55 protein-coding genes and 2 pseudogenes (2 of these 57 cut by a window edge) are annotated in these 57671 nt (G+C 41.9%); 32 read left to right on the top strand and 25 right to left on the bottom strand.

All coding sequences use genetic code 11. The features are described 5' to 3' along the window. The 8 genes in view from CTT31_RS18190 to CTT31_RS18225 are tightly spaced (at most 46 nt apart) and all read left to right on the top strand, a layout consistent with a single transcriptional unit that may run on beyond the window. Positions 1–113: the final stretch of a TauD/TfdA family dioxygenase gene (locus tag CTT31_RS18190; protein WP_260492698.1), read on the top strand. The gene continues 916 nt to the left of window position 1, outside the view; 113 of the gene's 1029 nt are visible here — the last part of the coding sequence; the start codon falls outside the window, past its left edge; it ends in the stop codon at positions 111–113. A gap of 12 nt (positions 114–125) precedes the next feature. Next, complete coding sequence (locus CTT31_RS18195) at positions 126–1409, top strand: efflux RND transporter periplasmic adaptor subunit (RefSeq protein WP_260492699.1); 1284 nt, start codon at positions 126–128, stop codon at positions 1407–1409. A gap of 17 nt (positions 1410–1426) precedes the next feature. Continuing rightward, positions 1427–2146 carry an ABC transporter ATP-binding protein gene (locus tag CTT31_RS18200; RefSeq protein WP_039491314.1) on the top strand — a complete coding sequence of 240 codons (720 nt, stop codon included), beginning with the start codon at positions 1427–1429 and terminating at the stop codon, positions 2144–2146. Continuing rightward, positions 2139–3491 (top strand): ABC transporter permease, encoded by a 1353-nt coding sequence (locus CTT31_RS18205; RefSeq protein WP_211856471.1) that lies wholly within the window; start codon positions 2139–2141, stop codon positions 3489–3491. The genes CTT31_RS18200 and CTT31_RS18205 overlap by 8 nt, the downstream gene beginning before the upstream one ends. A gap of 9 nt (positions 3492–3500) precedes the next feature. Beyond that, positions 3501–4703 (top strand): ABC transporter permease, encoded by a 1203-nt coding sequence (locus CTT31_RS18210; RefSeq protein ID WP_211856470.1) that lies wholly within the window; start codon positions 3501–3503, stop codon positions 4701–4703. A 46-nt stretch (positions 4704–4749) separates the two neighbouring features. Beyond that, on the top strand, positions 4750–5559 hold the full coding sequence (locus CTT31_RS18215) for an MsnO8 family LLM class oxidoreductase (protein WP_260492700.1): 810 nt from the start codon (positions 4750–4752) through the stop codon (positions 5557–5559). 41 nt (positions 5560–5600) lie between these two features. Next, on the top strand, positions 5601–5747 hold the full coding sequence (locus CTT31_RS18220) for a hypothetical protein (protein WP_260492701.1): 147 nt from the start codon (positions 5601–5603) through the stop codon (positions 5745–5747). 27 nt (positions 5748–5774) lie between these two features. Further along, positions 5775–7370 carry an MBL fold metallo-hydrolase gene (locus CTT31_RS18225; RefSeq protein WP_039491305.1) on the top strand — a complete coding sequence of 532 codons (1596 nt, stop codon included), beginning with the start codon at positions 5775–5777 and terminating at the stop codon, positions 7368–7370. Positions 7371–7441: 71 nt separating this feature from the next. On the opposite strand, the pseudogene CTT31_RS18230 reads toward CTT31_RS18225, so the two are convergent. The 3 genes and pseudogenes from CTT31_RS18230 to CTT31_RS18240 form a co-directional block, all read right to left on the bottom strand. Next, a pseudogene (locus CTT31_RS18230) lies at positions 7442–7657 on the bottom strand (transposase domain-containing protein); the annotation flags it as partial. Positions 7658–8205: 548 nt separating this feature from the next. Beyond that, positions 8206–10497 (bottom strand): InlB B-repeat-containing protein, encoded by a 2292-nt coding sequence (locus tag CTT31_RS18235; protein WP_260492702.1) that lies wholly within the window; start codon positions 10495–10497, stop codon positions 8206–8208. 166 nt (positions 10498–10663) lie between these two features. After that, a complete protein-coding gene (locus CTT31_RS18240; protein ID WP_260492703.1) occupies positions 10664–11551 on the bottom strand; it encodes a LysR family transcriptional regulator in 888 nt (295 codons plus the stop codon). Positions 11552–11651: 100 nt separating this feature from the next. Here CTT31_RS18240 and CTT31_RS18245 point away from each other — a divergent pair, with 100 nt between their 5' ends. The 4 genes from CTT31_RS18245 to CTT31_RS18260 all read left to right on the top strand — a co-directional run bounded on the left by CTT31_RS18245 (position 11652) and on the right by CTT31_RS18260 (position 14571). Beyond that, the gene (locus CTT31_RS18245; RefSeq protein WP_260492704.1) at positions 11652–12818 is read left to right on the top strand and encodes an MFS transporter; all 1167 of its coding nucleotides are present in this window, start codon (positions 11652–11654) and stop codon (positions 12816–12818) included. 83 nt (positions 12819–12901) lie between these two features. Beyond that, on the top strand, positions 12902–13429 hold the full coding sequence (locus tag CTT31_RS18250; RefSeq protein WP_084204138.1) for a GNAT family N-acetyltransferase: 528 nt from the start codon (positions 12902–12904) through the stop codon (positions 13427–13429). A 142-nt stretch (positions 13430–13571) separates the two neighbouring features. Continuing rightward, positions 13572–14042, top strand: a complete 471-nt coding sequence (locus tag CTT31_RS18255; RefSeq protein ID WP_039491296.1) for an energy transducer TonB — start codon at positions 13572–13574, stop codon at positions 14040–14042. A 64-nt stretch (positions 14043–14106) separates the two neighbouring features. Next, positions 14107–14571, top strand: a complete 465-nt coding sequence (locus tag CTT31_RS18260) for a GNAT family N-acetyltransferase (RefSeq protein WP_260492705.1) — start codon at positions 14107–14109, stop codon at positions 14569–14571. A 303-nt stretch (positions 14572–14874) separates the two neighbouring features. Here CTT31_RS18260 and CTT31_RS18265 read toward each other — a convergent pair whose 3' ends face one another. Continuing rightward, a complete protein-coding gene (locus CTT31_RS18265) occupies positions 14875–15807 on the bottom strand; it encodes a hypothetical protein (protein WP_260492706.1) in 933 nt (310 codons plus the stop codon). A gap of 155 nt (positions 15808–15962) precedes the next feature. Next, on the bottom strand, positions 15963–16502 hold the full coding sequence (locus tag CTT31_RS18270) for a hypothetical protein (protein ID WP_260492707.1): 540 nt from the start codon (positions 16500–16502) through the stop codon (positions 15963–15965). Positions 16503–16816: 314 nt separating this feature from the next. On the opposite strand from CTT31_RS18270, the gene CTT31_RS18275 reads away from it, so the two are divergent. Next, the gene (locus CTT31_RS18275; RefSeq protein ID WP_260492708.1) at positions 16817–17317 is read left to right on the top strand and encodes a GrpB family protein; all 501 of its coding nucleotides are present in this window, start codon (positions 16817–16819) and stop codon (positions 17315–17317) included. 115 nt (positions 17318–17432) lie between these two features. Beyond that, positions 17433–18104, top strand: a complete 672-nt coding sequence (locus CTT31_RS18280; RefSeq protein WP_260492709.1) for an SDR family oxidoreductase — start codon at positions 17433–17435, stop codon at positions 18102–18104. A gap of 66 nt (positions 18105–18170) precedes the next feature. Here CTT31_RS18280 and CTT31_RS18285 read toward each other — a convergent pair whose 3' ends face one another. Further along, entirely contained in the window at positions 18171–20777 is a 2607-nt protein-coding gene (locus CTT31_RS18285; RefSeq protein ID WP_260492710.1) for an ExeM/NucH family extracellular endonuclease, read from the bottom strand. Positions 20778–21074: 297 nt separating this feature from the next. Here CTT31_RS18285 and CTT31_RS18290 point away from each other — a divergent pair, with 297 nt between their 5' ends. Beyond that, positions 21075–21809, top strand: a complete 735-nt coding sequence (locus CTT31_RS18290) for a substrate-binding periplasmic protein (RefSeq protein ID WP_260492711.1) — start codon at positions 21075–21077, stop codon at positions 21807–21809. A 32-nt stretch (positions 21810–21841) separates the two neighbouring features. On the opposite strand, the gene CTT31_RS18295 is transcribed toward CTT31_RS18290, so the two are convergent. Further along, on the bottom strand, positions 21842–22804 hold the full coding sequence (locus CTT31_RS18295; protein ID WP_260492712.1) for an MBL fold metallo-hydrolase: 963 nt from the start codon (positions 22802–22804) through the stop codon (positions 21842–21844). Between the two features lie 267 nt (positions 22805–23071). Between CTT31_RS18295 and CTT31_RS18300 the strand changes: the two genes are divergently transcribed. The 6 genes and pseudogenes from CTT31_RS18300 to CTT31_RS18325 all read left to right on the top strand — a co-directional run bounded on the left by CTT31_RS18300 (position 23072) and on the right by CTT31_RS18325 (position 29578). Beyond that, positions 23072–25075 (top strand): alpha-amylase, encoded by a 2004-nt coding sequence (locus tag CTT31_RS18300; protein ID WP_260492713.1) that lies wholly within the window; start codon positions 23072–23074, stop codon positions 25073–25075. Between the two features lie 179 nt (positions 25076–25254). Next, a pseudogene (locus CTT31_RS18305) lies at positions 25255–25808 on the top strand (type 1 glutamine amidotransferase domain-containing protein). 62 nt (positions 25809–25870) lie between these two features. After that, positions 25871–26335 (top strand): pyridoxamine 5'-phosphate oxidase family protein, encoded by a 465-nt coding sequence (locus tag CTT31_RS18310; protein WP_039491276.1) that lies wholly within the window; start codon positions 25871–25873, stop codon positions 26333–26335. Positions 26336–26551: 216 nt separating this feature from the next. Continuing rightward, a complete protein-coding gene (locus CTT31_RS18315; RefSeq protein ID WP_039491274.1) occupies positions 26552–27409 on the top strand; it encodes a mechanosensitive ion channel family protein in 858 nt (285 codons plus the stop codon). Positions 27410–27418: 9 nt separating this feature from the next. Then, on the top strand, positions 27419–28240 hold the full coding sequence (locus tag CTT31_RS18320) for a magnesium transporter (RefSeq protein ID WP_211856447.1): 822 nt from the start codon (positions 27419–27421) through the stop codon (positions 28238–28240). 3 nt (positions 28241–28243) lie between these two features. Next, the gene (locus CTT31_RS18325; RefSeq protein ID WP_039491271.1) at positions 28244–29578 is read left to right on the top strand and encodes a magnesium transporter; all 1335 of its coding nucleotides are present in this window, start codon (positions 28244–28246) and stop codon (positions 29576–29578) included. Between the two features lie 57 nt (positions 29579–29635). On the opposite strand, the gene cspE is transcribed toward CTT31_RS18325, so the two are convergent. The 9 genes from cspE to CTT31_RS18370 form a co-directional block, all read right to left on the bottom strand. Then, positions 29636–29848: a transcription antiterminator/RNA stability regulator CspE gene (gene cspE / locus CTT31_RS18330; RefSeq protein ID WP_010369631.1), complete on the bottom strand. Its 213-nt coding sequence runs from the start codon at positions 29846–29848 to the stop codon at positions 29636–29638. 359 nt (positions 29849–30207) lie between these two features. Beyond that, entirely contained in the window at positions 30208–31068 is an 861-nt protein-coding gene (locus tag CTT31_RS18335; RefSeq protein ID WP_211856446.1) for an MBL fold metallo-hydrolase, read from the bottom strand. Between the two features lie 76 nt (positions 31069–31144). Continuing rightward, a complete protein-coding gene (locus CTT31_RS18340; RefSeq protein ID WP_211856445.1) occupies positions 31145–31942 on the bottom strand; it encodes a substrate-binding periplasmic protein in 798 nt (265 codons plus the stop codon). Between the two features lie 133 nt (positions 31943–32075). Next, positions 32076–33761, bottom strand: a complete 1686-nt coding sequence (locus tag CTT31_RS18345; RefSeq protein ID WP_211856444.1) for a DUF4153 domain-containing protein — start codon at positions 33759–33761, stop codon at positions 32076–32078. Positions 33762–33912: 151 nt separating this feature from the next. Then, positions 33913–36081 carry a S9 family peptidase gene (locus CTT31_RS18350; protein ID WP_211856443.1) on the bottom strand — a complete coding sequence of 723 codons (2169 nt, stop codon included), beginning with the start codon at positions 36079–36081 and terminating at the stop codon, positions 33913–33915. A 115-nt stretch (positions 36082–36196) separates the two neighbouring features. Beyond that, positions 36197–38149 (bottom strand): methyl-accepting chemotaxis protein, encoded by a 1953-nt coding sequence (locus CTT31_RS18355; protein ID WP_045988037.1) that lies wholly within the window; start codon positions 38147–38149, stop codon positions 36197–36199. Positions 38150–38331: 182 nt separating this feature from the next. Continuing rightward, positions 38332–39660, bottom strand: a complete 1329-nt coding sequence (locus tag CTT31_RS18360; protein ID WP_211856442.1) for a sigma-54-dependent transcriptional regulator — start codon at positions 39658–39660, stop codon at positions 38332–38334. Beyond that, positions 39657–40193 carry a hypothetical protein gene (locus CTT31_RS18365; RefSeq protein ID WP_260492714.1) on the bottom strand — a complete coding sequence of 179 codons (537 nt, stop codon included), beginning with the start codon at positions 40191–40193 and terminating at the stop codon, positions 39657–39659. The genes CTT31_RS18360 and CTT31_RS18365 overlap by 4 nt, the downstream gene beginning before the upstream one ends. After that, positions 40190–41560, bottom strand: a complete 1371-nt coding sequence (locus CTT31_RS18370) for a sensor histidine kinase (RefSeq protein WP_211856439.1) — start codon at positions 41558–41560, stop codon at positions 40190–40192. Before CTT31_RS18370 ends, CTT31_RS18365 begins: the two co-directional genes overlap by 4 nt. Before the next feature lie 374 nt (positions 41561–41934). Between CTT31_RS18370 and CTT31_RS18375 the strand changes: the two genes are divergently transcribed. The 6 genes from CTT31_RS18375 (at position 41935) to CTT31_RS18400 (ending at position 43547) form a co-directional block, all read left to right on the top strand. Further along, on the top strand, positions 41935–42156 hold the full coding sequence (locus CTT31_RS18375; RefSeq protein WP_010369619.1) for an EF-hand domain-containing protein: 222 nt from the start codon (positions 41935–41937) through the stop codon (positions 42154–42156). Positions 42157–42199: 43 nt separating this feature from the next. Continuing rightward, complete coding sequence (locus CTT31_RS18380; RefSeq protein ID WP_260492715.1) at positions 42200–42421, top strand: EF-hand domain-containing protein; 222 nt, start codon at positions 42200–42202, stop codon at positions 42419–42421. Between the two features lie 65 nt (positions 42422–42486). Further along, positions 42487–42708: an EF-hand domain-containing protein gene (locus CTT31_RS18385; protein ID WP_260492965.1), complete on the top strand. Its 222-nt coding sequence runs from the start codon at positions 42487–42489 to the stop codon at positions 42706–42708. 57 nt (positions 42709–42765) lie between these two features. Continuing rightward, complete coding sequence (locus tag CTT31_RS18390; RefSeq protein WP_130165975.1) at positions 42766–42987, top strand: EF-hand domain-containing protein; 222 nt, start codon at positions 42766–42768, stop codon at positions 42985–42987. A gap of 58 nt (positions 42988–43045) precedes the next feature. After that, positions 43046–43267, top strand: coding sequence for an EF-hand domain-containing protein (locus CTT31_RS18395; protein ID WP_260492966.1), 222 nt, complete (start codon positions 43046–43048; stop codon positions 43265–43267). Between the two features lie 58 nt (positions 43268–43325). Continuing rightward, positions 43326–43547 (top strand): EF-hand domain-containing protein, encoded by a 222-nt coding sequence (locus CTT31_RS18400; protein ID WP_260492967.1) that lies wholly within the window; start codon positions 43326–43328, stop codon positions 43545–43547. A 1136-nt stretch (positions 43548–44683) separates the two neighbouring features. Here CTT31_RS18400 and CTT31_RS18405 read toward each other — a convergent pair. The 4 genes from CTT31_RS18405 to CTT31_RS18420 all read right to left on the bottom strand — a co-directional run bounded on the left by CTT31_RS18405 (position 44684) and on the right by CTT31_RS18420 (position 46600). After that, complete coding sequence (locus CTT31_RS18405; RefSeq protein ID WP_260492716.1) at positions 44684–45130, bottom strand: Hsp20 family protein; 447 nt, start codon at positions 45128–45130, stop codon at positions 44684–44686. Between the two features lie 256 nt (positions 45131–45386). Beyond that, positions 45387–45599: a tautomerase family protein gene (locus CTT31_RS18410; protein ID WP_260492717.1), complete on the bottom strand. Its 213-nt coding sequence runs from the start codon at positions 45597–45599 to the stop codon at positions 45387–45389. Between the two features lie 10 nt (positions 45600–45609). Further along, complete coding sequence (locus CTT31_RS18415) at positions 45610–45978, bottom strand: nuclear transport factor 2 family protein (protein WP_260492718.1); 369 nt, start codon at positions 45976–45978, stop codon at positions 45610–45612. Positions 45979–45985: 7 nt separating this feature from the next. Next, a complete protein-coding gene (locus CTT31_RS18420) occupies positions 45986–46600 on the bottom strand; it encodes a glutathione S-transferase family protein (RefSeq protein ID WP_260492719.1) in 615 nt (204 codons plus the stop codon). A gap of 124 nt (positions 46601–46724) precedes the next feature. Between CTT31_RS18420 and CTT31_RS18425 the strand changes: the two genes are divergently transcribed. From CTT31_RS18425 to CTT31_RS18435, 3 genes are all read left to right on the top strand, one after another. Further along, positions 46725–47606, top strand: a complete 882-nt coding sequence (locus CTT31_RS18425) for a LysR family transcriptional regulator (protein ID WP_260492720.1) — start codon at positions 46725–46727, stop codon at positions 47604–47606. 77 nt (positions 47607–47683) lie between these two features. Further along, complete coding sequence (locus CTT31_RS18430; protein ID WP_019647622.1) at positions 47684–47842, top strand: hypothetical protein; 159 nt, start codon at positions 47684–47686, stop codon at positions 47840–47842. A 60-nt stretch (positions 47843–47902) separates the two neighbouring features. Next, positions 47903–48154 carry a TIGR03643 family protein gene (locus CTT31_RS18435; RefSeq protein WP_260492721.1) on the top strand — a complete coding sequence of 84 codons (252 nt, stop codon included), beginning with the start codon at positions 47903–47905 and terminating at the stop codon, positions 48152–48154. A gap of 46 nt (positions 48155–48200) precedes the next feature. Here the strand turns inward: CTT31_RS18435 and CTT31_RS18440 are convergent, their stop codons facing one another. From CTT31_RS18440 to CTT31_RS18455, 4 genes are all read right to left on the bottom strand, one after another. Continuing rightward, the gene (locus tag CTT31_RS18440; RefSeq protein WP_260492722.1) at positions 48201–49121 is read right to left on the bottom strand and encodes an acetoacetate decarboxylase family protein; all 921 of its coding nucleotides are present in this window, start codon (positions 49119–49121) and stop codon (positions 48201–48203) included. A 217-nt stretch (positions 49122–49338) separates the two neighbouring features. Next, complete coding sequence (locus CTT31_RS18445; RefSeq protein WP_260492723.1) at positions 49339–49884, bottom strand: GNAT family N-acetyltransferase; 546 nt, start codon at positions 49882–49884, stop codon at positions 49339–49341. A 62-nt stretch (positions 49885–49946) separates the two neighbouring features. Next, a complete protein-coding gene (locus tag CTT31_RS18450; protein ID WP_260492724.1) occupies positions 49947–52001 on the bottom strand; it encodes a S9 family peptidase in 2055 nt (684 codons plus the stop codon). A gap of 134 nt (positions 52002–52135) precedes the next feature. Next, positions 52136–52441 (bottom strand): hypothetical protein, encoded by a 306-nt coding sequence (locus CTT31_RS18455; protein ID WP_095728325.1) that lies wholly within the window; start codon positions 52439–52441, stop codon positions 52136–52138. A 96-nt stretch (positions 52442–52537) separates the two neighbouring features. On the opposite strand from CTT31_RS18455, the gene CTT31_RS18460 reads away from it, so the two are divergent. Then, a complete protein-coding gene (locus CTT31_RS18460) occupies positions 52538–53443 on the top strand; it encodes a LysR family transcriptional regulator (protein ID WP_260492725.1) in 906 nt (301 codons plus the stop codon). Here CTT31_RS18460 and CTT31_RS18465 read toward each other — a convergent pair. Continuing rightward, the gene (locus tag CTT31_RS18465; RefSeq protein ID WP_260492726.1) at positions 53426–56026 is read right to left on the bottom strand and encodes a TonB-dependent receptor; all 2601 of its coding nucleotides are present in this window, start codon (positions 56024–56026) and stop codon (positions 53426–53428) included. The two genes, CTT31_RS18460 and CTT31_RS18465, sit on opposite strands and share 18 nt — an antisense overlap. A 99-nt stretch (positions 56027–56125) precedes the next feature. Between CTT31_RS18465 and CTT31_RS18470 the strand changes: the two genes are divergently transcribed. Beyond that, a protein-coding gene (locus CTT31_RS18470; protein WP_260492727.1) for a winged helix-turn-helix domain-containing protein crosses the window boundary here: on the top strand, positions 56126–57671 show its 5' portion. 560 nt of this gene lie beyond the right edge of the window; only the first 1546 of its 2106 coding nucleotides appear in the window; the start codon lies at positions 56126–56128; its stop codon lies off the right edge, out of view.

The following is a 57671-nucleotide window of genomic DNA, read 5'->3' on the forward strand; positions in this document are numbered from 1 at the left end:
CAAGTCATGGTCGAGAACCATTTCAAGGAAACCGAAGAGTGCTAACAGGGTTGAGTGAACCAACATTGTGGAGCGATGTGCAAGATAAAGAAATGATGGTATTAGAAATCTAGGCTTGGTGAATAATGAATATTGAATCTGGGATCAGAGACACTTCAGCACAAGATGAAGTTATCGTAACAAAAAAGAGCCGTGGGCCAATAGTGAAATGGGCAATTGTCATAATCATTTGTTTAGTTGTTGCTTTTAGCGTTTGGGGCAGAGTGTATTCCATTCTGTCTGGGGAGAAAGGAGTTTCGGTTGATCAATTGAGCTTTATCGAAGTGGGCAAAGGTGACTTCATACGGCAAGTCACAGTACAAGGTGCCGTTGTAGCGGCCAATAGTCCAACCATATATTCAGGTTCTCCTGGTATCGTTCGCTACTCGGTAAAGGCTGGAGATGCTGTTAGTAAAGGGCAAGTGCTAGCGACAATAGAATCTCCTGAGTTAAACAATCTAGTTAACCAAGAACGTACAAGACTATCTGAACTAGAGCTTGCAGTTGAGCGCCAAGAGCTTGAACTTAAATCAGCGCTGTCAGATGCGCAAAAAGAGATTGATTTAGCGAAGGTTAACTTGGTTTTGGCTGAAAAACAAAAAGAACGTGCAGAAAAATCCTTTGAAGCTCAGATTATTAGCAAAGAAGCATTAGAGGTAACTGTAGCAGAGCGCGAGGTAGCTTTACTTAACCATAAACACTCAATTATAGAGTATGGAAATGTTAAGGACGAAGAGAAATTTGAACTGGATACACGCAATTTTGAGCTTCAACGGCAAAAATTAATTTTAGAAGATGCTGAGCGCCAGTTAACGGAGTTAGTTTCCCACTCCCCAATTAACGGTGTGGTGGGGGTGACAAGCTTTAAAGATTTTGATCAAGTTGAAGATCATCAACCTTTATTAACAGTAATCGAATTGGATAATTATGAAGTTGAAGTTTACATACCTGAAATCTATGCGGATGAAATGACACATATGATGGAGTCGAAGGTATTTGTGAATGGAGAATATAAAAATGCTCAGCTTGTAGGAATTTCACCAGAGGTAGTCGATGGCCAAGTTAAAGGGAGACTCCGTTTTGCTGATAATTCTATTGGACTCAGACAAAATCAACGTGTTAGTGCACAAATTTTTATTGAGTCAAAGAGGGATGTCTTAAAACTTAAATCTGGGGCTTATTTGGATTCATCCGGAGGAAAGTACGTTTATGTTGTTAAGGATCAACACGCTGTCAAACGTGAAGTCAATTTTGGAATGAGAAACGCTGGAGAGGTTGAAGTTATTAGCGGTCTTAAAGAAGGTGAAGTGGTAATTGCTTCAAATGTCGAACTGTTTGCTCAAGCAAAACAAATATATTTATATAAATAAAACTTAAAGAGATAAATATGGAACACTTAATAGAAATAAAAAAAATTCGCAAAGTATTTAAGACTGGGACCGTAGCGACTAATGCACTCAGAGACGTTGATTTAACAATAAATAAAGGTGAGTTCGTGTCGATCAAGGGACCATCTGGTTCAGGTAAATCAACGCTATTAAATATAATAGGTTTGTTAGAAGATTATGAATCTGGTAGTTATAAACTTGATGGTGTTGAAGCTAGTAGTCTGAATGATGATCAGGCTTCAGAACTTAGAAACGAAAAAATCGGTTTCATTTTTCAAAACTTTAATTTGATCGCTGAATTGTCACTTTATGACAATATAGAAGTACCTCTTATATATCGTGGCATGACAAGTCAGGAACGTAAACAACGTGTTGAAGAGTCTTTGCGTTTAGTTGGACTTTGGGGCCGTAAAGAGCATCGGCCAGATCAATTGTCGGGTGGTCAACGTCAACGTGTCGCTATCGCTAGAGCTTTAGCTGGCAAGCCTTCACTCATTTTGGCGGATGAACCAACAGGTAATCTAGATAGCGAAATGGCTGCATCAGTTATGGACTTACTGTATCAAATCAATGAAATGGGCAATACCATTGTTATGGTAACGCATGATGATGAATTAGCATCAAAAACTCAGCGACAAATTCAAGTGACGGATGGCGTTGTTAAACAATGCGATACTGAGACAGAACTTCTAAAAGAGCAGGAAGCGTCATATGCTTAAATATAATATGAAAATGGCGTGGCTTTCGATTCGCCGTCGCCCTGTATTAAATCTTTTAATGGTAATGGCTATCGCTATTGGTATTGGTATATTTACTGCAGCAATCACAATGGTCTATCAAGGAAGCCAAACAGACTTACCACATAAATCTGATCGACTATTTTTAGTTCAACTAGATAGCAGGAATCTGGCAAGCGAACCTGTAGATAATTTTAACAAGATGATTGATATGACTTACATTGACACGGTTAATGTCAGTCAAATTGATTACCCAAAATCTCAAATAACATTTGGCTGGCTTACCGACCAGCTCGTAAATGTCGAGAATAAAAATGTAATGCCATATAGAGGCTTTTCATTTGTAACTAATAGAGCTTTTTTTTCAATAATGGATATTCCATTTTTATATGGCTCTGCTTGGAGCCAAGAGCAAGAAATAAGTGGTGCGCCAGTTGTAGTTATAACAAAGGCGAGAAACGATTTATTGTTTAACGGTGAAAATAGTGTTGGTAAGCAAATTCGTTTAGATGATAAAGCCGTAACTATCGTTGGTGTAATTGATGAGTGGCATGTGAGATATCGATTTTATGATCGTACTTTCATGAAAGGCCTCTCTGATGATGCGTACCTACCGTACCGATATGCTTTAGATGCAAATTTATCACGTAATGCACGCTTTGAATGTTGGGATAACACTAGCATGCGTTATCAATCGAGTGGCACTGAGGAGCTTTTGGCTTCAGAGTGTGGCTGGATTACAGTTTGGTCGTTATTAGACAGCAAAGACGATTTAGCTGAATTTAGAAATGTCCTAGATGATTATGTAGATGGACAGCGTGCTTCAGGTCGTTTTCCGCGAGAAGGTGGTCATCTGTTGACAAGCCTCGATGAGGTGATGGCCTATGTACATAACAAGAATGTTGATTACCAGTTCTATTTCATTATTGGCAGCATGTTTATGGCCGCGTGCATATTTAGCGCTGTAGGTATTATGTTGGCTAATTTTATGAGCAAAACTAGAGAAGTTTGCATTAGACGTGCATTAGGTGCGAAGCGAAAAGTACTGATTGGCCAATATATTAGCGAAGTTGCGGTAGTAGGGTTTATTGGTGGTGTATTAGGTATATTTATAAGTTTTGGATCCCTTCACCTTATGAAGCTCAAAATGTTTCACAGTGTAGGTTTTTATGCTGACATCGCGGATTTAGATTTGTTGTTTAAGCTAGATGCTGTCATGGTTGGAACTGGAATTTTCATTGCAATCATTAGTTCAATTCTAGTGAGTATTACCCCGATTTTAAGAGTCTGTCAGGTAAAGGTTAGTCGTAACCTTACGATGGAATAGGATAACAAGATGAACTTAAAACACATTCTCACAATGATAAAATTCCATAAGTTCTTTGCACTAGTGATTATTTTGCAAGTTACTTTATCCATGAGTGTTGTTAGCAACTCTTTCTTTTTGGGGTTAAAAGTATACAAAGAGTGGTCTCTAGCAGAGGGAATAGTCCCAGAAGAATTAATCACTATTAGTGCGAAAACTTATCAACCAGGTGCCAACTTTCAAAGCTTATTAACAGAGGATCTTGATGAGCTGAGTAAAATTAAAGGTGTAAAAGGCGTTACTCCAATCAACTTAACCCCTATCGCAGCCGGATGGCCAAATACTATTTATGATAGTGAAGGCGAAAATAAGACTAGTTTGCAAACGCATATCTTTAATGTCGACAGCAATGGTCTTAATGTCTTAGGCCTAAAATTAATAGAAGGGCGAAACTTCAATAGTATTGACGTCAAGTATAGCGATGGTTCAGAGCAACCTAATGTGGTTATGTTGAGTGAAGCTATGGCTGAAGAGTTGTTTTCTGACAGCGATGCAATAGGCAAAACTATATGGCTAGCTGAGGATTCAAGTCCAGTTGAGGTTATTGGGATTTACAGTAATTTTATTAGTAGTCAATTCTTGGCGGCTAAAGGGATGCCTTATCGCAGCATTTTACAGCCTAAAGTTGTTTGGCATAGAGAAAATGCGCAAAGTTACATAATACGGGTAGAACCAGGAACCGCTGGCTCTGTAAAGAATGCAATAAGTGACCATTACGCCCAAATAGTAGGGAGAACTGGTGGTAGGCCTGATTCACTTGCTGACGTAAAGTGGCAAGTTTTCTTTGAAAGAGTGGGTACATTTCTCATGTATATGACGATAAGTGCCTTATTATTAATCATTACATTTTGCGGCCTTATAGGATTGATTAATTTTATAGTCTCTACTCGCAAGGGACAAATCGCAACAAGAAGGGCATTAGGCGCGAAAGTGAGCCGTATTATATGGGAATTTATAACTGAAAATATGGTGATTACTGTCGTAGGTATTCTATTTGGTTTGCTCTTTACGGTAGTTATTTCTTCAATGTTTAGAGAATTTAATGGTTTAGTAGCAGCTGATTTGGTTTATGCGTTGGTTGTAGCTGTCGTTATATGTTTACTTAACGCGATAGCCGTGACTATTTCTGTTAGAAAAACAGTTAAACGTCAGCCATCTGAATTGTTGATATAAAAAATTTACAGCCCTAAATAGGGCTGTTTTTTCGTGGGTATATAATATGACTAAACTTACAATTCTTGATCAAACCCCTGTTTTTGGCACACAAAGCGGTGTTGATGCAGTAAGAAGGAGCATAGCATGCGCCCGCTATGCAGAGGAAATTGGCTATGATGCATATTGGGTAACAGAACAACACTCTATGAAAGCTTTTGGTTGTGCATCTCCAGAGATATTAGCTGCGAATATATTGGCGCAAACTAATAAAATTAGAGTTGGGGTTGCTGGTATCCTGATTGGGCATTACTCACCTTTAAAAGTAGCCGAAAATATTGCGTTGTTAAATGCGATAGGTAATGGTCGATTTGATTTTGGTATCGGACGTACCCCAGGCGCAATGCCTGATGTCACTAAAGAGTTAGGTGGTGAAACTTTCACCCCCGAAGAGCTTGATAGAAAAAGTGATGAAATTATTTCATATTTGAGTGACATGAACTCTTTAAGTGCAGTTCCAGTACCAGACTCTTTTGACAGTTACTGCATATTATGTGGAAGTATGGGAGGTGCAGTTAAATACGCAGCTCAAAATGGATTACCATTGGCCTACGCTATGTTTGTTAACCCTACTCACTGTCAGGAAGCGATAGAGTATTATCGTTCGAATTTTGTCCCATCTAAGCTTTTCGATAAACCTAGAGTTTCTTTGGCTGTCAACGCTATCGTTGCTGAGAGTGACGATATAGCGCAGGAGTTGGCTTTACCGGCCATTAATTTTTTATTCGAAGCAGAACTGACGGTTATGAAGGAAGTTTTCCTACACTGGAAGAAGCCAAACTATATGACTTCAGCGAATCTCAGAATCATATGCTAACGCATATTTTGAATTCTTCGCTAATAGGTAGCCCTGATACCGTGGAACCAAAACTAAAAGCCTTATTGACGCAAACCCAATGTGATGAGTTAGTTGTATTAACACTGGTTGAAAAAGAAATAGAACAACTATTTTCATACCAAGCAATCCATAAAATCATGCAAAAGCATAATAAAGAAAAGCAATAAATTCATTGGAGCATAGAGTATAAACACATGACTAAACAATATTATTTAAAGGAAAATGTTTTTATCAATCCTCTGGTAAATAGTTGGTATGCTTGGCCTTATTTGCTACCCCCTGTTACATTTGCAATGTACGCGAGTAAAACACATAAAAGGCTAATGAACTCGTTTGTCAATAATAGCGAAATACATATTATGGCTAGCCAAAATAGCGAGTTAGTTGGTGGAGAGTTCGTTGATTGTAGCCTTGAGCAAGTTGAGGAAGTCAAACAATTATTGGCTAATCTGGATGAACAATTACCGTTTCTGCAAGAGATAGCGAATGCTGTTGATAAACTGAACAGTATGCTTATGCAGCACAATACTGGGCTATGTATTGAAGCGTTGTATGAACAAATTCCGGAACCTTTAAAAGGCTATGTTGAGCTAAATATGGATTTGTATCATCAGCCCTCCTTTAGACTAATTGAGGGGTTGCTTTATAAGGGGCCATATTATCGTAAAGACTTGCAATCAATTTCGTTTGGGTTGCTAAATGAAGATTATAAACGCCCATTCATATTTAATACTCCTATATTGCCACAAAGTAATAATCTATTAGTGCAAGCTTCATTTGATTCCGATATTTGGGATGATGTGTTTTCAGCACGTACAACGCCTTTAACTGAAGAGAAAATTAGAACTTTATTCGAAGATAGATTACTAAAAGGTGGTTTGTCTGTTGAAGAATTATTTACGGAAGAGGCCCCTAGTAAACGTCACCAAAAAGTGGCAAGTGGGGTTAAATTTACATATACGGGACATGCTGGCCTTCTTATTGAGTCGCCTGATGTGAGTGTGCTAGTCGATCCGATTATTCCGTCGAGAATACAGAGCAACCATAACGATGTGGTCAGCTTTAGCGAACTCCCAGATTATATAGATTATGTTTTGATCACTCATAATCATTCTGATCATGTACAGTTTGAAACGCTTTTACAGCTACGTCATAAGATCGGTAAAGTTATAGTCCCAACTAATAACGGAGGCTCTTTAGCTGATCCGTCACTAAAACTAATTCTACAAAATTTAAATTTTAATGTTGTAGCCGTTGAAGATATGGAAGAAATAGAGCTTGTAGGCGGGCGTATTATTGCACTACCATTTTTGGGTGAACATGGGGATTTAAATATTCGAAGTAAATCGGCTTGGTTCGTAGAAATAGCTGGGAAGTCTATTTTTGTTGGAGCTGATTCGGTTAATTTAGAATCTGCGCTTTACAGGCAAATTAAAGAATATGTTGGCAATATAGATGTGCTAGCTATAGGGATGGAGTGTGTAGGTGCACCTTACACTTGGTGCTATGGTGCGTTAACAACTTCTACGGTTAGCAAAGAAATCAAAGAGTCAAGGCGTTTAAATGGCTCTGATTTTGACAAAGTTAGAGTGATGTTAGACATATTTAAACCGAATCAAATGTTTATTTATGCGTTAGGCATCGAACCTTGGTTTCGATATTTTATGGGTCTTGAATACACAGAAAACTCAGAGCAATTGATTCAAACAAATATGATGCTTAATTACTGTAGAGACAGAGGGGTCTCTATAGAATTATTAGAAGGTAAATACTCTGAGTTTATAGAATAGAGGGGCTTTATTTTTAAGCTCTGGTGGTGTTTAGAAGGTAAGCGTGCAGCGAACCACTCCTGGAGATTAACATTCCAGGGCAGTAAACTGTCGATATCGCACTGTGGTTGAGCCAAGGCGTTTAAGCAATGCATCACATAGTCGAATGGCGTTAGGCCGTTTGCTCTGGCTGTTTCGATTACACTATAGAGGATTGCGCTACTCTCTGCTCGGTTGTTGTCTATTTTTAGGTGTCCGTCATCGAGGTAGCGGATGAGTTTCGGCCATTGTCTTAGGGTGTAGTGGACACCGAACAATGATAATAGTTCATACTTTGCGTTGATTTATGGGCTATACATTTCTGTATTACATATCTTGTGGTTCTGTTTGATCGCATTTCTTGTCACTTCTGAAAAAGTATTATCTGTTTTTCAAAGAGTTGGAAACAGAGTTAATCAAACCTGCGGTGTCGGACTTGTAGCGTTTGGGGCAACTCTAGCGTTCACGAACTCAACAAGCTCGTAAAGCAAAGCTTCCATGCCACTACAAACAAAGAAACGAAAAAAAGTTGGTGAGCTTTCAAACACCACTCCATAGCTATCAGTCATAAGGAAATGTACTGTGATTTCTATACTACGATCTGCTATTGAGTAATTACGTTAAATTAAAATGGGCCAGAAATGGTTGGATGAACGGCCGCTTTGTAGAATGAAGGTAACATTGATAGTGTGATTACGTCAAAATCGCTTGGTACTTATACCGTCAGTATCCCTTGGTAATCACACTGCTATAGCTAAATAGAATAGACTCAATCGGCTACTTGGTTGAGTCTACTCTTCCCTTAAGGTATTTCCAGTTAGCGCGAGCGTAATGTTCTGCGTCTAATTGCAACCATGACGCTACTTAGTAGAATAAACAAGTAGCCGAACGCACCACCTGAACTGCCTTTATCTTCCTTATCGGTCGTCGTTGGAGTTGAGCTCGCTTTGTACTGTGCTTTTACAACCAGCTCACTGGTGACTTGGTCAAAAGCTAGATCCCAACCGGTAAATGTATAACCATCTCGTTTTGGCTCAGTGGGCGGCGTTGCTGCTTGTCCATGAGCAACTTCTGCTGCTTTGATGACGGTGTCATTCCAATCCACAAACTTCACTTGATACTTGTTAATCTCAAATTGTGCCGTAATGGTAAGATCTTGATTGACATCATTAAAGTCGGTATTCCAGCCTGTAAATGTATAACCTTCCCGGGGCGGAACTTGAGGAGCCGTTGCAGCACTACTTTCTTCAATAGTTTGAGTAGAAAGCACGCTTCCATCCCAGTTCTTAAACACGACACTAAATTGTTGTGGTTCATAGCCTGTTACCTGAAATGCGACTTTGTTGTCTGTGTAGTCTAATTCAGGGGCTTCTGATGAAAAGCGAACACTGGGTGTAAACACGCCAGCTTCGCTAGGCGTTACAGTAAATGAAACTTGGACTGACTTAATATCAGACGCGCCAGAAAAACTACATAAGTGACTGTTACTCAGGTCGATGCAGTTAACTGTATATCCTTGATCTATAGAATGGAAATCAAGTTTGACTGCGGCGTCAGCATCGAGGTAAAGATCAAATAGGCGCGGTAAACTGGACAATGTGTTTTCAGTTATTTCCAGCGTAACTCGATTGCTGGCTCCTGTTTTTACCTGTTTTGCTCCCGTTATATCTTTCACTGAGATTTTACTGATCTGTTCTTCGTCAACAAAGATATAAGGCGTGGCGCCTAACGTTGTTAATTCTCGGGCTTTCGCACCTTGGCTATAAATGCCAGCAGAATCTATTTGAATGTTGGCATCTAACTGCCAAACACCTTGACCTTTTTGCAAGTCATCTGTGCTGAAATTTAGGCTTGTAGTGCCAACAAACGTATTCTTATCACTGCCTTGTTGCCACTGTTCTATAGTAAATAGTTTATCTTTTGCCTCGGAGCCGTCCGGTGCCCTGAGAGAGTAGTAACCTTTGGCCATGCCAGATATATCTGACGCCTTGACGGTTAAAGTAACGTTTTGCTCACCATTCGTTGAGTTTAGCTGGTTTGATGAGAACGCAATATGGTCGATGCTTGGTGGCACAATATCTAGTTCAGTTTGGTTTTTAACCGTAATAACAGACGCTAGGCCTAGCTGGTTAAAGTGACCTCGATTGTAAGCGCCTATATTTCCATTGCTATCAGTGAGCATTGCAGAGGCAACAAACCATTCACCTGGTAGATCTTTATCAGTAAAGGTAAAAGAGTAATTCGAACGATAAACTCCTTCGACATCCGTTTTTTGCCAATCAGATGACTCAGCCTGTTTTATCGCAAGTGACTTATACTGGCTAGGTGGCGAAACCCTAATTACACCTTTAGACATTGTTGATTGGTCATAAGCTTCTACGGCTATATTAACCGTTTTATCGCCTGTATTTACATCAACTTCAGTGTCTGAAATCGTAATAGATTTTATTTCAGGGTTAACGCCCTCAGAGACTTTATCATTCGCGACGATGATATGTGGGTTAAAGCCCGCAGCTTCAATTTCACTCTCGCGTAACCAAAATCGGACAGCGTTGTTTACGTCAAGTATATGACCTAGGGTTAAAAACCATTTACCATTAACGTCGGCATCGGTAAAAGTGAAACTGACCTTACTTTCGTAAACCCCCGGCTCGTCTGTTTTCTGCCAATTCGCGGCGGCAGCTGATTTATTGTCACCCCAACTAAATCCTGTCGGAGGCGATAAATAAACGCGTGTGCCTTTTACACCGCTTTCATCATAAAACCTTAATGTAATATCAACGGTTTTGTCACCGTCGTTGACATTAACTGAGTTGGAGCTCAACTGGATTGATCTTAACTCTGGCGGGTTTCGTTCGGTTTCAGTTGTCGTTTTTTGTTCTTGGAAGCAGTGGGTATTGAGTACATCCAACATAGACTCGGCGGGCAATAAATTGTCACTTTTGCCATTTTCAGCATTTGCCATTAGTAATTCAGTTTTTGTATCACAATCTATTTTTGGGTTAGTGATGGTATCTAAACTAAGCGGTTGGCTTGCTTGTACATTCATTGCTGCTAGCCCAGAGACTAGCGTTGCCAGTGTGGTTTTCTTAAAGAGATTAAAACTCATTGTTAGTCCTTTAAAGTTATTGCGTATAGCACTATTTAGCGAAATACTCGGTTAGTACTGATTAGTACTACAAAATTGAGTAAACACCCTAAATTACCATATGGCTCTAAATCTTTAGAGGATTTTTTGTACTTAAATTGTGAACAAATGTGTAAGCCAGTTTTCCCTACTCCATTGAGTTAAGGTGATTTTTAAGATGTTCGATAAAAAGTTGGGTTTTATAGGGGGTGTAGTTTGTTTTGGGATAATACGCCCATAATTGTTTTGTTTCGGATTTTATTTCAGGTAATACAGGTATGAGTAAACCTTGATCAAGTTCCCTTTTCACATAGCTAGGCGCAATAAATACCAGTCCCAAACCTTGTACTGCTGCTGTCAGCATAGCGTCGAGTTGATCAGAAACGAAGTTATAGTTGTCAAACTGGAAGACATCGCCAATTTCTAAAATAATCCCGCCTAGTTTGTGGTAATAACTACTTAACAACATTTTATGTTGGCGCAGATCATTAAGGGATTTGATAGGCTCATGTTGTTTGAGATAGTGAGGAGCACCAAAGATCTGCATTTGATAATCAATGAGTCGACTGCCTTTATGAGAGGCTGAGTCAAAAGCTTCATAGTAGCGTGTGATCACTAAATCGTGAGTAAGATCTGGGTGTGCGCCAGGGGCGATGACATTAAGGTGAATTTTTAATTTGGGATATTTGGCTAAAAATGAGGCGATATTTGGCATTAAAATGGTGCTGCCTACCGCGAGTGTTGAAGCGATTTTTAAGCTACCAGATGGCGCTTGATTCAGTGCTTGTCCGTGATCAGTTAAACATTCAAACTGCGCTAGCCATAGAGAAGCCTTCGGTAAAAAGTGCTCCCCAGCCTCAGTGAGATTGACTTGGCGAGTGGTACGAATAAATAGCGTTAAGCCAAGCTGCTGTTCTAACCAATCAATTCGCTTGCTCACTGCAGACGCTGAAACCCCCTCTTCATCTGCGGCACGAGTAAAACTGCCAAACTCTACAACTTTGCTAAAACTCCGCACTCCGGTTAGCCAATCCATTAATTATTTCCTAGCAAGAATAAGTGTTTTTATTATTACCTTGTTTTTTGGATATTAAAAGCTCGATAAAATCATCCTCAGTAAATTCAAGGGGGTTGACGTGTTTCAAGTTGTGTTTTTAGCTGTTTTGCTGATGTCTTGCTCTCAAATCGCAAGCCAAATTTACATTCCTGTTTTACCTAATATCACGGATTCCTTACAGCTTACACCTAGTCAAGGACAAGCAGCAGTAATTAGCTATTTCACTACACTAGGAGCTGCGCAACTGCTGGTTGGGCCGCTACGAGATAAGTTTGGTGATAGACCTTTATTTTTTAGTGGACTGGGTATTTTACTGTTAGGCACAGTTTTTTGTTCGATTGCATCTAGCGCCGAGGTATTTTTTATCGGTCGAGTGTTGCAAGGCATTGGTGCTGCGTCGCCGGTGTTAATTGGTAGAACGCTTCTTGCTGCAAGATTATCAGGTAGTGAACTTAAAAGCGCGATGGCGACGCTATCAATGTCGGTGAGTGTTACTGCTATTTGTAGTCCATTCTTGGCTGGGGTGTTATCTGGCTGGGTAGGGTGGCAGGGGATGTCATGGTTTGCGTTTGCTTATTATATTTTGATACTGATTTATGGCTATAAAACTATGCAGCAGAGCAGTAAAATTACTATGTCGTTACGGCCAAAAGCGCTCTTTAATGAATATCAAAGTCTATTGTTAAACCGCTCGTTTATTTCCCTCGCGTCGCTCAAATGGTTGCCTACTTTTTTGTATCTCACCATTCAACTGTATCTGCCGTTTTTATTGGCACGGCAGTTTGGCTTGGAAGCCAACGCAATAGGTCAGGCGATGATGATCCCCATGTTTGGCTTACTCATAGGGTCAATATTAACTAAGGTATTGCAGCGTAAGCGCGCTTATTTAGATATCGTAATTTGGACTTGGCCTGCGCTCGTTGTCAGCGTGTTATTGCTGCTATTTGCAAGTGGTAGTGCGCTTGCTGTTTTGCTTGCTTATGCTGCGATTATGTTTGTATTTGGCGCTTATTTTCCAAGTTATATGCATCTTATTGGCGTTTTACATCCAGAGAAAGCAGGAACAGCAAATGCGCTAGTCGGCGCGGTTGAGCTGCTATTTTTTTCTTGCGTGGCATGGGTAGTTAATAAGTGGTTACTGAGTGGCGTTGAGTCACTCGCGGCACTCGTTTTTGGTTGTGCGCTGTTACTGTTTATAACCTGGCGGCATTTACGCACTGTCCTTATGCCGATTTGTAAAGAGTAATAGAATGCAGGGTTTCTGCTACATAGCGTTCATCTATGAGACTGGTGGCTATGTATGTGATCTTAGGGTAGGGAAAAATAACAATGCAGTTTGAAACAGAACGTTTATCCATAAGGCGAATGACAATGGATGACTTAGATGCGGTTTACAGCCATCGGAAAAATCCAAATACGTCAAAATATATCGGTGCGCCTGCCACACTCGAGTCGGCAAAAGAGAGGCTAATTCAAGCTTGCCAACCTTGGAAAGGTGCGGTCGATGAGCGTTTGATCCTTGCGATCGTTAAAAAGCCACAGGCTCAACTTATTGGTGAACTCGTTTTTAAATATGTAGATGCAGGAAAACGGGTCGGTGAGATTGGCTTCCGATTAGCAGAGGCAGAGATTGGTAAAGGTTATGGGGAAGAAGCTGCAACAGCACTGATAAAGGAGGCTTTTCAAAGTCTCTCTGTAGATACAATTCAGGCCATATGCGCCGTTGAAAATCTGCGGTCGCAGCGGTTGATGCTGAAATTAGGGATGAGACGCAAAACTCGTTTAAAAGCCTTTTTGGATATAGGCGGTGAAAAGCACGATATCTATATCTATCAATTAAATAACCTGAGTTACTAGATAAGTAAATAATTTAAGGTGATTTTAAAACAATGAGTTAGCTCTAAACTACCAGTTAAATAGAAATTAACTTGAGTTTATGAAGCTTGACCTATAAAAGGGAACTAATTACAGTGCTTGATTTTAAAGGATTAAATGTGGCATGAAAAGAATAACCGTTCTGGCGTTGCTGCTACTCTCTGGATGTCAAACTAGTAACACTTCTGTACCGTTAACAGCTGAAGAGCTAAAACATATTCGCTATGTAGATATGCGACATTTACCCATCAAAACTCAAGCGGATGGTTATTGGATTCAAAAACGCCGGATAGAACCCATATATCCAATAGAGGCGGCCAAAGGTGGGATATCGGGATGTGTTTCTTTGACGTTAGGTATAACCCCTGATGGGAGAGTGGGAAGCTATAAAATTACCAGCAGTTATCCCGAGGGCGTTTTTGATATCAGCGCACTTCAGGCTGTAAGAAAGTGGCGTTGGAACCCCGATGATAATAACCCTGCGCGTCAGGCTATATTAATCGATGCGAAGCTTGATTATTTTGTAATTCAAGGGCAAAAAAATTTGGATGAAGCAAAGCGAAACTGTGAATTCACCTCCATTCCGGGGCGTTAAGTGTAGCAGTTTTACTGCATAGCGCGCGAACGTATCCGCGCTTTTATGATTTGAGGCAATTAAAATGGAATTTGAACTTTTAGCGCAGTACAAAGCGCTGATACCAATCATTGCAAAATGGTATTTTGACGAGTGGGGAAGCATTGTTGAGGAGGCTTCTGTAGAGCGTTTTGAGCAAAAGCTTTTAGACTATCTTAACGAGTCAGCCATTCCTTGTGTAATCGTTGCGCTTGATGGCGATACAGTCGCAGGAGTCGTGCAGCTTAAATTTCATGAAATGAGCATCTACACAGATAAAGAACACTGGATTGGTGGTGTCTATGTGGACAAGCCCTATCGTGGAAAGCAGTTGGCGTCACGCTTAGTGACGGAAGCGGAGCGATTAGCCTCAACATTCGGTGTCACCAAGTTATATTTACAAACAGAGCATCCTGAGGGCGGGTTATATCGAAAACTCGGCTGGCAACCGCTCGAAAACGTCAATTACAGAGGCGTTGATGTGGTAGTGATGAGCAAAACAGTAGTTTAGTTAAATAAGCTAGATTATAAGCTCAGGTATAAGGCTTAATAAAATTCGACTGTCTCATATGTGCAAAACTAGATCGTTCAACAGCAACTTATTATCTTAAATCCAACTGCTATAACGGACGTTTACCCAACTTGTATTTGGACAAAAGCGGGTTGGGAGAACGTCTGTATTAGGTGAATTTCGCATAAAAATTCTATGGACTAACATTGCGTTAAGGTGTGACCGGCGCTTGGCAAAACTTGAGCGAAGCGAAAGCGCTAAGTGTTGCGAATTACTATTAAGTATTTATTATAAAACAGGTTTTTATTCTAAGCTTCTTATTGTTACCTGAGAGTTGAAATCAGTAGAGTTGACAACATCCAGCATTTCATACGCATTGTCACCATGCTTAATTACAGGGACTTTAGTTTTTATTTTGCCATGGCTTGTTTCATGATCTATTTCGAAAACCCAAGCCAATACTCCGTGATCAATTTGTTCATAGCTAGATACCGTCATGGGAAGAAGGTGATTATCGTAAGCATATTGAACAACCACATTTAAACCAACCCGGATATATTCGCCATTCATGTTGCAATATAGAACCAAGCGTCTGTCGTTTTGAAACGTAAAAGAAGCCACGTCTTTTACTATTCCTTTTGCGTCATAATGTAACTCCTTGATTAAAGGAGATAGTAATTCGACTATAGACATGTTTGAGACTTTGTCTGTAGACCATATTTTTTCATTTGAGTGCATGATTTGAGAGTCTAGTAATGCTAAATCAGCACTGCCCTTCTCGACGCAACAACTCAAAGCATCTATACCGGTAATACTGACGTTTTCATATGCCACATAAAAGGATAAAAAGTTCAGTGGAAGTGTATCTGGAGTTTCTTCTTTTAGGTTAACCAGAAGAACCCTATTACCTTGAAACCTTGCTACTTCCTTTACACTTTCTGGGAATTCTTTCCGCGAAATACAAATTAAGCTGTTAGCGCCGACATCATCTAACTTCGTTAACCAATCGTTAAAGGTAGCAATATTAACTTGCGACTTACGGTCTTGAACCTCAACTATTGTTACGTTACAACGAAATTCAGGGCCACTCTCAATGATAACGTCACATTGCCTAGTTCTTCCTGTTGGCGAATTCAACACTGGCAACAACACATTCTGACGAATAACTGAAGATGGAGAAATAGATCTTTCTATTAACTCCACTATTTTTTCAAGATCATCCCCTGGCTTCGCCATAAGATTGGTACTCCTCATTCTGAATGTTGTATAACGAGCCTGTAGAATAACTCGTTTCAAATTTGTTTTTGTAATCAACAAACGATAACTGCAAACAGCAGACACCCACCATAACATAAATGCAAATTATGGTGGGTGTAAGTGTTAGCCTAGTATTATTCATCTTGCTCACATGAAAATGGGCCAACCACGTCGCTTTTGATGGCAAATTTGGTATCAATTTCCGGATGCCGTGTTTTTATCTCCTCAAGCGCTTGCTCGAACTTCTCTTTAACCATCACTCTCCAGGGATGCGATGAAAATAAAATATAGTTATCGTAGTCATTCACATGAAAATGGATATCCCCGATATAGGTGAGGCTATTTTCTGCTATATCAAAAGTGCCAAGGCAGTTTAAGTCGGGATCAACTAATTTCGATCCTTGCATATATAACACCTGGTCAATTTCGTGCGTCCCCACTGGCAGTGGCAGAACAATCAACTTTTCCCGGGTGTCTTTTAGAACGAAGCTGTAGTTGTCTAGCATTTTTTGTGTATTTCGGGTAATAAATTGAGCATTACCAATATTGCCGGAGGTACTAAAACGGGCTAAAGCTAAGCCATGTCCTTCAGGCAAAGGCTTTTTAGCATCATATGCCAATTGCGCGCAACCAGACAGAAAAAGAGAACAAACAACAACCATAGTTTTAAACATATTTACTTCTCACTACATAAAGGTGCGGCATTACAAGCACCTGTCAAATTCTAATCGCAAGCATTAAACCCAAAAAAAGCAAACATTACAACTATAAGAAATACACAATAATCAATGCTTTAGATTGCAAATAGAGATTGCAAATAGCAGACACCCACCATAATATAAATGCAAATTATGGTGGATGTCAGTGTTAGCCCGTACTTCAATAGTGCATTTATCGCGGCGTTTAAGTGGTAGTGATGATTATAGCTTTGCTTTAGCTGTATACTGCTCCAAACCAAACTTAGAGCAAATACAGAACCTTCCTTTCAATGGCAGACCAAGCGATTTCACTCTCTAAATATAATCAAGATTGGCCACGGATGTTCCAAGATGAAAAGCTAAGGTTAGCACCTTTGCTATGCCCTTGGATTGAAGGTGGTATTGAGCATGTGGGTAGTACAGCGGTGGTTGGTATGGTTGCTAAGCCGGTGATAGATATTATGGTGGGTGTTAAGTCACTCGAAGCGTCAAAAGAAGCCATCCAAGTGCTCACTCAATACGGTTATTGTTATTACCCTTATAAAGCTGACGTAATGCACTGGTTTTGCAAACCAACGCCTGAGTTTAGAACCCATCACTTACACCTTGTTCCTTTCAACAGCCTACTTTGGCAAGAGCGTATTTCTTTTAGGGAAAAATTAAGAGCATCATCAGGTTTAAGAGCAGAGTACTGCGCGTTAAAGCAGGCGTTAGTACAAGAATACAAAGATGACCGTGAGCAATATACTCAACAAAAGTGGCCGTTTATTAAACGGGTATTGGGTTGTTAATTTAATGTTGGTTTTTTGGTTCTTGGCCCAATATAACGTAAAGCAGTAGTCGAGTATTAAATCATGAGGCTTGGCTCTGCTGTGATTTCTACGTTATAGGAGTTGAAGAAAAGGAATGAAAGGAAAAAAGATATTAATTGTTGGTGGGAGTACAGGTATTGGCCTCGCATTGGCAAAACGCGTAAGTGAAGATGGCGGTGAGGTATTAATAGCCTCGAGATCTGCATTTGACAAACAAGCTAGTATTAGAAGTCAGCCATATCTTGAAAGTTGTACTTGTTATTCGGTTGATATCACAGTTGAAAGTGAGATTAAAAATCTACTTGAGAAAATAGGAAAAATTGATCATCTAATTTTTACTGTTAAGTCTCCACTCATTGTTTCTCCATTTTTAGAACTCGATCTCAAAGAGGTTCGTCATGCTTTCGATACTAAGTTTTGGGGGCAGTATAGCTTTGCTAAATTGGCTCACGAATATATTAACGATGGCGGGAGTATTGTGTTTTCGTCGGGAACATTAGGTAAGCGGCCTTACAATGGGTACTCAACATTAAGTACGATAAGCGGTGCAGTTGAGTCACTTGGGAAGGCTTTGGCAATTGAGCTTGCACCTATTCGGGTCAATACCGTTTCACCAGGATTTAAAACATTGAAAGAGTTGGAGGAAAAAATTCCTCTAGGCCTTGGAAGTGATTCTCAAATTTCCAATTCATATTTGTTTTTGATGAATGACAGTTATATAACGGGCACAACGATAGTGAGTGATGGTGGGGCTATGCTCGTGTAGGGGTGACCTACAATGCTAAGAAAAACCCAAGAGCCTTGGCTCTAGGGTTTTACGTTAAAGCAGCGATTAATTCGCTTTTGTCGCTTTATATTTGATAGTTACATTGTAATAAGGGAATAGGCCGCGCAGGCGGAAATTCCATTTACCTTCTGCAGGCTCGTCAAATACACAGCTTTCTTCACTCCCCCAAAGGTATGGACGACAGTCGTACTTGAAGAAGTTTGGCATTTTCTTATGGCGCACATATAGGTCTGCTTCGCCTTGACCTGTGATTGACACTTCTAGTTTATCAAAGCCCGCTGGTAGCTCGATTGAGCGATGTTGCCACCAGAACCAACCTGCAAGGCCTGTAAACTCGCCTTCAATAATCGTCGGCTCTTTAGCAAGGTTTAGGTCGATAACCACTGGGTCATGATCCGATGCGCGATAAGCGTGTGTTGCGTAAAGACTTGCTTTGTGAGTATCTGACTTGTACTCAGTGTTGTAGTCTAGCGCAACGGGTTCGTCAGCATTGATATGCCAATCCGTTACTGACTTTACTTTTTCCATCATCGTGTTTGAAGCAAAGGCGTGATCTAGGCTACCGATACGTCCTTGATACACGTATGAATAATCTAAGCTACTGCCATGAAGCGTTTGCTTGATGTTGGCATAACCATTCTCGACATAGGTGTTGATCGGATCTTCCTGAGCGTACGCGTTCATGTCACCTAGAATAATCACATCATCTTCTGCAACTCCTGTCGGATTTGTGCCAAGCCAAGTCGCTAGGGTATTAACCGCTGTGACTCGAGTTTGGTTCCAACAACCTTGACCATCATTTTGGTCTTGATCTAAGCCCTCAGCTTTTGAGCAACTGCCTTTAGAGCGTAAGTGAGCCATTACCACAGTGAAGATTTCTTCGCCGTTTGCCTCTTTGAAAGTTTGTACGACAGGAGGACGGTTACCGTAATCAAATGGTACGGCTTCGGTAAATGCAGGCGTGCCTACTTCAGCTACTTTGTTACTACGATAAATGATACCGGATGTAATTGCATCCCCACCCACTTGGTCAACATTTAGGTTTACAAATGCGTAAGTATTAGCAGAGTCTGCTGCATTTATAGCGTTAACGAGATCGGCAATCGCACTAAACTCACCAAAGCCATCATTTTCTACTTCTAGCAGACCAATAATATCGGCATCGAGCGCCGATATTGCAGCAACCGTTTTTGCTTTTTGGCGTTCAAACTCTTCTAGATTGTCAGCTCCTCGTGACGTTGGGAAACCTGCACCTTGACCGTCACCATTGAAATAGTTTAATACGTTGAAGCTAGCAATACGTAAATCTCCACGCACTTCTACCTGAGGTGCTTCTGTACGTAGATTAGTATGAACAAAGTTTGGTGTTGTCGTTGGGTGAATACGGTATTGGCTATAACCATATCCCATTACACCCTCAAGGCCTGTCACAGAATCGCCCAGTCGTAAGGTGTTATAGGCATCTAGTGTAGGTGATGGGTAAGGAATAACGTCAGGGTTTTGTACTGATGAACCATCATCAAGTAAAATTTCTTTGCGCTTGTTCTCAGCTTCTAGCTGGTTAGCTGCATCACCAGGAGTAGCTACTTGAGTGCTCTGGTATAAACGTTCAGTACCTAAGCGTACTTCGCCGTAGCGTGCAAGTCCGTATGTATCGTTAACGACCAACTCATTTGAAATCGAAACCAACATGCCTTCGTAGGCTTCAAGACCATTCTCTGCAGGTAAAGTAACGGTAGTTGCTGAAGCCGTTGCAGAACCGCATAACTCAATTGCGTCGACGTTAATAAGTTGAGTTTGGCCATATTTCTCTTCAACTTTACCGCGTAATTTAACCACATCGCCTGTGTTTACTGGTGTTGCAGTATATACGACAAAAATACCTTCGGACGTATTACCATCAGCATCATAGTCAGTGCTTTCTTCTTGAATGAAGAAGCCGCCAAGCCCCGCATCTGATTGCATGCTTGCAGTGACAACAGCTTGAACTTCAACCGTTTCTCCAGCTAATGGGCTTGCATCGCCTGCGCCCTGAATGGCACTGATCAAGGTGTTATTTTCGCCACAGATAACAGGCTCAGGCTCAGGTACGTCACCGCCATTAATGTGGATACCTAGGTTGCTAAAATCGTCTTTAGCAAGTGCAAGCCATTGTCCAGCGCCAACAAATGCAGAAGTTGCATCGGTGCGGCCAGTGGTTATTGCAGGATCTCTGACAAGCGTTTTATCTTTTGTTCTAATATCGCCATCAATCCATTCACTACCTGGGTCGACACCAACCTGACCTAGGCTATCAACAACTGCACCATTGAGCGTAAGCGTAACGGCGTCATCACCATTAAACCAGCTACTTGTGTTTGTTAACTGTGCCTTTGCGATGATCTCTGCTGCGGAGTCTGCATGAGCAATGACATAAGTTGATTTAGCCGCAAGTTCACCACTTAGTTCTATGTTAGTGCGAGCTTCTGTTGCGCCATTAAAGAAGAAATTGACAGAGTAACCAGTTAGATCGACAGCTTCATCACTACCATTGTAGAGCTCAATGGCTTTGTTATAACTGCTACCTTCAATATACTCAGAGATGATCACCTCAGCATGTGCATTTAGGCAAGCTAATGCAACAGCTGAAGCTAGGATAGATTTTTTAATCATTTTTTATTTTCCCGTGTATTAGAATTATCCGAATTTTTATTCGGACGCAGTATTTTAAGCGCTATTGATGACAATTCAATTAAACTTCACTGTTTGTTTACATTGGTTTACACTAAATTGTGTGTTGAAGGACAAAAGTCGTTGAATTTTATGCCATATTCAAACGTTGCCTGTGAGCAATTATGTGTATATTTCGAGATGCAACGGTTGCGCTATACTCAATTAGGATCGGAGCAAATATTTGTAGCAAAGTTGCCAGTCAACTTAATTTGAAAATGAAGGCGGGAGTGCGTAAACATGGCGATAAAGAGTTTAAAACAGTCATGCCTTCTGTTTATTGCCCTGTCATGCACATCATCGGCAAATGATGCCATAGTGGGAGCGCATAATGTTTGGCCTCCCTACGTCATTAACGAACATTCCGGTTTTACTGTTGATTTAGTTCGCGCGGCATTTAAGGCCGAGAATCAAGATTTTGAAATGCTTATTATGCCATTCAGTCGTGCCATGCGAATGGTTGAGAAAGGGCAGGTCGATATGATCCCCGCTTTATGGCGTTCTGAAAGTCGCGATGAACGCTTTATTTTTAGCAAAGCTTATTACAGTAATCGGCTGGTACTTATTTCACGTACAGAGCCAACCATTCATTTTAAAGAGTTGGACGATCTTAAAGGGCTAAGTGTATGTGCTATTCGGGGCTTTCGTTCTGAAATTGCACTCGCTCAGATCCCACAAATTCGCCTAGAAAAGCTCACAAACCTGACTTCCTGTTTGTCGCTTCTCAATAAAGCGCGAGTAGATGCTGTAGTTAGCGACGAGCTTGCTTTTGTGTATTTACAATCTCAACACGCTGAATTTCACAGCTTCAAAGTACATCAACCGACCATAGCACAATGGCCGCTCCATATTGGCGTTAGCAAATCTCATCCGAATGCAATAGCAATTATTGAATTGTTCAATAAGGGTTTGATACAACTTAAGACGAATGGTATTTATCAGGCAACACTTAAAAAGTATCATTTAGATGAGTGAATAACCGAGCATACTCGCTTCTGTTATATTATTTATGTAATTGGGGCAAACTGAAGCTGCTGTTTATCTATCATCATTTCCAATAGGTACGAAATACTGGTATCAAAATCTTGATACGCTTTGCCGAACTTTTTACGCAATGTAACTTGTAATGATTCTTGTATCTTTGCTGGCGTTGTACCTTTTGCTAGCGCTTCATGTACTGCATTCCAGGCAAAAGTTAAAAATTGAATATCTCTAGAAACTGATTTCACCGAGGTATTTTCCCCGTGCCCGGTTAGTACGAGGAGAGGGCTTAGTTGCTTCACCTCTTTGAGTACTGAAATGAGCTGGGTAATGTTACCTCTAGGTGTCATGATGGGCATAAAGTTGGAGTTCACTACGTCACCTCCAATTAGAATGCGTTGTTTGGGTAGCCAAAGCATAACATCACCTGGCGAATGGCCATCGTTGGCGAGCACAAATTCAACTTCAGTATCACCAAAAGTACGGGCTTGTTGATGTAAAATGGTTGAGGTAGGGATGGCGAGTGTGCTCTCACCAGTTGCGCCTTTAGTCATATTAAAAAACGCTTTAACATCAACCGACCCATCGCTTTTCATCGTCTCAGCGGACAAAGAGGTGGAGATAAGCTCTGCACCGAGCTTTGCAAAAGCGGCATTGCCAAGCCAATGATCGGCATGGCTATGAGAGTTGACTACCCAGCGAATTGGCTGTTCAGTTACACGTTTAACTGCTGCGATAATAGCGTTACCAATGTGCTCGGATGAACCAGTATCGAACACTAATACACCTTGAGTTGTAACAATAAAATGACTGTTTGAATTCCACCCTTTATTCTCAACTGTTGGTCTGCCATAAAAAGGAGAGATTACGCTATAGACATTCTTTGAGACTGAAACGGCTTCTAACTCAAGTGATTGAGATTGTGCATTGACGTGAGCACAGAAGAACCCAACAATTATGAGCCCTGATTTAATTCGATTTAGCATCATTTATCCATATTATTGTTATTATTTATATCAGTACTTGAAGCTGCTCACTTCAATGACCCAATTGAAACTAACATTTTCTCCAAAATGAGTTCAAGCGCTTACGCTGCTTAAAGTGTAAGCAAGCGTGTCACCTTATTAAACTCGCTTTTTAAAGCTTCAAATCATCGTTCAACAGTCAATCAGCAATGAGCTTATGCATACGTATTCAATAGATTGTTTAGCTAGGAATTCTATATTGTTAATCTTGTGTGAATAAGAGGCGCAATAATGAAAAATATAAAACTAAACCAAATTGCAGCGGGAGTGTTGTTAGCATCCAGTTGCGTTACACCTGCATATGCCGCTGACGGCGACCCAACAACATTCGTTCATTTATTTGAATGGTCTTGGGCTGACGTTGCTATGGAGTGTGAAACGTTTTTGGGGCCAAATGGCTACGCGGCTGTGCAAGTATCGCCACCCAATGAGCATATTACAGGGGATCAATGGTGGACTCGTTATCAGCCAGTCAGTTATGAGATTGCGAGTCGTAGTGGCAGTCGAGCCGAATTTGCCGATATGGTCGCGAGGTGTAAATCTGCCGGAGTAGATATCTATGTTGATGCCGTTATAAACCACATGGCTCATGGCAGCGGGACTGGAGTTGCGGGTAACACTTTTGGCAACAAACAATATCCTATCTATAGTCCACAAGATTTTCATGAAACCTGTGCAATAAACCCTGAAGACTACGGTAATAATGCATGGCGAGTACAGCACTGCGAACTTGTAGGGCTTCATGATTTAGACACCGATGCGAGCTACGTTCAAAATACCCTAGCGGGCTTTTTGAACGATCTACAGTCTCTGGGCGTGGCAGGGTTTAGGTTGGATGCAAGCAAGCACATGCCCGCAAGTGATATTGGTGATGTGTTAGCCAAGCTAAATCAACCCGCGGTCGTTTTCCAAGAGGTGATTGATCAAGGAGGCGAGGCGGTTTCTGCTTCTGAATATCATCAAAATGGTTTAGTCACCGAGTTTAAATACAGCATTAAACTGAGCGAGACATTTAAGCAAGGCAAATTGGCTTGGTTAAAAAGCTTTGGCGAAGCTTGGGGTATGATGCCAAGTTATAAAGCCGTGGTATTTACAGACAACCATGACAACCAACGCGGGCACGGTGGAGCAGGGTCCATCGTTACTTTTCATGATGGTAAACTGTATGATTTAGCGAATGTATTTATGCTGGCATATCCTTATGGTTATCCTAAAGTGATGTCTAGTTATGAATTTAATGGCGACACTGATGCTGGTGGCCCTTCGGTGCCTGTTCATCAAAGTGGTAACCTCAATTGTTCCAGTCAATTATGGCAGTGTGAGCATCGTCGCCCAATGATTGCAGGTGCAATGCAGTTTAGAAATCATACTAATGGCAATTGGACTGTGGCAAATTGGTGGGATAATGGTAATAACCAAATTGCATTTTCTCGAGGTGATTTAGGCTTTGTTGCCATTAACCGAGAATCTTCTAGTATGGGTCAAAGCCTGCAAACAGGGCTCTCTGCCGGAATCTATTGTGATGTGCTAAGCGGAGGTATCGGCCAAGAAAACTGCGCGGGTAGAAGCATCGAAGTTGATACCAATGGTTACGCACAAATTAATTTAGCTGCTATGGATGCCGTAGCCATTCATCATCAAAGTAAACTGGCAACGCCACCAGAGACTGGTGATTGGCAACGCACATTAGTCTTTATTAAAGCGGAAACTCAATCTGGTCAGGATATGTTCGTTCGAGGTGGTCTTGATCATGTCGCAGCATTGCAGCGCGGGATTGATTGCGGCGCCGATCCTACTCTTTGCTCTTTACCTATCAAGCATTTGAACATGCGAAACATGACAACTTCGGCTTGGAAAGTGGCTGATACCAGATTGGATTGGCTAGCGGCTGAAACTGGGCAGTCTAGTGATGCCCAAGGGAGTCCGCTGGATTGGACAACCAATATTTGGCCTGCTAACTGGGGCGCGGAAAAACGTTACGACAGCGATGGCTTTGGCGTCATGTCACTTAACCAATGGGGAGCACATTACTGGTTGCTGGAAGTAGAAATGGACTGTAGCAAAACATTCAACGGTTGGTTTGAAGTAAAAGCATTCGTTAAAAATGGTCAAGGTTGGGAAGGGGATATTAACCAACAAGGCACACCATATACGAGCAATAATCACTTTGCTGAATGCGGAAAGTTGAACGTGTTTGAGTTTGGCACAAACTCAGTCTCTATTTCGTCATTATAACAAAGATGGACTAGGGCTAACCTAGTCCAGATTTACACTCCTCAGTGCTGTAAAAATTACATCCAACCAATACACTAATCTTTAATGTTCATATATTTCATGATGTTATGTGGTGGTATTGATTCTGCATAAGTCTTCGCATCTACCTCTACATCAGCAACGTATTGAAGGAGAGAATGATGACGGAGTCAGACAATATTTCAGTCGCGATCTTAGCCACTGACGGATTCGAACAAAGTGAACTGATTAAACCCAAGCAGGCGCTTGAAAGCGCTGGATTTAATGTTGATATTATTTCATTAAACAAGGGGATATTACTGCGTGGGATGAAGACCGTTGGGGTGAGAAAGTCGCCGTTGATTTAACCTTGGATGAAGCCATACCCAGTAAATATGCAGGGCTCGTTTTACCTGGCGGGTTGTTCAACCCCGACAGGCTAAGGCAGGAAAAATCGGCGGTTAAATTTATTCAAGCCTTTTCGCAGTTTGGGAATAAACGTCCAATTGCGGCGATATGCCACGGTCCTTGGCTGCTAATCGAAGCCCAGTTGGTAGAAGGTAAAACGCTTACCTCTTTCCCTAGTATCAAAACCGATCTTAAAAATGCAGGCGCAGACTGGATTGACCTTAAAGTTGCGGTAGACGACAACTTGATCACGAGTCGCAATCCAAATGATCTTGATGCTTTTAATGAAGCAATAATTGGGGCTCTGCAACAAGATACTATCAATTAATCGAAAGAGTGGGTTTGTGCCGTTTCAAACAGACACTAATTGGTATAAATAAGGAGAGGATAATGTCAGACATAAAGAAAACTTTTTGGGAAGCGCTAGACAGCAGCCCCAATGTGATGATTGGTTTGAGTGATGACAATAATCACCATGAGCCAATGCGAGCACAGTTGGATAAAGACGCCAACGGCGAGTTTTGGTTTTTTACCAGTAAAACAAATCGTATTGCTAAGTGTGGCAAAGCGACTGCTCAATTTTCCAGTAAAGGGCATAATGTATTCGCTTGTATTCGCGGACACTTAATTGAAGAAACGCGACAAGACGTACTTGATGCCCATTGGTCAAGACAAGCCGAGAGCTGGTTTGAAAAGGGTAAAGATGACCCCGAGCTTATCATGCTCCGTTTCGAACTGGACGATGCTGAAATTTGGCATGTTAGCCCCGACTTGAGCGGCTTATTAAAACTAGCCGTGGGCAAAAATGTAGAACCGGAAGAGATGGGTGAGCGAGAAACGGTCCAGTTTAGATAATCACATTACTCAATTTGAAGCAGTCACTAGGGCGCAAAGACGGTACTTGTTTTTGCGCCTTCATTGCTTCCACTCACGTGAAAATGTTCCCAAATGTATTGTTAGTAGTTTAAATATTTAGGACTTTGGGGAATTCTCTGGACAACGGCTAACACTGTGATAACAATAAATGTATTGATTTTAAAGTGAGCTGTTTCAGTGAATTCAGGAGTTTACATGGCCACCGAGGATACCTTTGATAATTGGCAACACGCCTTATCTGCCAGTTATGAGCAATTAATTAATCAATTTGTTACTCACACGCCGCAACTATTGGGCGCGGCACTCATGCTGCTTGTCGGTTGGGTGGTGGCTTGGCTATTGAGCAAGCTGACTATTTCGTTATTTAAGCTTTGCAATCGTGCATTGGCGGGTTTAAGTCAACGAGTGCAAACCGAACAAACGCTTCAGCTAAATCTAAAACACGCTCGATTGATAGGGAAAACCGTGTTTTGGGTCACGATGATGTTTTTTATCGCAGCAGCCACATCCAGCCTTGGCTTAAACTTCTTCAGTGATTGGATCTCTTCGTTACTTAGTTACCTACCAAACCTCCTCGCTGGGATATTTATTATTGTTGGTGGTTATCTGCTTGGCAATCTGGCCAGTGCCATGGCAAGAGCTGGTGCGCAGTCTGTAGGGTTTGCGCGAGTCGAAGTCGCGGGTAACATCGCCAAGCTCGCGATCCTATTTACCGCAACGGTAATAGGTATTGAGCAATTAGGGATCAATATTCAATTTGTGACCAATATGGTGGTGGTGCTGACAGGCGTACTGTGTGCGGGAGTTGCATTGGCTTTTGGTCTTGGGAGTCGAGAACTAATCGCAAATACTGTTGCGGCAAAACAAGCGCTGCGTCACTGTCGAATTAACGATCAAATTGAAATTGCAGGCGTTTCAGGCACGCTCACCGAAATCACGGCAACGATGTTAGTGATTGAAACCCAAAAAGGGAGAACCCTAATACCGGCAAGGCAATTTTTAAAGGACTCGGCACATATTACCGCGACACACAGTCATTCAAGTAAGCAGTAGGGAGGCTCTATGTCAGCGTTAAACCTCAAAATTGCGCAACACTTTTTACAAGAAGAGCCAGCAGGCGCCGCGCGCTTACTTTCTTTGCAAACGCCAGATGTCGCTGCTGAGTTACTAAAAACGTTACCAAATGAAGTTGCTTTAAACGTACTTAAAGTCATGCAGCCTCGCAGTGCAGCGGAAATACTGATAACGCAAACGGATGTGGATATTGCTAGGTGGCTAGGTAAAATGAAGTTGGCTGATATTGCTGCTATCTTAAGGCATTTACAGGACGAAGAACTTGCTCGTTTTCTTAATCTCATTTCAGTAAGACGACAAACTCTCTGTAAGATGTTAATTAGCTACCCTGATTATACTGTGGGAGCGTGGGTTGAGACGGACGTATTAATTCTTGAAGAAACAATGACAGTTGAGGAGTCACTACTGCGCTTAAAAAAGCGTGACTATATCGGGTTTGCGCTAGTTTATGTGGTAAATCAGCATCGCCATGTGGTCGGTCAGTTGTCACTAACTCATTTGCTTCGAAAAGCGCCGCAACAGAAAATTGCAGATTTGATGGATACTCACGTCGCTTCTCTAAGTGGTTATACCGAGTTGCATAGTGCATTGAAATCGCCCGTTTGGGCGCAACAAGATCAGGTTGCAGTTGCCAATCGAAGTGGTGATTTTATTGGGGTATTGCCACATTACAGAGTGAGAAGTGCACTTGGCCGAATGGATGAAACACAAGACAAGCCAAGTGAATCTTTAGATTTATTAGATGCCTACACCAGTTCGTTTGTCAGTATGTTAGATACATTGGTGCCAGTTAAGGTCAAGGGGAAATAAGCGATGAGCGTAGCGAAAGATACATTAGATTCAGCGGTAGAGCAGCTCAGTGATGAGTTTTTAAGTAAGTTTCCGCTCAAAAGTGCGCAGCTCCTTGGCACTTTACCTCCAGACGAAGCCGCTGAATTATTACAACAGCAGGCACAACATATCATTTATCGTTTATGGAAATATTTGCCGCCGGGAGCCGCTGAACAAATTTTCCAGCAATTCCCTGTGGATTATCAAGCACAATTTATCGCGAGCCTAGATAGCCATATTGCGGTCGGGCTTTTGAACAAACAGTCGCAGGAAGCGCAGCAGGTACTACTTGCTAAATTAAAGGAGCAGCATTCAACCATAGCGGATGAACTTAGTGAGTTGCTGGTTTTTCCTGAAAATACCGCTGCGAGAATGATGAACAAAAAGGTTCAAGCGTTTTACTCAGATACAACACTACGAGAAGTACTTGCGCAGCTGAAGCGATTAGACGGTAAAGTGCCAGATGTCATCTATGTGTTAAACGAACAGCAGGATTTAGTGGGCGAAACAACACTCAATATTTTAGTGGGAAGCTCCTCAAGTAAAACCCTAATGCAGGTTGCGACACCGATCCGAGTCACGCTAAATGTAATGGATCATAAAGATCAGGTCGTGGAAGCGTTTGAAGGGCACAAAGTGCGAGCAATTCCGGTACTTGATGCGCAGCAACAGCTAGTTGGGCAGATCCGATTTTTTGACGCCTATCAGTCAACCAAAGAAGATTTAGCGAGTGATATGCAGACCATGGTAGGTGCGAGTAAAGACGAAAAAGCTCTATCAAGTAGCTGGTTTGCAGTAAAGAAACGGCTCCCGTGGTTACAAATTAACTTGTTAACCGCATTTGCAGCCGCTGCCGTTGTGGGGGCCTTTGAGGGATTGATTGCTCAAGTTACCGCTTTAGCTATTTTACTGCCGGTAGCTGCTGGACAGTCGGGTAACGCAGGGGCTCAAGCTTTGGCGGTAACAATGCGAGGCTTAACACTACGAGAAATTTCAACGCGACACTGGTATCAGGTGATGCTAAAAGAAATGATGGTTGGTCTGCTAAATGGCATAGCAATAGCCGTTACTTGTGGCATTGGCGTATATTTGTGGAGTCAATCACTCGGTCTTGCACTTGTTATTGCGCTTGCGATGATATCGTCTCTTGTCATTGCGGGCAGCTCAGGCGCCATTGTACCAATTGCCTTGAAAAAATTTGGACTCGACCCTGCGCAATCTTCATCAATTGTACTTACGACAATTACAGATATAGCGGGTTTTATGTCATTTTTGGGGATTGCGTTGTTGCTGTCAGATATGTTGCCGAAAGGCTAAGTGAGGAGTGGGATAATTCGTAGAGCTAGTGCAGGCACTAGCTCTGAGCAATACGTATTAGTTAACTACTACGTTGCTTGCTTGAGGACCTTTCTGGCCTTCTTCAACTGTGAAAGACACTGATTGGCCTTCAGTTAAAGTTTTGAAACCGTCAGAAACGATAGCACGGAAATGTACGAATACGTCTTTACCGCCGTTTTCTTGAGTGATGAAACCAAAACCTTTCTCTTCGTTGAACCACTTAACTGTGCCGTTTACTGTGTTAGACATAATTGAAACCTTTTTCAAAAAATTAAATATGTGGTGAAAATCACCGATAAAGCGATAGATAAAACTTAGCTAGTAACGCATTGGTATATCTATAAACGACTTTTTAAAAAAAAGAGTATCAAGAAAAAACAGTGCAGCAGTAGTAAGTGCTCTAAGTATCTAAAGCCTGCATATAGTATAGCGTTCTTAAGGCGCTGTCCAATGAAGTTTGCAACTTTTTTGTTTAAAAAGTGAGCGGAAATAAATTTTGAGCGAATTTATTGGTGTAACTTTGATTGGGATGGACGAATTTGAAACATGTGTTTTCTTCGCTTTATTATTACCAAACTGTCCATCGTATTCTGTATTCTTCAGCTTGCTTATTTCAAACTGCGATAAAATAAAGTGGTAACGCGCTCTTCTGGTAGCCAATTAGCATAGTTAAGATTAAGTACTTGTAGTGGGCGAGCGGCTACAACCTCTTCCAAGCTTGTATTATTTTTCATTGCATCTAGCATAATCGTTTTCGCTTTATGTAATAGTGCTAGATAATCTTGTAAATTTTGTTTATCTGTTACTGGGCCATGGCCTGGTATGACGGTGGTCTTGTCGTCTATTTTCTTTATCACATCTTGTACAGCTGCAATGACCCCATCTAAGGAGCCGCCGCTGTCGACATCGACAAAAGGTAAGCTGCCTAAATTAAAATAGATATCGCCCATATGTACGGCATTTGCTCGGTCAAAAAAGATCACTGCATCGCCATCGGTATGGGCGTGATGATAATGCCATAAGTGAGCATGCTCTTGGTTAAAGTGGAGCTTCATATCACTGCCAAACGTCAAAGTTGGCAAGTAGTCAGAACCATCACCGTGTTTTTGTTCTAACCGCTTGTATACATTGTGATGTGCGATAACATGGCTGCCTGCTTGTGCGAAATTTTCGTTGCCTCCTGTATGGTCGCCATGATGATGGGTATTAATCACAAACTCAGGTGCGTTGGGTTGGATAGTTTTGATTTTTGCTTTAATTTGTTCGCTGAGTTTAGCGAACTGATCATCGACAATGTAAACGCCATCTGAGCCTGAACTTATCGCAATATTACCTCCTTGCCCAAATAGCACATGAAGGCCCTTTGCTACCTCTTGCAACTTAAATTCAATATCATCAGCTTGTGCGTTTGAAATGTTTATCAATCCAAACGCGATGGCAGCGAACGAATTTCTTGCTAATTTAATCATGATCCATCCTTTTTATTCTATTTTTTGTTTATTTCTATAAGGCAGTGGCTTCAGGTGTTTTATCATACGTGTCGATTCACTCTTCTGCCGCTGCTGCGTTGTCTATTACCTGCCTCAATGCAGCATCCATCTTTAGGATAAAGTCTTGTTTAAATGGATATTTTCCTTCGAACCCTTTTAGGTACCCAATGTGGGCAGTGCGCCGCATTACTATTTTATCTTCAACAATATTACTGGTGCTTAAACTTGGTGTTATCTGCGACATTTTATTGATACCAAGTAAAGTAGAAAGCCGATCATTGACGTAACAATCAATGCGCCCACGTGCGAGCTTTTCAATATTTGAACGTGTGCTTTTGTTTTCCCAAAGTTGAATAAGTCCTTGTTTTTGCGCTTCCATTAGGCTTTCATCTAAGATGATATAACCGGCATTAATACCAATATTAAGTACTCTTTCTGGTTTTACATGAGGCAAGTTTTTTAGCGTGATCCCTTGATTGCAAAAGGCAACCACCACCTCTTCTTGAAGAGGAATTGAATATGGCCAGATATAGGGGCGTTTTTTGATATGAATATAAGGTGGCATTAACGCCATTGCATCACCGGATGCCATAGAGGAAACACCTCGCTTCCAAGGTACCGCTTGCAAATTAACTTGATATTCATGACTCAGCAAACGTGCGGCTTGCTTCACTATATCGACATAGATGCCATAAAGCTCGCCGTTAATTTGATAACTATAAGGCGGGTAAGCATCGTCGACCAAAATGGTTACTTTAATAGGTGCTGAGTATTCTGGTTTATGGGGAGCAGCGCTAGATAAAAGCGGCAGAAAGATACAGCAGCAAATAAAAACAAAGCGAAACAAATTCATTTTTCACTTATGTATGTAGAAGTCGTCTTTAAAATATAGAGGTTTTTTACGAAAAATCTAATGAGTTGAAACCGCAGCATTTTGAAAAGGGCTTATCGATATTAAAAAATGATAAGCCCATATTGTTTAGTGGCTAATGCTCAGGTTTGTATGTTTTCTCTCCAATTTGAAGTCTGTCAAACCGCGGTGAGATTCTTCGATATTGTCCTTGCAGCAGCAACTCAATGATTTTATTGTCACTTTCTGCCCACTTGGATAAAGGAAAATATGCAATTTGCCATTTTCCGTCATCCAGATAGATTAGCCTGATTTCAGTATCGTGAGACTCTTCTATCAACAGTAGGTATTCTGTCTCCTCTGTTTTATCGAGCTGAATAGCGAATAGAGCGGTTCTTACTGCGTATTGAAATGCGTAAGGACTCTGTTTTACATGTGCAGAAACCGCGTGCTTCATTTCTATTGGGAGCGCATCGCTTGCTACATTGAGCAATTCAATATTGGTCCAAATATCAACGTCTTCGGGTTGTGCTGATTCAGCCGTTAATGCGCGCTCAATTGTTTTAATAAGCACCGCATCCGAGCTGTTGCGTTTTATCTCTTCAAGCGCTTCAACACCAGGTTTACCGAGTTGGTTAGCAAAGTAGTAAGTATCGAGCTGGTCAATTTGTTGGTTACTTTGCAAAAAACGTGAAACCTGACTCATCACAGTTATCTTTCTAAAGTCCAAAAGAGGACTTTGTGACATCAACAAGATGCTAGTGATTAACAGCACGATGGGGCGGTTAGCCAGTCCAAGGTTGTTTACCCAGCTTGACTTAAATCGAGCAAAATTAACAAGATACCCAATAGCGAAGAGCCCTAAGAAGGCACAAATAGTAATTGCCCAGAGTCTGGCGATGTTGAAGCCGTACTGATCAACCCTTAACCATAATCCATAGGCGCTAATGGATATGTAGATAGGGAAACAAATTAACACAACCAAAGTGAGAATTTGCACCCATGTACTAGAGTTTTTGCCATAATTAGCAGTATTGAGTGTAATGAGTTGCGCACCTAATAGGAAAAATACCAGTGCGCTGCCACCGTTTTGCCAAAGCGGCGCAAGGCCAGTGCCAAGCAAACTGATTAAAAATAGTGAGGAGATAAATGCAAGTACTGGCAATAAAAGCCGTGCAAAGCCCTGACACACTATGAATAATTGGCTCAGAGTGCTGGCTTTATCTCGCGCATTTATGACACCTATTGCTTGAGCTAGTGTTAATGCTGGATAAAAGAACCAAGGCTCGGAGAAAAGCTCGGCAAAAAATTTGATATTGATAACAGAAAACAAGCCAGCCCAAAGCCCCAAAATTGCGCCTGTTGCTAACGTAAATAGTTGTGCCGTTAAAAACACAGTGATGACACTGGCGAAGCAGTCTGCAAGCGCGGAATATTGCGGTAAAGATGCGTGGCTGCGATCTGTTACAACCAAGGGGATCACTAGAAAGGTACATAGAAATAGAACTAGCGGAAAAGGCCAACATTGGAAAAAGGTGTCAGATAGTGGGGAGTGTAATTGCAGGCCGGTATAAAATCCGAGCGAGAGAACGAGGACTCCAAAGGCTATAAACCAGAGTACTTGCTTTTTAGTTAGTGATTGAAAGCTGGCATATAGAATCAACGCAGGAAATGTGATTGCGAAAGCATATAGTCCAAATAGCCACTCATTTGCAAGCTTGGGCCAATGTTCAATCGCGAGCAATTGATGCAGTAAAACTAGTACAACCCCTTGAACAAGCGCGAGTAATAACAGCCGTTTTGATTGCTGAGTAATATCCATGTTCTATCCTTTATATCTGCAGTGCATTGCAGTAGGTCTGTGATCAGTAAGTCCTCTAATGGTAATAAACTAAAAATAAACCCTGCGTGACTACTTAACCTAAGTTACTCAGTCTCACAGGGTTTTTATACTTGTAGATTAGACGCTAATTTTAAAGTTTATTCTCTGCGAGTGCGATAAAGAAACTATAGCTTAATGCGACATCGTGAATACGCTTAAAGCGACCAGACGCACCACCGTGGCCAGCTTCCATGTCGGTTTTTAGCAGCAGTAGATTATCATCTGTTTTATATTCTCGTAGCTTAGCGACCCATTTCGCTGGCTCAAAGTACTGCACCTGAGAATCATGCAAACCCGTGGTTACAAGCAGATTTGGATATGCTTGGGCTTTAACTTGATCGTAAGGTGAGTAAGACAGCATGTAATCAAAATACGTCTTCTCATTTGGGTTGCCCCATTCGTCGTACTCATTTGTGGTCAGCGGTAGCGTTTCGTCAAGCATGGTATTGATCACGTCTACAAATGGAACTGCCGCATGTACACCATCGTACAACTCTGGCGCTTGGTTAATGACTGCACCCATTAATAGGCCACCTGCGCTGCCACCCCTCGCATAAATACGTGAAGCATCCCCATACTTTTGCTCAACGAGTGCTTTTGTGACATCAACAAAGTCGTTAAAGGTGTTCTTTTTGTTTAACTTTTTGCCATTATCATACCAAGGACGGCCAAGCGTTTCTGAACCACGAATGTGTGCAATAGCATAGACAAAACCACGATCTAAAAGGCTTAATCGGCTTATTGAGAAGGTTGGCTCAACATTAGAACCGTATGAACCATAACCGTATTGTAGTAACGGGTTTGAACCATCTTGCTTGAACTTATCTTTACGATAAACAATTGAAACCGGTACTTTTATGCCGTCACGTGCGGTGATAAAAATACGTTCAGATTGGTAGTTTTCAGGTGCAAAGTCGCCCAATACTTTGTCTTGCTTTAATAGTGTTTTGTCTAAACTAGCTAGGTCGACATCATACACAGAAGCCGGGGTCGTCATACTCTGATAACCAATTCTTACTGCATTTGCATCTAGGTTTTCGTTACTAGTTAAATAAACGGCGTAAGCCGGGTCATTAAAGGTTAAACGCTTGCTTTCGTTATTATCTAAATTTAATACGGTGATTTGGCTAAGACCATTTTCACGCGTTTCGTAAACTAGGTGCTGATTAAATAGCTCAAAGCTATCTAGTTTTGCATCGGCATTGTGCGGTACAACGGTTTGCCATTTTGAAATATCACTTGCATCACTGGCTTTAACGCGCATCAGCTTAAAGTTTACGGCATCTTTATTGGTGTGGATGTAATACCAATCGCCAAGTTTAGCAATGCTATATTCATGACCACTTTCTCTAGGGATAAAGCGCTCAGGAGTTGCTTTTGCATTATCTGCGTCTAGTAAAGATACACCTGACGCCTCGGTACTTGAATGGTGAATGTATATTTTGCTCTTGTCTTTACTCTTTGAGATATACGTGTAATAGCTGTTATCTTTTTCTTCGTAAATTAATTCATCTGTGCTTTGTGCTGTGCCTAGAGTATGGCGAAACACTTGATAACCAAGCAAAGTAACAGGATCTTTTTTGATGTAATAGATAGTTTTGTTGTCATTTGCCCAAACGATAGGACCTGAAGCGCCTTCAATCGTATCGTCTAATAGCTTACCTGTCGTTAAATCTTTGATTCGAATCGTATAAATTCGACGACTTAATGTATCCTCAGCAAAAGCTAACAGGTTTTCGTTGGTTGAAATGGAAAGACCACCGACACCATAATAGTTTTGACCTTCAGCGCGGATATTCGCATCAAAGATAGCTTCTGCATTTTTACCATCTTGGTGTTCACTGCGGTAATAAGTGAAGTATTCTTTGTCACCCTCAGTGGCACTAAAATAATAGTAACTGCCGTTTAATACTGGCACGCTGCGGTCATCTTTGACCACTTTGTTTTTAATTTCGTCAAATAAGGTTTGTTGTAGTTGCTCTGTATTTATGAGCTTACTGTCGGTATAGGCATTTTCTTTGTTTAAGTGTGACAACACCTTTTCGTCACTTCTAGTATCGTCACGTAGCCAGTGATAATTATCGACAAGTTCTTGACCGTGAATGGTCGTCTTGTGTGGGATCTTTTCAGCTATAGGTGCCGTTACCGCTGTGGCTTGCTCAGCGGTAGCTTCAGACTTTGTGTGTTGTGACGGCGCTTCTTGACAACCGAGTACAGTAACCAAAGATGCTGCTACTAATGTAAATTTAAATTTCTTCATTTTTATTCTTCTGTAATAAATCAATTCATCGAGTCTAACTAGTTCTTATTATGAGGACAACTAATTGAGACGATATTTTGTAACAATTGCAAAAAACAAGATATTAGTTTTCTATTCAGTCAATATCAAAGCGGCCAACCAAACGCTCTAAGTCTTTAGCTAAGCTAACTAATTGGTCAGCGCCTGCATTTAATGCGGCTGTTTCTTCTCCGACTTGTCGTACAGAAACATCCACCGAGTCAATCAAACGTCTAGTGTGGCCTGCATTTTCTCCTTGTAATGAGGCCTGTGACGCTATATTTGAAACCGAAGTTTTAATTCTTGATACTGCCTGCGCGATATCAGTAAATGCTTGCTGCGCGCTTTGTGATTGTTTGATAGTCGTTTCAGATTCGCTTACGCTTGATGTCATTTGGGCTGATACCGTCCTCGTTTGAGCGATGAGGTTGGTTAACACTTGCTCTATTTCCTGCGTGGCGTCATGTGAGCGCTGCGCAAGCGTTCTTACTTCATCAGCAACCACCGCAAAGCCCCTACCTTGTTCACCTGCACGGGCTGCCTCAATCGCTGCATTTAATGCTAAAAGGTTGGTTTGCTCTGCGATAGAACGGATCACGCCTAAAATATTAGTGATATCTTGGCTTTCACTTTCGAGCTGGTTCATGGCGTTGGCGGACTCAGCCAACGAATGATTAAGCCTCGCAACCTGCGATACTGTACTTTCTATTGTGCTGTTACCACGCTGAGCGTGATCGTCCGCAGTGACGACATCCTCCAAAGTGTGACCGCAGCTTTCACTGATCTGTGCAGCAAGCTGCTCTACGGTTTCAGTGGTCGTAGTAGCACTGGCAGAGTCTTCAGCCTGCGTATGGCATTGATTACGGATATCGTTGATACTCTTTTGTGACCCTAATGCAGCATCATTCAATGTTGAGGCATTACTTTGAATATCTTTTACGAGCGAATTAATTGAGTCCAAGAATTTATTGAACCACGTGGCCAGCTCTCCAATTTCATCATTGGTGACGACTTTTAAACGTTTGGAAAGGTTGCCTTCACCTTGTGCTATTTCTTTTAAACCATCAGACACCATTTCAATAGGTTCAACTATCTTGTTGGCAAGCGTTATTGCAATAATAATAAACAAAATTACCATGATAACCGCGATAATAGTGATACTAATCGTCATATCGTAAGCTGAAGCTAAGATTTCATCTTCATCGATCACTGCGATAAATTGCCAACCGAGTGTGTCAGAGCGATAAATCTTAGCATCATAGGTTTTATTATCAGTTTCAATAGTGAGGTAGGGTTCGTTTGTGGCGCTGCGAATGGCCTTGTAAAGGGGGCTGGTGAGATCTTTAATGTGTTTAAAGTTATGATTTTTATTTTTGGGATCGGCAAGTACAGTGCCTTCGGCATCAAGAAGGATTAAATATCCCGACTCCCCGAGTCGAATATTGCTCACGATATCGGTCAGTGTAGCAAGCGTTACATCTAATGATTGCACGCCAATTACTTTGCCATCACGTTTTATACCTGTGGCAACAGAAACCATAGCTTGTCCCGTTACTCCTTGATAAGGCTCAGTAAGGATAACCTTGCTGGGATCTTTAGAGGCGTTTTGATACCAAGGGCGCTTTCTTGGATCGTAATCACCAAGGGGCTCCGCAGGATACTGAATAAAACCACCGGAACCGGTGCCAAGATATACAAACAATAATTCTTCGTGGGTTTGCCCAAATGCCCGATAAAGCTCAAAAATATTGCTTTCGGTTTGGCCGTTCTGTAGCGGAGTCATCGGTTTCTCTGCACCAAAATAAGTGGTAGTGTCTTGACCCACTTGTTGCACAGCCTTGGACTCGGCGAGGAAGCGCGCATTTTTCTTCATCTGCTCAAAAAACAGTACAAAAGACTGCTCGGCTTGCCTTATCTCATTGCCAGAAGCATCAAGGAATTTATCAAGAGAGTCGCTTTTGGTCTGAGAAATGCTGACCACAGAAATCGCTAAAATAGGAATGATCACAGTGAGAACAAAGCTAATAATGAGCTTTTTGCGCATTTTCATACAGACAACCCTTAACTATCCGAGTGTTTTTATTATGCTCCTAGCAGGAGCGCATATTCTCAGGGCAAATCTGAGCCACGGGCGTGGCTCGTTAAAGTCCGTATTACAAGCTCTTTGCAGTGGTAAATTTGACCAAGCAACGTACTTCAGAAACTAAAACTAATGTTACCCCTCTAATAGGTTTAGCATTGGATCTCATGTTTTTTAAGTAATTTGTAAAAATCAGAGCGATTACGCTGTGCAAGTTTTGCAGCTTCCGATACATTCCCTTCGCAAAGTGCCAGTACTTTTTGGATGTAGTCATATTCAAACTGGCGTTTTGCTTCATTTAATCCTGTAAACGCATTCTGCTCTTTATCTTTAGGCAGGGCTTTTTGTACGATATCTTCAGTGATCATTTTACCTGGCGTAATAGCAACACAGTGCTCCACAATATTATGGAGCTGACGGATGTTGCCCGGCCAATGGTAATTCAACAAATGCGTAATACTTTGTTGGTTAAATTGCTTTTCGCCATCGCTGAGTGCACTTAAGAAGCGTGATGCAAGTAGTGGAATATCTTCCAATCGCTCTCTTAAGCTTGGGATTTCAACAGACACCACGTTTAAGCGATAGTATAAATCTTCACGAAACTGCTTTTCCGCAACGGCGCTTTGAATGTTCTTATGGCTTGCAGAGACAAAACGAACATTGACCTTATGCTCGGTTTGGCCGCCCACCGGACGAACGGTTCGCTCTTGTAAAACACGCAGTAGTTTAACTTGCAAATCAAGCGGCATATCACCAATTTCATCGAGGAATAGGGTGCCGCCATCTGCCGCTTGTACTAAGCCTTCTTTGTCGCTCACCGCGCCAGTAAACGCCCCTTTTTTATGGCCGAATAGCTCAGACTCCAATAAATGAGCGGGCATTGCGCCACAGTTAATCGCAATAAATGGGCCTTGCGCTTGGTTACTGGCCAAATGGATTGCTTTTGCTGTCACTTCTTTACCGGTACCGCTCTCGCCTTGGATAAGAATGTTTGCGTTGCTGCTGGCAAGCGCCTGAATTTGCTGTACCAATTGACGCATTGCGGCACTTTGGAATAACAATCCATGGAAGTTATTTGGATCTGAGGTTTGTGCCGTCCTCACTTTACCTGCAAGCGCCTCATTGATGACATCGAGCATTTGCTGAGAGTCAATGGGCTTGGTTAAAAAGCTCACAAAGCCCTGCTGCATGGCGTCAACAGCGTCAGGAATAGAGCCGTGAGCGGTCATCATCACAACGGGCATGCCAGTATAATACTTCTTTATTTGCTCATTAAGTTCAAAGCCGTTCATGTGCGCCATCTTCAAATCGGTGATGACCAAGTCGATAGGCATTTTCTTGAGGATATTTAACGCTTGCGTACCGCGGTGCGCAACTTCAACTTCGTAGCCGTGACTTTCTAAACGCATGGCCAGTAGCTCAGTTAAAGACGTATCGTCATCCACTAAAAGTAACTTTGCGCCTTGTTGTGTTTGACTCATAGTGAATCCTCCTCAAGTGATGGGTTTTCAGAAAGATCGGTTTCTAAACGTTGTTTTTCTATGTCGGCAAGCTTTTGTTTTAGCTCGGCAAGCTGTTTTTGGGTTTGTAACAATTGTGCTTGGTGCTGTTGCGCCTTATTGTCAGAGTAATAATTACTGATTTTTTGCTCACGAAGGCTTTGAGTGTGCCAAGCTAGCGATTCAAACCAAATGTTGTAATCGTCTGGCCAGTAATCTTGTAGTTTTACTTCTTCAATGGCTTTAAGTTGCTTGGTGGTTGAGTCGGTACCGCAATAGGTGTGAATAAAGCCTTGTAAGTGCAGCGCACCTTTATAGTAATCGTTAAATGTCACGTTATGTTTTTTAGCGCACTGGCTGACTAAGGCTTTGATCACCTCAGCTAAAGGTACAAACTTAGCGCTGGTTTCTGTTTTTACAGGGCCAATAAACTGCTTTGTTTGCTCGACGTTTTGCTCCGTTGTGGCACAACCACTGAGCAAAAATAGCGTGATACTTAATGCGATGTATTTCATTTTGGATCCCTTTTTGGAAAGGCGACTTGAATACTGGCGCCAGATTCTACTGATAGCCATTTCACATAGCCTTTTAATTGCTTCACACACTCAGAGACAATGGCTAAACCTAAGCCACTGCCATTATTATTTTTATTTTTTTCACCACGAACAAATGGCTGGAATAATGAATCGGCTTCATTGATGTCGATGCCATCACCGTCGTCACGGACTATCAACAATACTTCGCCATTTTGTTCTTCAATTGAAATAGTGACATTGCTTTTAGCGTGATCAATGGCATTGCTCACTAACTGAGTTAACACTAATTTGCACGGAAGATAAGGTACTTTTAGGTCATCATGATTTTGCCAGTTCACTATCACATCAGTCTTTCCTAGCTTATCGCTAAGATGTTTTGAGATTTCTTCTTGGATAAGATTCATTTCGGCGTCGTGATGTAGGCTATCAGGGTGACTGGCCGCGCTATAGCTGAGCAAATCATCGATCAATGATCCAAGCTTTGCAACAGAGTTTTCCATAATGATGAGAATACGTTGTTGTTTTGGATTAACATCTCCAAGCAATCCACTATTTAATAAGCTGCTTCCTTCGTTTAGCGATGCCAAAGGGGTTTTAAGTTCATGAGTAACATGGCGCAAGAAGGTTTCTTTTTGTTGTTGAATACGCTTAAGTTCGAGCCTTAGCCAATTTAACCTGTCACCCAATTGCTGCAATTCATGGCTGCCAGAGAGTTCTACCGACTTATCAAAATTACCTTTACCTACCTCAGATACCGCAGATTCTACCTGATTAAGCTGCTGACAAATCCGGTTGATCAAAAAGATGCTGATCACGATAAGGGTGGGTAGCAAGATAACGAGACCGAACATAAACCATGTTTGCAGTTGCACGAAATGGGCTTCTTGATCAGATAGGCGCTTATTAAGTGTTTGCTGAAAGCTTTCCTCGAATTGATTAAGCACCTTAACCAATTGTTGGAACTCTTCAGCTTTTGAAGTGGCATTGATCTCATCGGGAGCGAACTGTCGCCATTTAGCAACAAACAGCGAATCGGGTAGGTTTATTTTTAATAATTGAATGCGCTTTTTGGTGTTTTGCCACTTCTGCTCGATGCTTTCTTGCAGTGTTTCACTTTGCAGCAGCTGATTATTTTGCAGTGCTTTTTCAAGCGCACTGATATCCGCTTTTACAAAATTGTATTCAAGGATAAGCTTTTGATTTTTATTATAAATATCCTGGGTTTTTTGTTGGTTTTTGGATAGTGCCTGGGCGTACCACAAAGTCAGTGTGAGTATTGGAAGCACACCAATAAACATGGCAATAAGTGCCTGTTTTTGTAATGACTGAGAAAAAATTTTTTTCACGATGCTAAATCCTTTATAAGGGTGCACAAATTTCAATCAAATGGCGTTGCGAGATTTGCAAAATTTTCTCTCCAAAAATTTACCTGTTGCAAGGCTGCGACAATCTAACATTAAGAAAAATAAAGACTTTTTATTTTTCGCTTTTTTAACTGTTGCCATTTAGCAACAGCTTGCCTTAATCCAACCTTAATCTTTTCATGTGGTTTTACTTAACTCGTTGATAAACCTTGTTTTTTCAATTTTGGCATCAAAGTTGGAATAGTTATCTCGAAAGCGAAAAACGAAACGCAAAAACAAATGCAAAATCAGTTTTTAGCTTTAATAGCAAAACGTTTAACACAGAATTTAGTTTTTAATCTTATGAGGAAAGCACGATGAAAAATCTAGCAATCGCAGTATCAGCGGCAGTAATGACTTTGGCATCAGTAGGTGCACATGCAAACACTGATTTCGACAAACTAGACATGAATGGTGACGGTTACATCTCTATTGAAGAAGCAAAAGCAGATGAAGGCCTTCTTGCTCAATTTAATGAGCTAGATGCTGACCAAGATGGTCAACTAAGCCAAGCAGAATTTGATAACTACGAAGGTTAATTTGCCGAGTTATCACATCACTTTAATCGTTAAGGAGAAGATCATGAAAAATTTATTAGCAGCACTATCAATCACAGGTATGGCATTGGTTTCAGCATCGGCAATGGCGATGGACGACTTCGAAAAGTACGACACTGATGGCAGCGGCACAATCAGCATGGCTGAAGCAGAGGTTAATCCTAAGTTGGCTGAGCAATTAAAGACACTTGATGTTGACGGTAACGGCGAGCTGAGCGAGTCAGAGTACGAGCACTTTGAAGGCTAATTTAAAAGCTCGATATCGGTGAGTCTTCGGACTCTCCGTCAAGACTGAACTTTAAGGAGAATATGATGAAAAATCTACTAGTAGCAGTATCCCTTGCTGGCCTATCAATGGCGTCGGTTAATGCAATGGCAGGTGACGACTTTGCCAAATACGATGCCAATGGTAGTGGCACAATTAGCATGAGCGAAGCGAAAGTCAATCCAAATCTTGTTGAGCAATTCACTCAGCTAGACGGTAACGCTGACGGCGAGTTAAGTGAATCAGAATTCGCAAATTTTAAAGGCTAAGTAATAGCCCTCTAATTTCATGAAACGAACAGTATTTAAATTTTTGAGGAATAAATGATGAAAAACGTACTAATTGCACTATCAATCACAGGTTTATCTTTCGCGTCTGTTAATGCAATGGCGGGTGAAGACTTTGCGGCGCTAGACACAGATCAAAGCGGCACAATCAGCATGAGCGAAGCACAAGCACACTCGGCGCTTGCAGAGCAATTTAAAGAATTAGACGCTGATGCAAATGGCGAGCTAAGCGAAACAGAATTCGCAAACTTTAAAGGCTAAACAGTAGCTCTCCAATTTCACGAAACGAACAGTATTTACATTTTTTGAGGAATAAATGATGAAAAACGTACTAATTGCACTATCAATCTCAGGTTTATCTTTTGCGTCTGTTAATGCAATGGCGAGTGAAGACTTTGCGGCGCTAGACACAGATCAAAGCGGCACAATCAGCATGAGCGAAGCACAAGCACACTCGGCGCTTGCAGAGCAATTTAAAGAATTAGACGCTGATGCAAATGGCGAGCTAAGCGAAACAGAATTCGCAAACTTTAAAGGCTAAACAGTAGCTCTCCAATTTCACGAAACGAACAGTATTTACATTTTTTGAGGAATAAATGATGAAAAACGTACTAATTGCACTATCAATCTCAGGTTTATCTTTTGCGTCTGTTAATGCAATGGCGAGTGAAGACTTCGCAGCGCTAGATACAGATCAAAGCGGCACAATCAGCATGAGTGAAGCACAAGCGCATACTGCACTTGCAGAGCAATTTAAAGAATTAGACGTTGATGCTAATGGCGAGCTAAGCGAAACAGAATTTTCAAACTTTAAAGGCTAATTAGAGCTGGAGAAGTAAATTTACCTGCGCAAAGGAGTGACAGAGGAAAAGGAACTGATGTCAGGGAGCAGGGAATAGAGTTCAAAGATTATGATTATTGTTGAGTAACTGGCAACACAGCTGATTTGTTCAACTAAGCGCCTTTTTTCGGGCAAGTTTAAACAAACTGGTATAAAGGAATACTTACAGCGAGGCATCGCTATCAGAATCTTTGAGCTCCAAATTGAGAGTTTGGATGTCATTAGGGAAGTAAAGTGAAGGATCATAGTCGGTAAGAGTAAGGCGGTTATTCGCACCGCACCCAAAGCTTGGCTTTATAGCCAAGCTTTTTTTGTTTGTTTTTCAGACTCTTCTGATCTTTAAATTTAACGACATCACAGTTACATTTGGAGTTTTTTACCTATTTTTTGGCAGCTAGATGCAGGAAATGTAAGTTACTTCTATCACTAATAGCTAAGTGATTGCTTGACCTGTGATCGTCACAAATAGAAAAATATAGATCAACTTAGCGCCTTTGATAAAAAATAAGTGTGATACGGCACGGTTTTAAGTGTTGCTTGGTTAACTTAACTGCATGTAATATCACTAGTAATACTTAAAACGGGGAAACAATTTCGGCGTTTGAAACCATTGAATGCTATGTTTTGACCAAATATTAAATCTTAAGGAAAAGTATGATTTTTTTACCTTTTCATAGAGTGAAAAGTGAGTCACTTCAAATTGTTATATGGGTATCTAGGCTCTTTTATATGGCAGGAGTTTTGTCGATGCTCTTAGGAGTGTTTAAGGAATTCTATAGTGTTTATAAGTGGATAGCTTCACCTATATATAGCGAGGATCGAACTCGCTGGACATCATACCAATATAGTTTAGATTTGCTACACCCAAATTGGCACTTTATATTTTTGGGGATAATTTTAGTTTTCTCTTCTTGTATTTTAATTACGTTAGTTGTTAAAAGCGAGTTGAATCTTAACAAGTAAGCTTCAGGTTGGATTTAGCATTGCGCTGACCTCTATATCTACCTTTTTCTAGTGTTACAGTCAGCTCATACATTTTTGCAAACAAAAAAGTCGCCCGAGGGCGACTTGGAAACGTGACATCATGTAAAAACAGGGGGAAGTGATTTCAATCGATTATTTATTTTCGATGAGATTGCATTTGCCAATTTCAATCTTTCTTGGCTTGAGTGCTTCTGGAATCTCGCGCTCAAGGTCAATGACTAACAGGCCGTTTTCAAGTCCTGCGCCAATCACTTTGACGTGATCGCCAAGTTGGAATTTACGCTCAAAGTTACGCTCTGCGATGCCTTGATGGATAAATTTGCGTTCAGCTTTGTCTTCTTTGTTTTGCTTTTCGCCTTTGACTGTCAGAGTATTGTTTTCTGACTCAAGGCTAAGCTCTTGCTCGGTAAATCCGGCAACAGCCATGGTAATTTGGTACTTGTCTTCACCGGTGGCTTCAATGTTATATGGTGGAAAGCTTGGTTGCTTTTCGTTGCGTGATGCTGCATCCATTAACTGTGCTAAATGGTCAAAACCGATGAATGAACGATAAAGTGGAGATAGGTCTACTGTACGCATAATTTGTATCCTCATAAAGCGATAATTAAGCTATTTATTGCTTCAATTAAAGCCAATAAATAGCATATAAAACATTTACTTAGTTTGGGTTGGGACCCTGTCGGCGTCCTCACAATACTATTTATGGACGAGGCAAATACTTTTCAAGAAACTTTTTTAAAAAAGTTTTTATTTACCTGAATTTTATAAGATTCTTTTTCAAGAAAATTGTCTTTGCAGGTGAAGAAGCACCATTTGATGCCTCTTTTTTAGTGCGTTATTTAGGACTTAAGTTTTGCTGTTGCAACATAGAGACTTGATCAAACCCTATTCCCCAGTCGTCAGTTTCAACTTCCTCTATGACAACAAAAGTAACTTGTGGCGCTTTATCAAGGACATCCACCATAAGCTGAGTTGCACCTTTTATTAAGGCTTGCTTCTGGGCAGGTGTAACGCCTTCCTTTGTGATTCTAATATTGATGATAGGCATTGATTATCTCCTACAGATCATCATACATTTTGTTGACGATACGCCATTGTCCATCTTCTTTAAGTAAACCGATAAAGTCGATATAGTGATGTTCAAACAGTGGACAATACAGCTTGACCATTGCTTGATGGTTTACAACATCCACCGACAAAATACGGTAATTAAAAGCAGCGCTTTGGCTTTCGGGCGTTTGTCGAGATGAGACCAAATCTAGCCACTGTGATTTGGTGCGCCTCATTCCTGGAGCTTTGAGCACCGCCTCAGCGTGGAAAATCGCGTCCAACTTTTTAATATCTCCTTGGTGTAGCCCTTCAAAATATTGTTGAATAACCGCAGTTACTTTGTCTAAATCCTGTAGTTTGAAAGTAGGCTTAGTCATATTAAGCTCATGCGTCTGTACTGTGTGCTTGTTCAGCTGCTATCGAGGCGATAAAGCTGGGCCTTGCCTCAATTGCAGCTAACATTTTGCTGACTTTTTCTGGAATGATAATGTCGACTGGAAAATAGGCACCCCAACGCGCATATACAGCCAGCATGATATCCGCAGTGGAAACCTGATCGCCGCCTAAAAATGCTTGCTGCGCTAACTTTTTCTCGACTAACACCCATAATTCGTTGATGGCAACCGCTGCCGCTTCTAAAAATGGCTGGCGTGCATGCTCGTCAGCAATCGCACCTGTGGCAAAAAACAGACGATTGTAAGCCGGGTGCATCGTAGCATTGGCAAATAGAATGTTTTCTATCGCTTGTTGCTTTTGCAAAACATCAGCTTGAGGAAGAAGGTTATTTTCGTGTTTATTGAGTAGGTAAAGTAAGATTGCAGCTCCTTCTACTAAGCTGTTTTCGCCATCATTAAGAACCGGGATTTTACCTGTTGGGTTAATAGCTAAAAAGTTATCAACACCGCGTTTGTCAACCAGTTCGAAGGGTTGTTTTAGCTCTCTTAATATGACTTGCGTTGCTAGCGCGCAAGCACCTGGTAAGTAATATAACGTATACATAATGGTTTTCCTTATTTGCTTCTTGGCTAAAAGACAAGCTCAGTGTATAAACTAGATGTTGTTTGATATATAGCTACAATGAGAACCAAGAGTTCACATGGTGGAAACAATAATCAAGGAAAGTATGAACAAGCTACGAGCGATAGAAATGTTTGTAAAACTGGCTGAGGTACGCAGTTTTACTCGTGTTGCAGAGCAATATAATACGTCCAAATCCATGATCAGTAAGGAGATCAGCCGACTAGAAGCTGAGCTTGGTGCGCGCCTTATACATCGCACCACGCGCAATTTGCAGCTCACGCATGTGGGAGAAGGCTATTTACAACGTGCTAAGGATATTCTTAATAAGTTAGAGGATGCAGATACCTTCATACAAGAGTCGCAGCAAGCACCAAAAGGCAAGCTAAAGGTGAATGTGCCAATGGTGCTTGGGATCACTGACTTGGCAGCAATGTTCGCCGATTTTATGCAAGCGTTTCCCGATGTCGACCTTGAAATACATTTAGGAGATGAGGATATCGATTTAGTAGAACAGGGATTCGATTTAGGTTTTCGGGCTTCCAGTCGCCCATTCGACTCAAGTTATATAGGTAAAGAAATTACTCAATTTAGCTATCATGTATGCGCCTCACCACAATATTTAGCGAGTCACCCTGCTATCGAATCAGCACAAGATTTAATTCATCATAATTGTTTTGAATATAGCTATTCAAAACGCAAGAACTTATGGCCATTAGACGAAGGTGTGCGAATAAAAGGTTCCCTTAAAGTGAACAATGTCCTTTTTATGTTGCAGGCAATTAAAAGTCACATGGGAATAGGGGTTTTACCTGAATTTGCCTGTAGAGAAGCACTTGAAAAGGGCGAGGTAGTTAGTATTTTGCAGCATGCTGATAAACCTACACTCGCTTTATATGCACTATATCCAGCACGCCAATTTGTGCCAGCCGCGGTACTTCAATGTATCGAGTTTTTACAGGCTTGGTTTAAGCGTGAAGGGCACTGATTGTTAGGCAAATAAGGTGGTTTACATTACTTCATTACTTTGCCAGATTAACTTCTGGTTTAGATGATGGAATAGTCATGAAATGTGATAAACAAAATGCCAATCGAAAAATAGGTCTGGGGCTCGCTATCGGCGCGGGAATAGGCACAGCCGTAGGCGTTGCATCAGGGCAAATCATGTACACCTTGCCTATCGGCATTGCGATGGGAATATTGATTGGCCGTAAGTATTTTTAATCTATTTTGGCTCTCGGTGCGTATGTGTGATTCTGATTAGAACACAACAAGATTAAGCAAGTGCAATTTAGTGACTCAGAAATTTCTAGGATTATAGAAATGGCGTGGGAAGATAGGACGCCATTTGAAGCTATCGAGCGACAGTTTGAGCTTAGTGAACCTGACGTGATCAAATTGATGCGTTGTAGCCTAAAACCCAGCAGTTTTAGGCTATGGCGGCAACGAGTAAATGGCCGTAACACAAAGCATATTAAACTTAGAAGCAAGGCGGTCAATCGCGGATACTGCAAAACGCAATACAAGCAAAGGTAATTAAAATGCAGAGGCCGTTAAGCCTCCGCCTGTACTCTAATGAAGGTTATCTATCGTAAAGTGGTAGCGCAACGCCTTCAACGTTAGTGAATTCTAATACTGCGATAGGAGTAAACTGCGTTTTGCGTAAAAATCGCGTGGTGACACTTTTTGGTGAGTGAATTGTAAACTTACCAACGAAAGGCAAGATCCAGCCGCTAGCAGAGGCCAATACGCCACTTAGTTGAGGGATCTTAGACTCATCGGGAAGGTTAAAGCTGGGCACAACGTTGTCACCGACCGAGTACAGTGGCGTGTTTGTGCCAATTTTGCGCTGATATTCAGCACTGAGCAAAGGCTTACCATTTTTCTTGGCCAGCTCGAGACGATGTGTATTTTCACTTAGGGTGATGTCAACTTGGGCCAATTGTTTGGGGTAACCCCATATTTCACCGGCCTCAACCGCTTTTGCATTGTCCAACATCAAATGAAAGTTGAATGAGGCGTAATCGTGAGGGAGCCCCATCGACTGCTTTTCAGCATTAGCAGTATTGATAGTTGTAAATGCAGCCATTGCATAGTTTACTTGTGCTTCAAGGGAGTTCAGGTCGCTTGGACAAGGTAAGTCGAGATCTGGCGCATTTCTGCGTTGAATAAAAAACGTTGCGACCGTTTCGTTGTATGCTCCTGCTGGACTTTCTGTGATTTTTTGAGTGTAAAAAGCCGCAATACCTTTTCCGGAGCTTTTGCCATCACATTTTGGCGTAACAACTTTCCAACCGTCATTCCATAAAAATCGTTTTGCTCGTTTTGCATTAATTAAACCCAGGACTGCACTGGTTGCTTCTCCCTTGACATGAAAAGGCACAGAGATTTCAGTGCCGTCATCCAAGTATTTTATTTCAGTGGTTGGGTATGTATTCTCGAGGTCAAAGGCGAGAGTATGGGCGCTAAAGATGAGTCCTAGCACGACTGCATGTTTTATCATTTTGCTTTCCTTAAGTAGTGAGATCAACAAAGTAGATTGTCAAATTCAAGACAAGTTGAGTAACTGTTTCCTTTTTAGGGATGTTATGTTAACAGCGGATTGTGAAAAATCAAAGTGCTTTAGTTGATAGAGTGTATTGGTGGTTAGTTCTCAAAGCGACATTAAGTATGTCGCTGATTTAAAGTGATTAAGTTTAGGGAAAAGGCGATCACTTTGGTTAATTTACGTCGCTTGCAAGTAAGCCGAATAGTGCAGAGTCTGAAACTTCGCCAGCAATTTCCCAGCGGGCACGTAAGTGACCTTCTTTAGTAAATCCAAGTTTTGTTAGCACTTTGGCTGAGCCGATATTAGCAGGATCAATCTCTGCTTCAATACGCCTCAACTGTAGTGTTGAAAAAGCATAGTCAATGAGTGCAGAGCCCGCTTCTTGAATAACACCTTGCCCCCAGTGAGATTTGGCAATACCAAAGCCAATTTCGGCGCGACGTGACTCTTTATCCCAGCTAAACAGTAAACATTTGCCAATTATTGTTTCATCACTTTTCGAAACAATGGCCAGTGTGATCGCTTGATGCGTAGTCAAGTCTTCATGTGATTGCTTGATAAATTGCGTTGCATCGTCAAGGCAGTCCCAAGGTGGCGTGTTCCAATAGCGCATGACGTCTGCGTCCGAGAATATGGCAAACAGCGCTTCGGCATCTTGTGAGGTTAAGGGTCTCAGTGTGAATCGCTCGGTGTCGAGTTGGATTGTAGTTAATTGCAATATCTTTTTTCCTTGATAAAAAAGGGCGCAAATTAGCGCCCTCAAACAATAAGCTAGCTTACTTATTTATTCGCGTCTTTAACGGCTTTTAGCTTCGCCGCGTGGTCAATTTCATAATCTGGCATGTCTTTTTTGCCTTCGATTAGGTAGTTGTCCATCCAGCGCATCAAGCGCAAGCTGTAGTCATATTGAGCCGCTGCTTTGCGGTTACCATGACCTTCGCCTGGATAGTAAACTAGACGTACATCTTTACCTTGCACTTTCATATAGCGATATAGCTCCATAGATTGTGCTGGGTGTACACGCGGGTCATCTTTACCATGCATAATTAGTAATGGCGTCTTCGATTGACCAGCCCAGTAAATCGGACTGCGCTCTAGGTACCACTGCCATTTATCCCAAGGGTAAGAGCGAGCGTGCACTAGGTACATTTCGTTTGAGATATCGGTAGTACCAAACTTAGATAGTTGGTTAGTTACCCCAACAAACATCACGCTTGCCGCAAAGTGTTCAGTTAGTTTTGTAGCACCCCAAGCAGAGGCATAACCGCCGTAAGAGCCACCAGTAATACCAACACGCTTGGTGTCTACTAAACCGGTATTGACTAGGTATTCTTTCATATCTACTAAGTCGTCAAACTCTTTACCTGCGTAGTCGCCTTGGCCAAGTTTTGAGTAATCAACGCCTTTACCCGTCGAACCACGGTAGTTTGGATAGAATACTGCATAGCCACGTGCTGCGCCCATTTGACCTGGATCTGAATAGCTCGTGAGCCAGCCATTCTTATCGTGGCTTTCAGGACCACCGTGCACCGACATGATCAGTGGATAACGTGTACCTTCTTGATAATCAAGTGGATAAATTAATACGCCACCAATTTCAACACCATCGCGGGCTTTGAAGTTAATAGCCTCTTGTTTTGCAAAACGCTTGTTGTCTAACCACGGGTTTGAGTTTGATAGACGAGTTGCCTTGCTTGAGCGGATCACAAACACTTCATTTGGGTGTTTAGCTGTATTCGCACGTAGGGCAATGGTTTTGTCTGAATCAGAGATTGATAGATTCGATGCGATAAACTTACCTTCTTTGATAAGTTTCTTGTATTTGTTTGAGCCAACTTTAATTTGGCCAACAAAACTTTCAGCGCCGACGTTCGCGACAAAAGTTAGCTGGTTCTTACGGTTTGACCACTCAAAATCACCGATGTGACCCATAAAGTTCGGGATCCACTCTTCTACTTTGCCGCTTTGTGCATCGGCAAGGTATAAGCGACCAGTTGCCGGGTCGTGCTTGTCTTCAGCGCCTAAAATCGCGATGTATTTACCATCGTGAGAAAACTCTGCGGTACCAAGCTTACCTTCTGTTTTGAACGAAGTGGTAATTTGTTGTGTTTTTGCATCAAGTACATGCCATTGTGACTTCATATACTTGTCATCAATAAGCGCTGTAGGCTGGGTTTTTACCAGTAATTTAGAGGCATCATCAGCCCAGTTGATTTCACTAACATAGCCTTCGATGTTCAGTGCCGCTGGAGTCAGTGGTTTTTCTGATGCTGCAAGATCAATGATATGAAGCTGTTTGTTCTTTAAACCCAGTTCATACACTTCAGCCATAAAACCAAGCTTTTTCAGCTCTTTTTCTGACTTATCGGCAGCTGGCATTGCAAGGATAGCAACCTGTTTGCCATCAGGACTTAGGCTATAAGCCGAGATCCCAGTTCCTTTTAGTGAAAGCACTTTCTGTGCTTCCCCACCGTTTACTGCGATGCGATAAAGGGTGCGTTGCTTGTCTTCTTTTTTCTTGGTTAGGAAATAAATGAACTGACCGTCGGCCGACCAAGAGATGCTTGAGATGCTCACTTTACCGGTGATAAATGGGCGCTCTACACCTTCGTCGTCAATCACATAAAGTTCACTGTAATTAGAACCATTTTGGTCAACGTAAAGCTCGCGTGGTACAGAGCGAGTAAAAGCAACGAGTTCGCCGTCAGGACTCACCGACGTTGAGCTTACCGATTGGATCTTTGGGATGTCTTCAATAGTGATGGTATCACTTGCGAGGCTTGCAGCACTGGTGAAGCCCATTGCTAAAGCCAAAGCAGACTTAAGTAGTTTCATTATTTATCCTAAATTTTCATTCACTTGTTGTAACTTCAAGATGAAGTTTTTAGGCATTCTACTTGTCACCAGAATAAAAACCAATGTTTGCGATTAATTGTCGGTTAAGCCTGATAAAGCGAAGCCGCTATCTTTTATAGGCCGAAATTCAGCACGCCTGAATAATCAGCCTGAAACGGCATAAGGTGATTAAGTGCATACGAAATGTTGCCTTTGTCATCCATGATGTAGATAGACGCACCACAGTGTTTGCAAAAACCATGCTCTTGAATAGTTTGAGCTTTCGAATGCGGCACCACAAATCGTTCGAGAGATTTACAGGGATTTTCGATAAGACCATGAGCCTGAATAAACTGCACACCAGTGCATATTTCGTTGGCTGTTGTCGTGGTGAAAATACGATAGTGGATCTGGCCGCAGTGGCACGACGTGGTGATCATGTTGATGTCCTTTATTTTCTTTTGAGTTAAGTTTACTTTTTATTTTTAGTTAATATATATTCATTTGGTGTAAAGACTTTTTCCTAAGAGGAAATAATGAGAAAGGAATACGATAAACTTCACTTACTTAAAATATTATGTTGTGTCGCTGAGCAGCACTCCTTCAGCCGAGCTGCAGAGCAGCTCGGTACCACGACATCAGCGGTGAGTAAATCGATAGCTCAGCTAGAGTCATCTTATGGACAAGTACTTTTAAATCGAACAACCCGTAAACTCGCATTGTCTGATGCCGGTAAGTTGGTGTACGAAAAAGGGAAAAAGATCCTTCGTGCGCTACGCGATTTGGAAGAAGAAGTCGAACAGGTTGGAGTGCATCAATCAGGTCACCTAAAAATAACCTTTCCAAATACGATAGGGCGTATGCTACTGAGCCAAATTTGTATCGACTTTCAAAAGCGCTATCCACAAATAAAGTTAGAGCTGATGTTTACCGCAGCAAATCAGGATCTAATCGAAGATGAGATTGATATCGCTTTTAGGCTTTCAGCTGCACTCAAAGATAGTCAATTTTATGTCTTGAAATTAATCAATATAAGCTCGACTTTTGTTGCCGCTCCCAGTTATTTGGTGGCGCATGGGAAACCCAAGCAGTTGGATGAGCTGGGTCGGCATAACATGTTGTTATCTAAACTTAATCATGTTGAAGATAGTTGGCATGACGGAACTCGAAGTTATGCTCTGCAAGGTAATTTGATAGCGAATAGTCGCTTTCACATTCGAGAGGCGGTGTTGGCAGGATTGGGGATTGCCATGTTACCGTCTTATTTCTGCCAACGGGATATTGATTCGGGCGCTTTGGTTGAGCTGTTTCCCGAGCAAAATAGGCCCCAAGTTACTTTGCATGCCATATATAAAGTAAAACGAGAGCATTCTGCAAAGCTGGATTTATTCTTAGGGTTTGTACAGTCGCAATTATCATGCAAATCAGAATTGGTATCTTAGCCCTGCGTAGTAGCGCCGACCATTCACATATACCCCTGTTGGTGCGTACTCATTGCGATCATAGGTATAGATTTGTTCGTCGGTTAAATTAATAAACTCAAATTGTGCATCGAGGTTATCACTTAATTTCACCGTGAGGCTGCCGTCTAATTGGCCGTAATTATCCATCATGGTCTCGCCTACACCGGTGGCAAACTGGGTTCGATAATTATAGCTAAGCCGTGCGCTAAATTGGTGGTTCTCGTAGTAAGCGGTAAGGTTAGCACTGTGTTTTGAGGTGCCTGGCACTTTGTCCTGTAAGCCAACGTCAGCGTTGTCACGTTCGCCATCAACGTAGGTGTAATTGGCGATTAACCCAAATCCGTACGCAAGTGTTTGCTGGTAGCTTAGTTCAACGCCACGGATACTGCCGCCAGCGCCATTACTAGGCCTATCGATAGACATCAAAATGCCTTCGTGACGTTCAAGTTTCCGCTCAAACTCGATAAAAGACTCCACATCCTTGTTAAATAAGGCGATTGAGGCGAGTCCTGCATCGTCAAAGTACCATTCAAGGCTGGCATCAAACTGCGCCGCTCTATATGGATCTAAGCTGGCGTTACCACCTTGTCCTTGAGCTTGGGTCACGTTGTAATTGGTTGAGGGCATAAGGTGATGAAATTGTGCTCGTGACATGACGCGTGCAACGGAAAAACGGCCAACCAGACTTTCGCTTAAATCAAACTTGATATTGGCGCTGGGTAGAATATCGATGTAATCCCGAGATTCTTCATGCCAAACATAGCTGTCGGGCGCTTCGATGGGGGAGGCGACACGTTTAAATGCGGCAGAGTCTTGAAAGGTTTTGACCACCCGTACCCCAATGTTGGCTGCATAGGATTCACCAGCGAGTTGCATTTGACCGTAAGCGGCGGCGGTTTTTTCTGTAATATGAAAACGACTGGCTTTTTCTATCTCTTGTTCAAAATTGAGCGTATCGAAGTCTTTGGCGAGCAGTGTAATATCGGCATAACTGTAGTTTTTTAAGGTGTTTGCACTACCTACGCCGCGCAAATAATCATCCACAAAAGTGCCCGGATAGGCGGCCAGTGTAGTGCCAAGCTCGCCGGCTAAACCATCAAGCCCTCCATCTTTGGAGCGATAGCGCAAAAAGTCCCGTTGATGGTCCTTAAGTTTAATGCCAAATTTAATCGCGTCGACCTGTTTAAAGTCGATATCGTACGCAAAATCGGCTTGCGCGAAGTATGATTTATCTTTGCCATCTTGGCTGTCATTTCGAGCTTCGGTGATAAACCAACTCGCCGCATCTAACGGAGAAGTTCCATAACTTGCGACGATGTTTTTTCGCATTGACGTATCGACATGAAAACGGGTGTTAGCAGAAAACTGTGACGTGACGTCTTCTTTGGTGCCACCAGAGCCGTGGCTTAGACCCACTTGAAACTGGCTTGACCAATAAATGCCATCATAGACCAAGTCTAGATGGGCACTTTTGGTGCTGATCTGCGAGTCTCGCCAAATGGCTTCCATGCTGGTATTGAACGGCGCTGCTGTGGGTAAATAGTGGGCGCTCACCAAAGTACCATCTTGTACTTGTAAATCGGTTACTCCGCCGCCTAGGTCAATAGACTTTGCACTTTGCCAGAGAAAGTTTTGATTGTTGTTGTCTGCGTTTAGATGAGAATAAAGTAAGTGACTATTTAACCTAAGTCGTGGGGAGAGCTGAAACGCGGCATTGACTGTATAAGCCTGCAACTCTCTTTGCTGCTGAAAAATCGCGGAACCCCCACCTCCTGGAAACCATAACGTCTGGCTTTTGTCTTGTGGGGTCTGCTGGGTGGCATACCAAGTATCATCATCACCTTGGTATAATGTTCTATCGTGCCACCCCCACGATTCTAGGCCGTCGCGTCTGAGGCTGCGATCTCGTCGTGTTGCGGTAAAAAGTACAGCATAGTCGCCACTTTCGCTATGGTAGTTATAAATTGCAGATAATTGTGGGTCGAGTTTATCGCTCAAGTCACTGTATTGGAACTGGGCCGTTACAACGCCATAGCCTGAAGGCGTAAGCAGAGGGTCGCGGGTTTTTATATTGATTGCACCACCTAACGAACCTTCATCCTGCATAGCTTGTGGTGTTTTGAACACCTCAAGGCTAGAGACGATTTCACTGGGTAATAAGGTAAAATTAAAGCCTCGGCTTGGCTGACTTGAGATCCACCAATCAGCGGAGGCGAGATATTGACCATTCAAATAGGTTCTATTTTGCTCGGGGGTTGTGCCTCGCACGCCGATCCGCTCACCCTCACCTTGTGCTCGAGAGAGTGAGATACCGGTGATCCGTTGTAGCGCCTCTGCGACGTTTTTATCTGGAAACTTACCTATGTCTTCAGCACTGATCGTATCTGAAACTTGTTGATTGTGACGTTTATTACTGAGAGACTTGACAACGCTGTCATGGAAGGCACGGATTTCGATGCGTTCTATGGTATTTTCAGCTGTCTGATTTTGCTCAACGGCATAACTTGCAGCTGTGATAAAGAATGCGCTACAAGAAACTGTTCGGATGAGAAATTCTGACATTGTGCTCAACTTATAATACGAGTAAGTTACCTTTAGTTGATACCCATAATACGCTTTTATTACGAGCCTAACCATAGTTTTACAAATTTTTAGTAGTTGATGGTTGAAAACTTAGATAAACGTTTTTTAATCAATGAGATACTTGTCGACCTGAGTAATTTATCTGTGTGTGTTGACGGTTCTTGGAGAAGCATCGAAGCGAAGCATGCGGCATTATTGCGTCTATTGATTGCTAACAAGGGACAGGTTGTTACCAGAGATGCCATCTTAGATATCGTATGGCCCGGTACTATCGTCAGTGATAACTCTGTTAGCCAGCTAGTGTTACAGCTACGTAAGCTGCTTGGTGACAGTTCAAACGAGCCAAAAATAATTAAAACGGTACCACGGCTAGGTTATCAATGTATTGCACAAATTGAAAAAGCCCCGACGCTACTTGAGCAAGTAGAGGAGCTGTCTCGTGGGCGTGGCGCGCAATTTGCGCTGCTCGGGTTTTTTATGGGTCTTGTGGTGACTTTGTTTGGCGTTTTTATTGCCAAGCAGTGGCAAAATGACTTGCAACAGCAGCCCGTCACAGCAACTCGGATCACATCCTCGCCGGGTGCTGAAGTCTTTGTGCGCTTTTCTCCAAATGGTAACTATTTAGCCTACAGTTATTTAGCTGAGGGAGCCGATCAATTTGATTTGGCGGTCTATGATCTTGAGACCAAAACAACCCATACGATAAAAAGCAGCGGTTATAGTGAAGAGTCGGCAAGTTGGTCTTTAGATGGTAACTGGCTGATTTATTCGCGCTCAGATCCGGTTTCCTGTGAAGTACGGGCGTTACACGTGAAAGGTCCAATAGAAATGTGGCGACTAGCGCGCGATAGCGTGCTTGGCAGTTGTAATAGCGCACAAGACTCAGCGCCTTGGCTTGAATATCGAGCGGGTCATTTTATCACTAAGTCTTGGGATAAAGGTGGGACCTATTTGCAATCTGTAGCGGTCACTTTTGCGGATAATCATCCTAAAGTGCTCAACACTACGGCGTTGCCTATTCGCGATGTAACACATTATCAAGTTAACCAACAAGCGCTGTTGTATCAGGTAAAAGAGCAGGGCGTTTATCGGCTTAATCTGGGGCAACTTGGGGATCCTGAAAGGCAAACTACCACACTCTCCAAGCAGTCTTTTTCGGCATTGAGTCATGGTTATGAGGACGATACGGTTATTATCGCCAAACAAAACTTGAGTGTACTTAAAGGTCGTGAGCAGCAGTTGTTATACTCCGGGTTTGGAGCGATATCTGAGATTGATGTTAATACGCGTTTGCGTGCCTCGGCGCACACTGAGGGCGTGGCTGAAATTAACTTTTATCAGCTCGCTGTAGATGCACAAAGCGAAGCACAGCAAAAGCAGTTGACGTCGCCCGCAAGGATGGACTTACTTGCCGCTTTGTCTGATGATGGCGCACATTTTGTATATGCCTCTGTGACAGCCAAAAATAATGATGCGCCACAATTTGAGCTGTGGCATAAACATGCTTTTCGACCAACGTCGAGTTTGCTTGGTACTATGCCGCTGGGAGAAGTGCCTATTTTGCTATTGCTGTCGCCTAATAACGAATATCTCGCCGTATTATCAAAGTCGCATAAAGTGTATT

The sequence above is a fragment of the Pseudoalteromonas maricaloris genome, assembly GCF_024746855.1.
In the GTDB taxonomy this organism is placed as follows: domain Bacteria; phylum Pseudomonadota; class Gammaproteobacteria; order Enterobacterales; family Alteromonadaceae; genus Pseudoalteromonas; species Pseudoalteromonas maricaloris.

What these genes read in the sequence shown, in the direction of transcription:
- CTT31_RS18280 (WP_260492709.1), top strand. Translation starts at nt 17,433, where the DNA reads ATGAAAGGAAAAAAGATATTAATTGTTGGTGGGAGTACAGGTATTGGC.
- CTT31_RS18425 (WP_260492720.1), top strand. Translation starts at nt 46,725, where the DNA reads ATGAACAAGCTACGAGCGATAGAAATGTTTGTAAAACTGGCTGAGGTA.
- CTT31_RS18440 (WP_260492722.1), bottom strand. Translation starts at nt 49,121, where the DNA reads ATGATAAAACATGCAGTCGTGCTAGGACTCATCTTTAGCGCCCATACT.
- CTT31_RS18275 (WP_260492708.1), top strand. Translation starts at nt 16,817, where the DNA reads ATGGCAGACCAAGCGATTTCACTCTCTAAATATAATCAAGATTGGCCA.
- CTT31_RS18365 (WP_260492714.1), bottom strand. Translation starts at nt 40,193, where the DNA reads ATGAAATACATCGCATTAAGTATCACGCTATTTTTGCTCAGTGGTTGT.
- CTT31_RS18395 (WP_260492966.1), top strand. Translation starts at nt 43,046, where the DNA reads ATGAAAAACGTACTAATTGCACTATCAATCTCAGGTTTATCTTTTGCG.
- CTT31_RS18205 (WP_211856471.1), top strand. Translation starts at nt 2,139, where the DNA reads ATGCTTAAATATAATATGAAAATGGCGTGGCTTTCGATTCGCCGTCGC.
- CTT31_RS18460 (WP_260492725.1), top strand. Translation starts at nt 52,538, where the DNA reads ATGAGAAAGGAATACGATAAACTTCACTTACTTAAAATATTATGTTGT.
- CTT31_RS18215 (WP_260492700.1), top strand. Translation starts at nt 4,750, where the DNA reads ATGACTAAACTTACAATTCTTGATCAAACCCCTGTTTTTGGCACACAA.
- CTT31_RS18360 (WP_211856442.1), bottom strand. Translation starts at nt 39,660, where the DNA reads ATGAGTCAAACACAACAAGGCGCAAAGTTACTTTTAGTGGATGACGAT.
- CTT31_RS18315 (WP_039491274.1), top strand. Translation starts at nt 26,552, where the DNA reads ATGGCCACCGAGGATACCTTTGATAATTGGCAACACGCCTTATCTGCC.
- CTT31_RS18465 (WP_260492726.1), bottom strand. Translation starts at nt 56,026, where the DNA reads ATGTCAGAATTTCTCATCCGAACAGTTTCTTGTAGCGCATTCTTTATC.
- CTT31_RS18355 (WP_045988037.1), bottom strand. Translation starts at nt 38,149, where the DNA reads ATGAAAATGCGCAAAAAGCTCATTATTAGCTTTGTTCTCACTGTGATC.
- CTT31_RS18285 (WP_260492710.1), bottom strand. Translation starts at nt 20,777, where the DNA reads ATGATTAAAAAATCTATCCTAGCTTCAGCTGTTGCATTAGCTTGCCTA.
- CTT31_RS18270 (WP_260492707.1), bottom strand. Translation starts at nt 16,502, where the DNA reads ATGTTTAAAACTATGGTTGTTGTTTGTTCTCTTTTTCTGTCTGGTTGC.
- CTT31_RS18430 (WP_019647622.1), top strand. Translation starts at nt 47,684, where the DNA reads ATGAAATGTGATAAACAAAATGCCAATCGAAAAATAGGTCTGGGGCTC.
- CTT31_RS18345 (WP_211856444.1), bottom strand. Translation starts at nt 33,761, where the DNA reads ATGGATATTACTCAGCAATCAAAACGGCTGTTATTACTCGCGCTTGTT.
- CTT31_RS18410 (WP_260492717.1), bottom strand. Translation starts at nt 45,599, where the DNA reads ATGCCTATCATCAATATTAGAATCACAAAGGAAGGCGTTACACCTGCC.
- CTT31_RS18340 (WP_211856445.1), bottom strand. Translation starts at nt 31,942, where the DNA reads ATGAATTTGTTTCGCTTTGTTTTTATTTGCTGCTGTATCTTTCTGCCG.
- CTT31_RS18290 (WP_260492711.1), top strand. Translation starts at nt 21,075, where the DNA reads ATGGCGATAAAGAGTTTAAAACAGTCATGCCTTCTGTTTATTGCCCTG.
- CTT31_RS18265 (WP_260492706.1), bottom strand. Translation starts at nt 15,807, where the DNA reads ATGGCGAAGCCAGGGGATGATCTTGAAAAAATAGTGGAGTTAATAGAA.
- CTT31_RS18295 (WP_260492712.1), bottom strand. Translation starts at nt 22,804, where the DNA reads ATGATGCTAAATCGAATTAAATCAGGGCTCATAATTGTTGGGTTCTTC.
- CTT31_RS18450 (WP_260492724.1), bottom strand. Translation starts at nt 52,001, where the DNA reads ATGAAACTACTTAAGTCTGCTTTGGCTTTAGCAATGGGCTTCACCAGT.
- CTT31_RS18420 (WP_260492719.1), bottom strand. Translation starts at nt 46,600, where the DNA reads ATGTATACGTTATATTACTTACCAGGTGCTTGCGCGCTAGCAACGCAA.
- CTT31_RS18350 (WP_211856443.1), bottom strand. Translation starts at nt 36,081, where the DNA reads ATGAAGAAATTTAAATTTACATTAGTAGCAGCATCTTTGGTTACTGTA.
- CTT31_RS18235 (WP_260492702.1), bottom strand. Translation starts at nt 10,497, where the DNA reads ATGAGTTTTAATCTCTTTAAGAAAACCACACTGGCAACGCTAGTCTCT.
- CTT31_RS18400 (WP_260492967.1), top strand. Translation starts at nt 43,326, where the DNA reads ATGAAAAACGTACTAATTGCACTATCAATCTCAGGTTTATCTTTTGCG.
- CTT31_RS18320 (WP_211856447.1), top strand. Translation starts at nt 27,419, where the DNA reads ATGTCAGCGTTAAACCTCAAAATTGCGCAACACTTTTTACAAGAAGAG.
- CTT31_RS18240 (WP_260492703.1), bottom strand. Translation starts at nt 11,551, where the DNA reads ATGGATTGGCTAACCGGAGTGCGGAGTTTTAGCAAAGTTGTAGAGTTT.
- CTT31_RS18260 (WP_260492705.1), top strand. Translation starts at nt 14,107, where the DNA reads ATGGAATTTGAACTTTTAGCGCAGTACAAAGCGCTGATACCAATCATT.
- CTT31_RS18415 (WP_260492718.1), bottom strand. Translation starts at nt 45,978, where the DNA reads ATGACTAAGCCTACTTTCAAACTACAGGATTTAGACAAAGTAACTGCG.
- CTT31_RS18390 (WP_130165975.1), top strand. Translation starts at nt 42,766, where the DNA reads ATGAAAAACGTACTAATTGCACTATCAATCACAGGTTTATCTTTCGCG.
- CTT31_RS18335 (WP_211856446.1), bottom strand. Translation starts at nt 31,068, where the DNA reads ATGATTAAATTAGCAAGAAATTCGTTCGCTGCCATCGCGTTTGGATTG.
- CTT31_RS18200 (WP_039491314.1), top strand. Translation starts at nt 1,427, where the DNA reads ATGGAACACTTAATAGAAATAAAAAAAATTCGCAAAGTATTTAAGACT.
- CTT31_RS18255 (WP_039491296.1), top strand. Translation starts at nt 13,572, where the DNA reads ATGAAAAGAATAACCGTTCTGGCGTTGCTGCTACTCTCTGGATGTCAA.
- CTT31_RS18375 (WP_010369619.1), top strand. Translation starts at nt 41,935, where the DNA reads ATGAAAAATCTAGCAATCGCAGTATCAGCGGCAGTAATGACTTTGGCA.
- cspE (WP_010369631.1), bottom strand. Translation starts at nt 29,848, where the DNA reads ATGTCTAACACAGTAAACGGCACAGTTAAGTGGTTCAACGAAGAGAAA.
- CTT31_RS18300 (WP_260492713.1), top strand. Translation starts at nt 23,072, where the DNA reads ATGAAAAATATAAAACTAAACCAAATTGCAGCGGGAGTGTTGTTAGCA.
- CTT31_RS18210 (WP_211856470.1), top strand. Translation starts at nt 3,501, where the DNA reads ATGAACTTAAAACACATTCTCACAATGATAAAATTCCATAAGTTCTTT.
- CTT31_RS18310 (WP_039491276.1), top strand. Translation starts at nt 25,871, where the DNA reads ATGTCAGACATAAAGAAAACTTTTTGGGAAGCGCTAGACAGCAGCCCC.
- CTT31_RS18325 (WP_039491271.1), top strand. Translation starts at nt 28,244, where the DNA reads ATGAGCGTAGCGAAAGATACATTAGATTCAGCGGTAGAGCAGCTCAGT.
- CTT31_RS18380 (WP_260492715.1), top strand. Translation starts at nt 42,200, where the DNA reads ATGAAAAATTTATTAGCAGCACTATCAATCACAGGTATGGCATTGGTT.
- CTT31_RS18455 (WP_095728325.1), bottom strand. Translation starts at nt 52,441, where the DNA reads ATGATCACCACGTCGTGCCACTGCGGCCAGATCCACTATCGTATTTTC.
- CTT31_RS18195 (WP_260492699.1), top strand. Translation starts at nt 126, where the DNA reads ATGAATATTGAATCTGGGATCAGAGACACTTCAGCACAAGATGAAGTT.
- CTT31_RS18225 (WP_039491305.1), top strand. Translation starts at nt 5,775, where the DNA reads ATGACTAAACAATATTATTTAAAGGAAAATGTTTTTATCAATCCTCTG.
- CTT31_RS18405 (WP_260492716.1), bottom strand. Translation starts at nt 45,130, where the DNA reads ATGCGTACAGTAGACCTATCTCCACTTTATCGTTCATTCATCGGTTTT.
- CTT31_RS18250 (WP_084204138.1), top strand. Translation starts at nt 12,902, where the DNA reads ATGCAGTTTGAAACAGAACGTTTATCCATAAGGCGAATGACAATGGAT.
- CTT31_RS18385 (WP_260492965.1), top strand. Translation starts at nt 42,487, where the DNA reads ATGAAAAATCTACTAGTAGCAGTATCCCTTGCTGGCCTATCAATGGCG.